Below are 55,381 nucleotides of genomic sequence, written 5' to 3' on the forward strand. Positions count from 1 at the left end.
GTGCCGGGCGCCGTACCATCGGTCCCATGGCTACGGAAGACGCGGTGCGCGAGGCACTGGCGACGGTGAACGACCCCGAGATCAACCGGCCCATCACGGAACTCGGGATGGTCAAGTCGGTGGAGATCGGCGCGGACGGGGCGGTCGCGGTCACCGTGTACCTGACGGTCTCCGGCTGCCCCATGCGGGACACCATCACGCAGCGCGTGACCGACGCCGTCACGCGGGTGGAGGGCGTCACGCGGGTCGACGTCACGCTGGACGTGATGAGCGACGAGCAGCGCAAGGAGCTGGCCGGCGCGCTGCGCGGCGGCCAGACCGAGCGCGAGGTCCCCTTCGCCAAGCCCGGCAGCCTGACCCGGGTCTACGCGGTGGCCTCCGGCAAGGGCGGCGTCGGCAAGTCGTCGGTGACGGTGAACCTGGCGGCGTCGATGGCGGCGGACGGCCTGAAGGTCGGCGTGGTGGACGCGGACATCTACGGCCACTCGGTGCCGCGCATGCTGGGCGCCGACGGGCGGCCCACCCAGGTCGAGAACATGATCATGCCGCCGTCGGCGAACGGCGTGAAGGTCATCTCCATCGGCATGTTCACCCCGGGCAACGCCCCGGTGGTGTGGCGCGGCCCGATGCTGCACCGCGCGCTCCAGCAGTTCCTGGCCGACGTGTACTGGGGCGACCTGGACGTGCTGCTGCTCGACCTGCCGCCGGGCACGGGCGACATCGCGATCTCCGTGGCCCAGCTGGTCCCGAACGCCGAGATCCTGGTCGTGACGACGCCCCAGCAGGCGGCGGCCGAGGTGGCCGAGCGGGCGGGTGCCATCGCCGTACAGACCCACCAGAAGATCGTCGGCGTGGTCGAGAACATGTCCGGGCTGCCCTGCCCGCACTGCGGCGAGATGGTCGACGTCTTCGGCACCGGCGGCGGCCAGCTGGTCGCCGACGGCCTGACCCGCACCACCGGCGCCTCGGTCCCGGTCCTCGGCTCCATCCCGATCGACGTCCGCCTGCGCGAGGGCGGCGACGAGGGCAAGCCGGTGGTCCTCACCGACCCGGACTCCCCGGCGGGCGCGGCCCTGCGCTCCATCGCGGGGAAGCTGGGGGGCCGCCAGCGGGGCCTTTCGGGCCTGTCGCTGGGGATCACCCCGAAGAACAAGTTCTGAGCACCGCCCCGCGGGCGCGGGCACCGCGCGGCGGGTCACGACAAAGCCGCCTCCGCCGCGCGGCGGAGGCCCGCGCGGCGAGGGGGCGCCGGAGACCACCGGCGCCCCGGGAACTCACCGGTACGCGCCGATGTCCTTCACCACGGCGAAAGCCAGCCCGTACGCGCTCATCCCCCTGCCGTACGCCCCGAGGTGCACCCCCTGCTCGGTGGAGCCGGCCAGCACCCACCCGAACTCCGACTCCCGGTAGCGGAACGGCGTGGGCACCCCGTCCACGGGAAGCGACAGCGCCGACCAGTCCTCGCCGTCGAGGTCGTCCGCCAGGACCCACGCCGTCTCGGTCTGCTGGTCCAGCCAGTCGTCCCGCAGCGAGTGGTCCATCTGCCCGGGCCAGGTGAAGGACAGCAGCCCCACCCCGGCCAGCCAGGCCGCCGAGGACACCGACGTGGCCTCCAGCATGCCCGTGCCGTCCGCGCTGCGCCGCACCGGGTTGGCGGCGACCGTCACGACGACCGCGAACTTCTCGGTGGCGTCCTTCTCGTCACCCGACACGTGCTCGTTGCGTACCGACGGTTCGTCCCCGTGCCCGATCGAACCGTGTTCCACCGCCCCGTCGGCGGCCGTGCCGACCTGCATCAGCCAGCGCGGCCCGGTGAACGCCTCGTCGAGGCCGTACCAGGGAAAGGGCGCACGCAGATAGCCGTCGACCGCGCTCGGGGCGGAAGGGGACTCCTCTCCGCCCTCCGGGGCCGGCGCCTGCGCGACTGCCCGACTCGTCGTCTCCATGTGCCCGGACGCCTCCTCGCTCTCGTCGGACCGGAACGGCCCGCCCCCCTTCGGGCGTACTCGTACGATCCGTACAACAAGTCGGCAGCATAACCACACCGGTCGGGGCGGCCGGGAAAGCGCCCGGCGCGTGGATGCCCGGACGGCGGGTTCAGGCCGCGCACCACCGCAACGGAGTATGACGGGCGACAGGCGTCAGGTGGCGTCCGCGTCGAAGGGCGGGCGCTCCTCGCGCACCGCGGTCTCCGGCTGCTTGGTCATGTCGATCCGGCCGGAGGGCGAGGAGGACGCGGTCGCGGAGCTCTCGGACTCCCGGCCCTGGACGGCGTCGGCGACCTCGGCCATCTCCTTCTTCAGGTCGAAGCCGTTGCGGATCTCCTTGAGCCCCAGGTCGTCGTTGTCCAGCTGCTTGCGGAGGAACGTCTTGGGGTTGAGGTCCTCGAACTCGAAGTCCTTGAACTCGGGGCCGAGCTCCTGCCGGATGTCCTGTTTGGCGCTCTCCGAGAACTCGCGGATCTTGCGGATCGTGCGCGTCACGTCCTGGATGACCTTGGGGAGCTTGTCCGGACCGAAGACGAGCACGGCGAGGACGACGAGCGTGACCAGCTCGAGTGGTCCTATGTCATTGAACACCTGAAGCTCCTTGGGATGTCCGGGCCGCCTCCACGGTACCCGCCCATCCCATGAGACCGGTACAGTCCCGTCCGCTCGCCGTGCGCCGGGCCGGCCGTTTTCCGCGTTGTCCGCCTCGCCGTCCGGTCCCCGTCCGAGGAACCGGGCACCGGCGAGACCTTCCTCACCGTGCCGTCGCGCTCCGGGGTGGGGGCGAGCCGGTCGCCGGGGCGGTGGGCGCGGGTCCGGACGATCGGTTCCTCACCGGAGTGGATCCGGCGGCCGTCCACGGCGGTGATCACGTCGCCCGCCTAGCGGCCGGCCTCGTCCCCGGGGCCGTCACCGTCCTGGCCGCCCTCCGGTTCCCGGGGCCGGGCCGGCTCGAGGCCGCCGTCGGGCTTTCCCTCGGCCGTGTTCTCCCCGCAGCCGGCCGCCGCACGGCCCGTCGGCCGCGCGCCGTCCCTGATTCGATCAAACCCGGTCGTCGGCGCACAGCGGCCGGTCAGGGAGCGGAGGAGAAGGAGGACGCGGCCGGTGAGGCCGAGGGGGCGGTGGACGGGGACGCGTACGGATCGGGGACGGGTGCGGTGAGCAGGCCGGGCGCGTCGGCCCCGGACGTCGTCGGCCAGGAGGACAGCGCGACCGGCGCCACGGCCTCGAAGGGACGTATGAGCGGGGACATCGCGACGGCTCCGGCCATGACGGGAGCGGTCAGGGGAGGACCACTTTGGTCGTCGGGCCCCGCCGAGGGCGCCGGCAGTCCGGGCAGCGGCGGTGCGGAGGCCGCGGTGGACGCCACCGGGGCGTCACCCGGCGCCCCCTGGCCCGCGGCCTGTCCGAACAGCGGCGCGAGCAGGCGCCGGCGCTGGGCCTCCGGGGTCGTCGACGATCCCGTGCCCTGAGTGCGGGCCGGGGTCACATTGCTGCCGGCCCCGGCGCCGCGCGCCTCCGTGGTGCTGTCGGGGATGCCGGCCGTGACGCCGCCGAGGGCGACCGCGGCCAGCGACACCGCTCCGGCGGCGACGAACGCGAACCGCAGTCCACGCGAGGCCGGCCGGTCGGACTCCTGCCGTCCGACGTCGTGGATGCGGAAGCCACGGCCCGGCGCGGAGGGCGCCAGCGCCGACGGGGTGTGCGACCGGGAGGGCGCGTAGCCGAACTCGAACGTCCCTCCCCGCCTGACCCCGAAGGCCCCGGCGGAGCCGAACCGCCCGGCCGGGTCGGAGAACCCGGACAGCGCGTCACCGCCCGCCGATGGACCGTCACCGCCGGGCAGCCCCTGGAGACGTGCCAGGAGGCTCTCGGAGGGGGCGGGGCCGGCGGCCTCGGCGAACACGTTCTTCAACCGGCGCTGCGCGTCCACTTCCGCCTTGCACTTGGCGCAGGTGGCCACGTGCGCCAGCACGCGCTCGCGCGCGTCATGACCGAGCTCGCCGTCCACCAGGGCGGAGAGTCGGTCTCCCAGATGCTGCTCTGCGAGGTGTCCCTCGGACTTCGGCCGTGAACCGCTCACGCGCTCGCGCCCCCTCCTCCCAGTGCGGGGACGCGGGCCATGAAGGAGCGGCGCTCGGCACGCGCCTGCGGCGAGCGGTGCGCGAGGGCCTTGCGCAGCTGGGAGCGGCCCCGGTGGATCCGGGAGCGGACCGTGCCGAGCTTGACGCCGAGAGTGGCGGCGATCTCCTCGTAGGACAGTCCCTCGATGTCGCACAGGACGACCGCGGCGCGGAACTCGGGCGCGAGGGTGTCCAGCGCCTGCTGGACGTCGGCGTCGAAGTGCGCGTCGTTGAAGACCTGCTGCGGGGTGGGCTCCCGGCTCGGCAGCCGCTCGGCGGCGTCGTCGCCGAGGGCGTCGAAGCGGATGCGCTGCTTGCGGCGGACCATGTCCAGGAAGAGGTTGGTCGTGATGCGGTGCAGCCAGCCCTCGAAGGTGCCCGGCGTGTAGGTGGACAGGGAGCGGAAGACGCGGACGAAGACCTCCTGGGTGAGGTCCTCGGCGTCGTGCTGGTTGCCCGTCAGGCGGTAGGCGAGCCGGTAGACCCGGCCGCTGTGCGTGCTGACGATCTCCTCCCAGGTGGGCGGAGTCCACGCCTGCCCGTCCGCGTCGGTGGAGAAGGTCGCGGTCCGGTCCTGGCCGGCGGCGCCGGCGGCGTGGCTGGGGTCAGCAGCGGTGTCGTTCACGGATTTCGGCCTGCCCGCCGATCCGAGGAAGCGCCGCAGCGCTCCCCGACGGTCCCCGGGCCCGGCCGCACCTCCCCTGTCGGCTCTGGTGGTGTCCAGTGGAGCCCCTACCATAGCCACCTCGCCCGTTAGCTCCGGATAAGCGGTTTTACGAGAATTTGATGCGAGCTGACCCGGCTCGTACGGCTGCGTCATCACTTGCTCGGCGTCCCGGTCCGTTCCCTGGTCCATCCCCTGCCCCCGTCGCAGCCCCGCCCACTCGGTCCTCTCGTCCCCCACCCCTTCAAACGACCGGTCCCATCTGCGGGTTCCCGACGCCAACGGATACAGTCACGCCGAGGCTTCGACGGGGACAGGAGAGGGTCATTACCGGCAACCGGCAGACGAGCTGGGCGCTCGCCGACGCCTATGTCGCCGAGGACGACACGCTGCTCTGGGCCCGTGACCGGGCCCACGAGGCGGGCCTGCGCTCGGTGACGCCCGGCACGGGCTCCGCGCTGCGGCTGCTCGCCGCCGCCGTGGACGCCAAGGCGGTCGCGGAGATAGGCACCGGCTGCGGTGTCTCCGGTATCCACCTGCTGCACGGCATGCGGCCGGACGGCGTGCTCACCACGGTCGACCCCGAGCCGGAGCACCAGCAGTTCGCCCGCCAGGCCTTCCGCGCCTCGGGGTTCGCCAGCAACCGGGCGCGCTTCATCCCGGGCCGGGCCCTGGACGTCCTGCCCCGCCTCGCGGACGCCGGCTACGACCTCGTCTTCTGCGACGGCGACCGGCTGGAGTACCTCGACTACCTCGCCGAATCGTTGCGTCTGCTGCGGCCGGGCGGCCTGGTCGTGTTCGAGGGCGTCTTCGCCCACGGCCGGACGGTCGACTCGGGGCCGCAGCCCACCGAGGTGCTGCGGCTGCGCGAACTGCTGCGGGCGGTGCGGGAGAGCCAGGAGCTGGTGCCCTCGCTGCTGCCGGTGGGCGAGGGCCTGCTGTGCGCGGTGAAGCGGTAGCCGCGGCTTCGCCGGGGCCACGACGACAGTCGCCCCGGTACCGCGTGCGGTACCGGGGCGACTGGACAGGTATGGTCGCTCGCGCGTCAGCCGACGACCTTCTTGAGGGCGTCGCCCAGTGCGTCGGCCTCGTCGGGGGTCAGCTCGACGACGAGCCGACCGCCGCCTTCGAGCGGAACGCGCATGACGATGCCCCGCCCCTCCTTGGTCACCTCGAGCGGGCCGTCACCCGTCCGCGGCTTCATGGCCGCCATGCTCGTTCCCCTTCCTGATACCAGTTCATCGTCCAGGCCGACGGCCCGCGAGGGCACGCGCAGCCCCGTACACGGGACACGCGACACCGGCATCGAACACATTGCTTCCAGGCCATTATCCCGCATCGCAGGACCCGATGACCAACATCGGTCGGCATCGCTTGGGCAACGCACGCGAGCAAAACCACTCAATTCAGGGACGGAACTGCGATACTGCGCGCCCGCACGCACTTCCACCGAACGAATACGAACCGGAACTCTTTGACGGAGGTCACACCTCCAGCGCCGGTGATCTCCGACATGCTGTCCCTCGGACAGGACAGGACAGGGACAGGACCGGACGACGCGGAGGGGACACGCCATGACCGACACGGTGCTCTACGAGGTGAGCGACGGACTCGCGACGATCACGCTGAACCGCCCCGGGGCGATGAACGCGCTGGACATCGAGACCAAGGCCGCCCTGCGGGACGCGGCGCGCGCCGCGGCGGACGACGGCGCCGTGCGGGCGGTGCTGCTCACCGCCGCCGGTGACCGGGCGTTCTGCGTGGGCCAGGACCTCAAGGAGCACATCGGGCTGCTGGCCGCCGACCGCGAGACCGGCTCGGGCCAGACCATGAGCACCGTGCGGGAGCACTACAACCCGATCGTGCGGGCGCTGGCCGGGGCGCCGAAGCCGGTGGTCGCCGCGGTGAACGGGGTGGCGGCGGGGGCGGGCCTCGGCTTCGCGCTCGCGGCGGACTACCGGATCGTCGCGGACACGGCGACGTTCACCACCTCGTTCGCGGGCGTGGCGCTGACCGCCGACTCCGGGGTCTCCTGGACGCTGCCCCGGGTGGTCGGCCCCGGCCGCGCCGCCGACCTGCTGCTCTTCCCGCGCACCGTCACCGCCCAGGAGGCGTACGAGCTGGGCATCGCCAACCGTCTGGTCCCGGCCGGCGAGCTGCGTGCCGAGGCCGAGAAGATTGCCCGCGCGCTGGCCGAGGGGCCGACGGTGGCGTACGCGGCGCTGAAGGAGTCGATGGCGTACGGGCTGACGCACTCCCTCGCCGAGACGCTGGAGAAGGAGGACGAGCTGCAGTCACGGGCGGGCTCCTCGCAGGACCACGGCATCGCGGTGCGGGCGTTCGTGAACAAGGAGAAGCCGCGGTACCTGGGCCGGTAGCCCGCCGCTCAGGTGCGCCGGGCCACGCAGTCCGCCAGGTGGTCGTCGACCAGTCCGCACGCCTGCATCAGGGCGTACGCCGTCGTCGGGCCGACGAAGCGCAGGCCCCGCTTCCTCAGCGCCTTGGCCAGGGCGGTCGACTCGGCCGTGACCGGCGGGACGTCGGCCGGGGACCTGGGGGCCGGGCGGCCCGCCGGGTCGGGGGCGTGGGACCAGACCAGCTCGTCCAGCTCGCCCGGGTCCCAGCCGGCCAGCACCCGCGCGTTGGCCAGGGTCGCGTCGATCTTGGCGCGGTTGCGGATGATGCCCGGGTCGGCGAGCAGCCGCTCGCGGTCCTCGTCGGTGAACCCCGCCACCGCCTCGATCCCGAACCCGGCGAAGGCGGCGCGGAAGCCGGGCCGGCGGCGCAGGATGGTGATCCAGGACAGACCGGACTGGAACGCCTCCAGGCTGAGCCGCTCGAACAGCGCGTCGTCGCCGTGGACCGGGCGGCCCCACTCCTCGTCGTGGTACGTGACGTAGTCGGCGGTGGACAGCGCCCAGGGGCAGCGCGGAGCGCCGTCCGGGCCGATCGCGGCGGCGCTCAACCGCCCTCCTCCTCGGACCGCCTCTCCAGGGGGGCCCGCTTCTCCACGGAGACGGCCTCCTCCCCGGACCGGGCCCCCGCGAGGGCGGCCTCCAGGTCGGCGATGCGGGCGTCGCGCTCGGCCAGCTCGGCGCCGAGCCGGCCGAGGGCGTCGTCGACGTCGGCCATGCGGTAGCCGCGCAGGGTGAGCGGGAAGCGCAGGCTGTCCACGTCGGCGCGGTTCACCGGCCGCTCGGCGGGCAGCGCGTCGGCCGGCCGCTCGGGCGGGGCGTCGGGCAGCGGGCCGCTCTGGCCGCCGCCGACCACGGCGAGGGTCACCGCGGCGACCACGACGGCGAGCGCGATGACGAGGAAGAGGAACATAACCACCGCTGGGGCCCCCACGGTCGATGATCTCGATGATCGGACGGAGTCGGTACGGAGTCGGTACGGAGTCGGAGTCGGTACGGACCCCGGACCGGTACGGACAGGAGTCGGGTGTGTCAGGTCGATCGTGCCATGCGAGTCTGACAGGCGGGGCCGCGGGCGGACCGCGACCGGACCGCGCACAGGGCGCGCGAAGACTCTGGGAGAAGGAGACACAGGGGATGCTCAGGCTGGGCAGGCGCGTGTTCGAGGCGCACGAGCCGGTGATCATGGCGATCGTCAACCGGACCCCCGACTCCTTCTACGACCGGGGCGCCACCTTCCACGACGAGCCGGCGCTGGCGCGCGTGGAGCGGGCCGTCGCCGAGGGGGCCGCGATCATCGACATCGGCGGGGTGAAGGCCGGTCCCGGCGACGAGGTGAGCGCCGAGGAGGAGGCGCGGCGCACGGTCGGGTTCGTCGCCCAGGTGCGCCGGCGCTTCCCGGACGTCGTGATCAGCGTCGACACCTGGCGGCACGAGGTCGGCGAGGCCGTCTGCGAGGCGGGCGCGGACCTGCTGAACGACGCGTGGGGCGGCGTGGACCCCAAGCTCGCCGAGGTCGCGGCCCGCTACGGCGCCGGCCTGGTCTGCACCCACGCCGGCGGCGCCGAGCCGCGCACCCGCCCGCACCGGGTGACGTACGACGACGTCATGGCCGACATCCTGGAGGTGACGCTGGGACTGGCCGAGCGGGCGGTGGCCCTCGGCGTGCCCCGGGAGTCGGTGCTGATCGACCCGGGGCACGACTTCGGCAAGAACACCCGGCACAGCCTGGAGGCGACCCGGCGGCTCGGTGAGATGACGCGGACCGGGTGGCCGGTGCTGGTCTCCCTGTCCAACAAGGACTTCGTCGGCGAGACCCTGGACAAGCCCGTCAAGGAGCGGCTCCTGGGCACCCTGGCGACGACGGCGGTCTCGGCCTGGCTGGGCGCGCGGGTGTACCGGGTGCACGAGGTGGCCCAGACCCGGCAGGTGCTGGACATGGTGGCGTCCATCGCCGGTCACCGGCCCCCCGCGGTGGCCCGCCGGGGGCTGGCGTAGCGGCGCGGGAGGTCAGCGCCCGGCCTCCTTGGAGACCAGCGCGACCGCCTCGTCCACGTCGTCCGTCAGGTGGAACAGCAGCAGGTCCTGCTCGGCCGCCTTGCCCTGGGCGATCAGGGTGTTCTTCAGCCAGTCGACCAGGCCGCCCCAGTACTCCGTGCCGAACAGGACGATCGGGAAGCGGGTCACCTTCTGGGTCTGGACCAGGGTGAGGGCCTCGAAAAGCTCGTCGAGGGTGCCGAGGCCGCCGGGCAGGACCACGAAGCCCTGCGCGTACTTGACGAACATCATCTTGCGCACGAAGAAGTAGCGGAAGTTGAGGCCGATGTCGACGTACGGGTTCAGGCCCTGCTCGAAGGGCAGCTCGATGCCGAGGCCGACCGAGGTGCCGCCCGCCTCGCAGGCGCCCTTGTTGGCCGCCTCCATGGCGCCGGGGCCACCGCCGGTGATCACCGCGAAGCCGGCCTCCACCAGACCGCGGCCCAGGCGGACGCCGGCCTCGTACTCCGGGGAGTCCGCAGGCGTCCGGGCGGAGCCGAAGACGCTGATGGCGGGCGGGAGTTCGGCGAGCGTGCCGAAGCCCTCGATGAACTCCGCCTGGATGCGCAGCACCCGCCAGGGGTCGGTGTGCACCCAGTCGGTGGGCGCCCGCTCGTCCAGCAGCCGCTGGTCCGTGGTGCTCGGCTTGACCTGCTCCCGCCTGCGCAGGACCGGCCCCGTGCGCTGCTCGTCCGGCGGCTGCTTCTTGCCTTCTGGGTTGCCGGTGGGCATGCGGAGCTCCCTTGCGTCGTGCCGTCGTTCCGCCTCAGCGTAGATCCACGCGGGTTACGTCCGGGGTACCTCAGCATGTCCGCCGTGCAGCGGCTCAAACCATATGGGTGATCAGGCGGTGAGCCACGCGCGCAGGCGTTCCTCACCCGCGAGGATCTTCGCCACTTCCACGCGCTCGTCGCGCTTGTGCGCCAGGTGCGGGTTGCCGGGGCCGTAGTTGACCGCGGGGACGCCGAGCGCGGAGAAACGGGAGACGTCCGTCCAGCCGTACTTCGGCTGCGGGGTGCCGCCCACCGCCTCGATGAAGGCGGCGGCGGCCGGGTGGGAGAGCCCGGGCAGGGCGGCGCCGCTGTGGTCGTCGACGACGAACTCCGCCACCCCGCAGTCCGCGAAGACCTCGCGGACGTGGGCGAGCGCCTCCTGTGGCGAACGGTCGGGGGCGTAGCGGAAGTTGACGGTGACCACGCACTCGTCGGGGATCACGTTGCCGGCCACTCCCCCGAGGATCCGGACCGCGTTGAGGCCCTCGCGGTACTCCAGGCCGTCGATCACCGGGTACCGGGGCTCGTAGGCGGCCAGCCGGGCCAGGATCGGGGCGGCGGCGTGGATGGCGTTGGACCCCATCCAGCTCCGCGCGGAGTGCGCGCGCTCGCCCGCGGTCTTCAGCAGCACCCGCAGCGTGCCCTGGCAGCCGCCCTCGACCTGCCCGTCGGACGGCTCCAGGAGCACCGCGAAGTCGCCCGCCAGCCACTCGGGGTGCGCCTCGGCCACGTGCCCCAGTCCGTTGAGGTCGGAGGCGACCTCCTCGTTGTCGTAGAAGACGAAGGTCAGGTCGCGGTTGGGGGCCGGGACGGTGGCGGCGATGCGCAGCTGCACCGCCACGCCCGCCTTCATGTCGCAGGTCCCGCAGCCCCACAGCACCCCGTCCTCGTCCAGCCGCGAGGGCACGTTGTCCGCGATCGGCACCGTGTCGATGTGCCCGGCGAGGATCACCCGCTCCCCGCGCCCGAGGTCCGTGCGGGCCACGACGTTGTTGCCGTGCCGGTCGACCGTCAGGTGCGGCAGGGCGCGCAGGGCGTCCTCGATCGCGTCGGCGAGCGGCTTCTCGGAGCCGCTGACGGAGGGGAGGTCGACCAGCCGGGCGGTCAGCTCGGCGGCGTTCAGCGAGAGGTCAAGCGGGGTGTCGGCCATGACACCGACCCTAACCCCTGCCCTTGGGGGCACACCTCGTGCCTGACCGGGCACCGGCCGTGCCCTCCAGTACCTTGTTCCCCGTGCCACCGCCGCCCCTCACCAGCAAGCGCCGCGGCCGTCTGCTCCGTTTCGGCGCGGCCCTGACGGTGCTGGCCGCGCTCGCCGGGTACCTCGTGGCGCAGTACCTCACCGCGGGCACCGGCGCGATGGGCTGCGCCGTCGTCTCCGCGGCGGACGGCGACGAGGAGTACGGGTTCACACCGGAGCAGGCGGTGAACGCGGCGACCGTCACGGCCGTGGGCACCGCGCGCGGCCTGCCCGAAAGGGCGGTGACCATCGCCCTGGCGACCGCGCTCCAGGAGTCGGCGCTGCACAACGTCCGCCACGGCGACCGGGACTCCCTCGGGCTGTTCCAGCAGCGGCCCTCCCAGGGCTGGGGCACCCCGGCCCGGATCATGGACCCGACGTACGCGGCGGGGAGGTTCTACGACCGTCTGGTCGAGGTGCCCGGCTACACGCGGCTGCCGCTGACCGTCGCCGCCCAGCGGGTGCAGCGCAGCGGCTTCCCGAAGGCGTACGCCAGGCACGAGCCGTACGCCGCGCTGCTCGCCGCCGCCCTGACCGGGCGGTCCGCGGCCACGCTGACCTGCGCGGGACGTCCGGGCGCGGTCCGGGCCGGCGGTCCGCGGGCGGTACGGGCGGCGCTGGTGCGGGACTTCGGGCGGGCGGTGCTGCGGCCGGCCGACGCGGCGGCGGACGCCTCGCCGGCGGCCCCGTCCGCGCGGTCCGCCCGCGCCGCGCAGGGCGCGGGAACCGCACGGCGGGCGCCGGCGGCGGGCGGTGCCGACGGACGGACCGTGACGCTGCCGGTGGCCGCCGGGGCGGGCCCGGAGACCGGGCGGAGCGCCCGGCACCGCGGCTGGCAGCTGGCGCACTGGGCGGTGGCCAACGCCTCGGCGCTGCACATCGAGCGGGTGGTGTACGCGGGGCGCGAGTGGCGCGCGGGGGCGGCCTGGAACACCGTCGGCCGGTGGCGGGCGCTGGCGGCGGCCGGGGCCCGGGGCGCGGAGCGGAGCACCGGGTCGGTCCGGATCGTGACCGCGCGGTAGACCCGGCCGACCGTGCGAGTCCTCACCCGGGCGGATTATTCGGACGGCGTCCGGGCGACAACGCGGGCACCTTTCCCCTCGGTCACCGGCCGGACGCCGAAACCCTTGGGAACACAGGGCTGCGAGGCATTCGGCGGACTTTCCGGCCGGGCCCTTTCGCCCCTTTTCCTCCGCACTCGACAATACGACTCATTGCCAACTCTTTGCGTTGTGCTGCCGCAACCTTCGCGGCCTTCGAGCGGTAGTCACTGCGTCCGAGAGGACCCCACCACTGTTGACCTTCCGTCGAAGGAGCATCATGTCCCTCCCCCTGACCCGCCGGATCGCCCGTGCCGCGCTGCTCGTCGCCGCGGGAGCGGCTGCCGGGGTCGGTGCGGCCGGCTCCGCCAGCGCGGCCCCGGAGCTGCCCGCCGCCCCGAACCTGAGCGGGCTGAGCGCCCTGGACGGCGCGAACGTCGGCAACACCGTGGACTCCGCCGCCCAGAAGGTCACCAAGACCGCGGGCGAGTCCGGCGGCAAGGCCGTGCGGAAGAGCGTGCCGGCCGCGGGCAAGACCGGTGGCTCGGTCGTCAAGAAGGCCACGCCGGCCGCGCAGAAGGCCGCCGGGGACACGGCCGGCTCCACCGGGGACCTCGTCGGCGAGACCGCTCGCACCCTGCCGGCCCCTTCCGTCGGCAAGGGCCTGCCGCTGGGCGGCTGACACCCCGTTCGCGTCACGACGGCGGGGTCCGGGGGAACGCTCTCCCGGACCCCGCCGTCGCCGTTGCCGGCCGCTGTGCGCGTTGTCCGCCGTCGCCCGTCGGGGCCGTCAGGACAGCCGTTCCACCGCCGCGCGGACCCGTTCGTCCGTCGCCGTCAGGGCGACGCGTACGAAACGGTCGCCCGCCGGGCCGTAGAAGTCGCCCGGGGCGACCAGGATGCCCCGCGCCGCCAGGTGGGAGACGGTCTCCCAGCAGGACTCGTCGCGCGTGGCCCACAGGTAGAGACTGGCTTCGCTGTGCTCGATGCGGAAGCCGTGGCCGAGCAGCGCCTCGCGCAGGGCGGTGCGGCGGGCGGCGTACCGCTCGCGCTGGACGCGGACGTGCTCGTCGTCGCCGAGGGCGGCCACCACGGCCGCCTGGGTCGGCGCGGACGTCATCATGCCGCCGTGCTTGCGGATCTCCAGGAGCGGGCCGAGGACGGCCGGGTCGCCGGCGAGGAAGGCGGCCCGGTAGCCGGCCAGGTTGGAGCGCTTGGACAGCGAGTGCACCGCCACCAGACCGTCGTACGAACCGCCGTTGACGTCCGGGTGCAGGACCGAGACCGGGTCGGCCTCCCAGCCCAGCTCCAGGTAGCACTCGTCGGAGACGACCAGCACGCCGTGCTCGCGGGCCCAGGCGACGATCCGGGTCAGCTCGGCCTTGGAGAGGACCTTCCCCGTCGGGTTGGACGGGGAGTTGAGCCACAGCAGCCGCAGGCCCGCCGGGTCCAGCTCGGTGGGGTCGTCGTAGGCGACGTACCCGGCGCGGGCCAGCCGGGCGCCGACCTCGTACGTCGGGTAGGCCAGGCGGGGGAAGGCCACCGTGTCGCCGGGGCCGAGGCCCAGCTGGGTGGGGAGCCAGGCGACGAGTTCCTTGGAGCCGACGACCGGCAGGACGTGGCGGTGGGTGACGTCCCGGGCGCCGAGCCGGCGCTCCACCCAGCCGGTGATCGCGTCGCGCAGGGCCGGGGTGCCCCAGACCGTCGGGTAGCCCGGGGAGTCGGCCGCGTCGACCAGAGCCTTCTGGATCAGCTCGGGGACCGGGTCGACCGGGGTGCCGACGGACAGGTCGACGATGCCGTCCGGGTGCGCGGCGGCCGTCTCGCGGTAGGGCTCCAGCTTGTCCCAGGGGAAGACGGGCAGGCGGTCGCGCGGCGACTCCCCGTGAGGGGGGCGGCGGGCGGCGGGCGGCGGGTCGGAGACTGCGGACACGGTTCTTGGCTCACTTTCGTCGGTACGGCAAACGCCTCGGTCCCGTCCGGCGCCGATCGGGGGCGATCAGGCCGTACGGGACCGAGGCGGCGCGGGTGTGCGGACCCCCGCTACTGGTTCTGCGGCGGCAGCGCGGCGACGAAGGGGTGGTCGCGCTCGATCAGACCCAGCTTGCTGGCGCCGCCGGGCGAGCCGAGCTCGTCGAAGAACTCGACGTTCGCCTTGTAGTAGTCCTTCCACTCCTCGGGAGTGTCGTCCTCGTAGAAGATCGCCTCGACCGGGCAGACCGGCTCACAGGCACCACAGTCGACGCATTCGTCCGGGTGGATGTACAAGGACCGCTGGCCCTCGTAGATGCAGTCGACCGGGCACTCCTCGATACACGCCTTGTCCTTGACGTCGACACAAGGCTGCGCGATGACGTAGGTCACGCTGTCGTTCCTCCTCGATACGGGCGCTGGCGGGCCTCCTCAGGCTCCGCCGCCTGGCGCGCGGGAGCGCGGCGTCGTCGATGCCCGCCTCTAGTATCTCCGTTCTTGGGCATGATCCGAACAGGAGGGGTGAACCGACCCGTGGAAATCTCCGGCGCTGGGCGTCTGAAGGTCCGTATCACCGCCGCTGACGTGGGAAAACGCGTTTCGGTGCGGCGGTGGGCGGAGGGCGACGCGCCGGGTGGGAGGTTCACCGACACGGTCGGCGTTCTCACATCCTGGGACGATGGCGTGCTGCTGATCACACGCAAGAGCGGCGAGACCGTCCGGATCGGTGAATCCTCGCTGGTCGCGGGCAAAGTGGTGCCTTCCGCCCCGGCCCGCCGCCGGGGTCCGGCCGCCTCCTGGGAGGAGCTGGCGCGGGTCGCCTCCCGGGGCTGGCGGCCGGTGGAGAGCGAGCGTCTCGGCGACTGGGAGCTGCGGGCCGCGGTCGATCCGGTGCCGCGCGGAGCGCGTGCGCGGGGGGCGGCGGCCGGGCGGCGGGCGGGCTTCACGCGGCGGGCCAACTCGGTGCTTCCGCTGGGCGGTCCGGGCCTCCCGCTCGACGACGCGCTGACCGCCGTACGGCGCTGGTACGGCGAGCGCGGCCTGCCCGCGTACGTCCAGACCGCCACCGGGGCCGAGGGCACGCAGGAGGCGCTGTGCGCGGAGCTGGCGGAGCGGGGCTGGACGCGGGAGGTCAGCGCCGAGCTGTGGACCGGGAGCCTGGCGCCGGTCGCCGACCGGGCCGAGGGCGCGGGGGTCACCCTGTCCCGGACGGCGGACGAGGCGTGGCTGGCGCGCTACCAGCGCAAAGGCATGAGCGAGGTCGCGCTCAAGGTGCTGGGCGCGGGGCCGTCGGTGTGGTTCGCGACCGTGCCCGGCACCGAGGAGGGCGGGGCGCCGGCCGCGATCGGGCGGTGTGTCGTGGACGGGCGCTGGGCCGGGTTCGCGGCCGTCGAGGTGGACCCCGCGCTACGGCGCCGGGGGCTGGCCCGCGAGGTGATGGCCGCGCTGGCCCGGCGGGCGCTGGCGGAGGGCGCGTCGGCGGCCTGGCTGCAGGTCGAGACGGACAACGCCGGTGCCCGGGCGCTGTACGGCGGACTGGGCTTCGCCGCGCACCACGCCTACCACCACTACCGGGCCCCGGACGGCTCCTGAGCGGAGCGCCGGCGGAACCGGACCGGTGACCGATCGCTGCGAGAGGGCATCCCCCAGCCATGTATTCCCCCGTCCCCCGTCCCCCGTCCCCCGAACGCTCCGCCGGCCTGCGGCGCCGGTTCGCCCAGGAGGTCCGGTCCGAGCGGCCCGACCTGGCCACGCTGTGCCTGCTGGTGGGCGCGGTGGCGGACGGCTCCCTGGACGAGGCGGGCGTCGACGCCGCGCAGCTGGAACTGGACCGGCTGGCGGGTCGGCTCCCGTTCCGGCCCGGCGGGCCGCGCGCCTGGGCGGTCGCGCTGCGCGAGCTGCTCGGCGAGGGCCACGGGTTCCGGGGCTCGGCCGCGGACTACCGGCGGCTGGACTCGTCGCTGCTGCACCGGGTGCTGGCGCGGCGGCGGGGGCTGCCGATCCTGCTGTCGGTGGTGTGGATCGAGGTGGCGCGGCGGGCGGGGGCGCCGGTGTACGGGGTGGCGCTGCCGGGGCACTTCGTGGTCGGGTTCGGGGCGGGGGCCGGGGCGGATTCCCCGCCGGGCGCCGGGGCGGATTCCTCGCCGGGTTCCTGGCCGGGTTCCTGGCCGGGGGCGGAGCAGGTGCTCGCCGATCCGTTCGACGGGGGTCGGCTGCTGTCCGGGAGGGACGCGGAGCTGCTGGTGACCGGGGCGACGGGGGCGCCGTCGCGGCCGTCGGCGCTGGGGCCGGCCGATCCGCTCGACGTGGTGCTGCGCATCCTGAACAACGTCCGGGCGTGGGCGGCGGCGCGGCCCGAGCGGTCGGATGTGGCGCTGTGGGCGGTGGAGCTGTCGCTGCTGCTGCCGTCGCATCCCGCCCGGCTGCGGTACGAGCGGGCGCGGCTGCTGGTGGGGCGGGGGGACTTCCTGGCGGGGGCCGCGGAGCTGGAGGCCTACGCGGAAATCGTGGAGGCGGTGGACCCGGCCGCCGGGGAGCGGGTGCGAGGCGAGGCGTCGGCGGCCCGGGCCAGGCTGAACTAGCGGCTCGGGCCGGTGACGGCCCCGCGCTCCGTCCGGGGGCGCCCGGTGGGCGCCCCCGGACGGGTCAGCTCGGGTCGGTGTCGATGACCGCGACCCGGTCGGTCTCGCTCAGCAGGGCCTGGCGCAGGGCGCCGTAGACGTCCTCGGGGGTGACCGCGGTCTTCTCGCCGTTGGCGCGGGTGATCAGGACGCCATCGAAGGTCTGGCCGTAGAGCTCCTCGAGCGCGTCCAGGTCGGGCTTGTCGACCAGCTTGCCGTTGACGGCCGTGACCCGGAGGAACTTCCACAGCGAGTTCTGCGGGCTCATCTCGATGGTGTGCGCCGCGTCGGTCTGCACGACCACGTTGGCCGACATGGCCGGTTCGGCGAACTCCTTCATCTCCCGGTCGACCTCGGCCTTGGTGACCTCGGGCTGCCTGGCGGTGGTGGGGACCTCCACGGTGGCGGAGGAGCCGGTCTCGACCTGGGTGCGGTACGCCTGTGTGACGGCGTCGGCCGACTTGTCCGCGTCGATGCCCTGACCCGCCTTCGGGTACACGGCCACGGCCTTGCCGGACTTGAACTCGATCGTGCCCTCGGTCATGGAGCCGGAGCCGCCGGCCGCCTCTTCCAGGGCGGCGTGCAGCTTCTCCTCGTCGACCGGCATCACGGGGTCGACGACCCGGTGGTTGCCGAAGAGCGCGGCGATCACGGAGACCGGGTTGTAGTCGCTCCGGGCGGCGATGTCGACCGTGGCCTGCGTGTCGAACTGGAGCCCCGCCTGGCCCGGCTTGAGCGCGACGGACTCACCGTCGACGGTGAGCTTCAGCTCCTTGTCCACCCGCTTCTCGAAGGTGGCGTCGAGCTTCTCGACGGCGTCGTCCCGGGTGCTGCCGCCGATGTCGACGCCGAGCACGGTGGTGCCCTTGGGGACGTCGGAGTGGTTCATCAGCAGCCCGGCGCCGTAGACGAGACCGCCGACGACGATCACGGCGCCGACGAGCAGGGGGAGCTTCCCGCGGCCCTTCCTCTTGGCCGGCGCGGGCTTGGCGGCGGCCGGTGCCGCGGCGGGCTCCAAACGCGCCGGGGACGTCCGCGCCGACGGTCCGCCGGCGGGGGCACCGCCCTGGAACGGTACGGAGCTGTCGCCGGGCACGACCGGGATGCCGCTGGTGACGGTGTTGCCGGAGACGTTGTCCCGGTCGCCGAAGGGGGCGCCGCCCGGGGGTCCGGGGACCGGCGTCTGCGGGGTGAGGACCGCCGTGTCGTCACTCAGTCCGGCGCCGGGGGTGCGGGGGGCGGCGGGGGCGGTGTCGGGGGCGGTGCCGGTGTCCGGGGCCGCGTGGGCGTGCGGGCCGGCCGTCACGCCCAGACCGCCCATGATGCCGCCGACGCCCGTCGGCCGGGAGCCGCCGCCCGGTACGCCGGGGGTGCCGGGGCCGGCGGGGGTACCGGGGCCGGCGTGGGAGCCCGGGCCGGCGTGGGTGCCGGGGCCGCCGAAACCGTCCGGTCCGCCCGGACCGCTCCGCCCGCCCGGTCCGGCCGTGTCCGTCGGCGGCGTCAGGAGTCCGTCGCCGGTCACCGGGCCGCCCGTCGGGCCCGCGGGGCCGCCCGGCGCGTCGAAGCCGCCGGACGTCCGGTCACCGGAACCGGGCTCGGAGAAGAACGGCAGGTCGTCGCGGCGCGGCTCCGGTCCGGCGCCCGGCCGGGAACCGTCGCCCAGGGGACCGATGGCCAGCGCCTCGGTCACGTCGAAGGAACCGGTACCGCCGCCGTGTCCGGGCGCGACGGGCCCGCCGGTCGCCCCGGCGCCGCCCGTGGCGGACGAGCGGGAGCCGCCCGGCGCGCTCGTGGAACCGGCCACGCCACCGGGCCGTCCGCCACCGGCACCCGCCGCCCCGGTGCCCGCGGCAGCGGCGCCCGCGCCCGGACCACCGGGCAGACCCGCTCCCTTGGTGGCGCCGCCGCCCTGGCCGCCCTTGGCCGCCGGGGACTTGCGGGGCGCGAACCAGTCACTGGTCGGCTTCTGCGCACCGGACCCGCCGGACCCGGCGGCCCCTACGGGACCGCCGGGCCCCACCGGTCCGGAGGACCCGCCGGGCCGGGCGGGCTCGACGGGGGCCTCGACGGTCCGCGTGGGGGCGTCCGGTGCCGGAGCCTCGGCCTCCGGCTCGCCCGTGCCGTCCTCGGCGCCACTGACCGGCTTGCGCATCACCACGGGCGGGATCGGCCGCGACCCGGGGATGTTGATCCGGACCCGGGTGGTCAGCGTCGTCTCGGTCTTGCGCTCGTCCGGCCGCGCGGCCGGACGTCCCGTGTCCGCGCCGGCGTCGGGCCCCGTCGGCGTCCCGTAGGGCGGCGTGCCCGACGGGTACGCGGCCGAGCCGCGCCCGTGGGGTCCGGAGGACGGAGTGTCAGTTTCACGACTCAAGGCAGGTTCTCCCGGTTGGCTCCGCCGCCCGGCGCGCCTTCACAGCGGGCGGCTCGGCGGCGCGCACCACCATACTGGCCGCTGTTCACGCGCATCCCGAGACCACCGGGGAAACCCACACCGGACCCGCACCCGCGCGCGGCGGCGAAGTAGTACGTCACTTGCCAAGTCGGACGGCGCCGCCGTCCGGTTGCCGCACGGGGGCGAGGGTGGCGCAGATCACAGCCACGGCGATGCCCCCGAGCAGGAAGAGGTACGAGCCGCTTCCCGCGGCGAAGACGAAGTCGCCCTCCGGTCTGCTGGCGGTGAGGAACATGACCGCGACCGCCCAGCCGGCGGCGGGCGCGACGGCCCCGCCCCGGCGGCCCACGGCACGGGCGGCGCCCACGCAGAGCCCGGCCTCGGCGGCGAGGGCGAGCAGCAGCCCGCCCGGGAACCACGCGGGCTGCACCAGCGCCCCGGCCATCCCGGTCAGCGCGCCGAGCACGAGGAGCCCCAGGTGGAGGGCGGCGGTCCCGAGGGACGGCGGGCGCAGCGGCTGGGCGAGCGGGGAGACCTGCCCGGTCGCCGCGTTCCGGTCGCTCACGACGCCTCCTCGGTCCCCGCGAACAGGTCGCTCGCGCGCCCGTCCGGCACGGTGGCGCCCACCAGCTCGTAGTACTCGGTGGTGAACAGCGGCTGGGCCAGCGCGTTGGAGAGGGCGAAGTACGGTCCGGCGACCTCGATCTGTGTGGCGTGCGCCCGCATGGCCGCGGCCTTGGCGGCGGCGTACGGGGTGCCGTCGGCGACGATCTCGGCGCCGATCCGCTCCTCCCCGACGACGCCCGGTACGTCGTCGACGGCGGCGGCCCGGTCGAAGGGGAGGCCGGGCAGTTCCTCACCGAGCCGCGCGAAGGCGGCCTCGGCGGCCGGGCGCGGGACGCGGTTCCAGTAGATCCTGGCGATGCCGCAGCCGGCCTCGGCGGCCAGTTCGGCGGCGCGCATGGCGACGCGGTGGGCCTGGATGTGGTCGGGGTGCCCGTAGCCGCCGTCCGGGTCGTAGGTGACGAGGACCTGCGGGCGTACCTCCCGGACGACCTCGACCAACAGCGCGGCGGCCTCGTCGACGTCCGCCTGCCAGAAGCAGCCGGGGTCGTCGTTGTCGGGCAGCCCCATCATCCCGGAGTCCGCGTACCGGCCCGGTCCGCCGAGCAGCCGGACGTCCGTCACGCCGAGCGCGCCCATCGCGGCCCGCAGCTCACCGAGCCGGTGCTGCCCGAGGGCGGCCCCGCTCAGGTGCGCCAGCTCGGGCGGGATGACCTCGCCCCGCTCCCCGAGCGTGCAGGTCACCAAGGTCACGTGGGCGCCCTCGGCCGCGTACTTGGCCATGGTGGCGCCGTTGTTGATCGACTCGTCGTCCGGGTGGGCGTGCACCAGCAGCAGACGCCGGGAGGGCAGTTCCGTCATGGGCTCCACCCTACGAGGGGTTTTCCACAGGCCGGGACGCGGCGCGGGCTTCTCCCTCTACCTTGATGCGTGACAGATCCGACACGGACGGTGACCGGAGGGGTGGATGTCGGAGGACGACGAGGCGAGCTGGGCGGTCGACCCGGACGACGAGTGGGGCATGGCCGTCATCGCGACGGTCGGACGCCAGTTGAAGCTGCGGCGCGAGGCGGCGGGGATGCGGGCGTGCGACTTCGCGGCGGAGATGGGGTACGGGGAGGACCTGGTCTACAAGGTGGAGGGCGGGAAGCGGATCCCCCGGCCCGGCTATCTGGAGAAGGCGGACCGGGTACTGGACGCGGGCGGACTGGTCGCCGCGATGCGGCAGGACGTGGCCAAGGTGCGGTACCCGAAGAACGTAAGGGACTTGGCCAAGCGGGAGGAGAAGGCGGTCGAGCTTCTGCTCTACGACCCCCTCCACGTCCACGGCCTCCTTCAGACGCCGGGGTACGCGCGTGCACTGTTCCGCATGCGGCGGCCGATGTACGCGGCGGAGGAGATGGAGCGAGGAGTGGCGGCGCGCATGGCCCGGAAGTCGGTCTTCGAGCGGGACCCCGCACCCGACTTCAGCTTCGTGCAGGACGAGTGGGCCCTTCGGCGGCCGCTCGGCGGCAAGGAGGTGCTGCGCGGGCAACTCGAACACCTCCTGGAGGTCGGACGGTTGCCTACCGTGGAGATCCAGGTCATGCCGATGGACCGCGAAGAGCACGCCGGGGTGGACGGCGGCATCGAGGTCATGAAGTTCGAGGACGGCACATCGGTGGGCCGCTCGCCAGGGTTCAGCCACGGCCGCCCCGTCTGCGAGCCCAAACAGCTCCGTATCCTTGAGCTGCGCTTTGGAATCATCCGCGGGCAGGCTCTCACGCCGCGTGAGTCGGCCGCCTTCATCGAAGACCTGCTGGGGGAGACATGACCCGCACCACCGCATCCGACCTCGCGTGGTTCAAGAGCAGCTACAGCAGCGGCGCCGAGACGGACTCCTGCGTCGAGATAGCCACCGCCCCCCACACCGTCCACGTACGCGACTCCAAGCACCGCCCCGCCACCGGCCCCCGCCTCGCCCTCGCGCTGCGGGCGTGGGGCGCCTTCGTGGCCGGGCTTCGCGACTGAGCCGTCACGGCGACGGCCGCGCCGAAGCCCGGGAGGACGAGCGCGCCGGCCGGCGGGAAGCGGACCGGCTCGGTCATGGGCCGGCGCAGACATCAGCGGACTCACGGGAGGTGTGCCGCGTTCCGTGATCGCCGCGGAACACGGGCCCGGCCGGATGCCCCGGGTCGCGGCGGCCACCTCCGCTCGGCCCGCATCCAGTTGCGCAGCGTCTTCCGGCTGGCCCCCGGGTCCCTACCGCCGCCCTCGAAGGCAGGGCTCGTGTCCAACTGGTACAGCGCGACCGCGTCCGCATCGAACTGGGGCGAGCAGACCTTCGTCACTATGTGAATCGCCCCTCACCCGGCCCCTGCCAGGGTCGGGATCGGAGGCGCCCACCACTCGGGGGAAGGTCTCGCTATCGCCTGGGGCCTGTTCCCCTCCCTTGCTGCTGACCGAAGCCAGCGGATGTGCCTGGGGTCGTTGCCGAGGAGTTGCCTTGCCTGGTGCCGCCCTGGTCCTGCGACCCCTGCCCCAGCGCGGCGAACCGGGCGCGCTGGGCTGCCGCGGCATTCGGCGCGTCTGCGATCATCTGCTCGACGGAAGGGAGCCCGCGCTGCTCGGTTCCCATGGCAGCGACGCGCGGATCAGCCGCAGGCTGCTGGCCCTGCTGCCCCTGTCCCAGCGCGGCGAACCGGGCCTGCTGGGCTGCCGCGGCGCGCGGCGCGTCTGCGATCATCTGCCCGACGGAAGGGAGCCCGCGGGGGGGCTGCTCGGTTCCCATGGCAGCGATGCGCGGATCAGCCGCAGGCGCGGCTACTGGACGATTGTGGTGGCTCTGGGTGTTTTGCGCTTCGGCAAGACCGGATTTGACCAACCATTTGCCATCATTTCCCATCTCCACCCGGAAGCCGCCCACGTCTCGCAACGCGATCGCCGTCAGCGGCCCCACCCCACGTTCGTCCCTCATGACGTTCTGCAGATACACGCGGAAACCCCGTTCCCGTCCCTCTGCGTTCCCCCGTTGCGCCGGCCTCACCCCCCTCTCTCCCGCTCCCGGGCCGCCGTCACCGTAATACGAACGCGCCTCGTTTGCCCTTCTCTGGTCTTCTTCGAGTGGTACTGACTGCATTCACAGCTCCTTCATCGGTCCCTGGTGGCAGTCGTCCGGCTGCTTCGGCGTGCTCAGCGCACCGTCCCTGGCAACGGGCGGCCGTCCAAAGCGGTTCACTGGCGCGGGCTTGAGCCGTGCAAGCGTCTCTTCGAACCGTTCCGGGGTCGGCGGAGACTCGGTTCCGTGAAAGGTTCGAGGCATGACAAGCCCCTCCTCTCTCCCTGAGCCGCGCGGACGAGCGTCCCGCGGGGTCGCCGAGGTCCTCGGCGGTCAAGCGGAACGAGATCGGCTCCGGGCAGCGGCCGGGCGCGACGCCGGAGGAAACCACGGCGATGCGGGCGCGGAGGGAGGAGGACACCGAACTGTCGCGCGCCAACGGCATCCTGAAGGCTGCGGCGTCTTCCCTCGTGGCCGGGCTCGACCGGTCTCACACACGCTCGCAGCGTTCATCGACGAGCACCGGGACGGCTTCGGCGGTGTCGGGCCGTTCCGCCAAGTGCTCATCGGGCAGGACCGCACGACCGCCCTTCGCCTACCGCGCGGCGAAGAAGCGCGCCGAGGACCACGAGACCGACTTCCGCGTCCACGGCACCAGGAGAAGGTCTGGCGTGAGCCGCACCGGCAGGGCCGCCCGGTGGCGCGGTGCACCGTCGTACGCCTCATGCGGGAACCCGGTGTCAGCGGCGCCGTCCGGCCACCGGACCTGCTGGACCACGAGTCCGTCGCGCCGGCTCCCCACCGCTGCCGGGACGCCGACTTCACCTACTCAGAAACCGGCCGGGAGGGGGCCATGCCGCCTTCGTCGCCGATACGGCACCCGTACGGGTCGGCGAAGGCTATGATCGGCGCCCACGTGGGGCCGTCACTGTCGCGCACGCGGGCACCGCACCGCCGCACCTGTACGGCGCCGCGCAGGACGAGCCGCAGGAGCAGGGCTCCGGACGCACCGCGCGGCAGGGTTTCCAGCAGGCCGTCCGGCGCACCCGGCCTTCCCCGTCTCCGGCGCGCTCGTGCGTTCCGGGGACGGGGACGCGGTGACGTACCGGTCGGTCGTGGTGAGGGACGGGGACGGGGTCAGAAGCTGATACTGCCGATCATGCCGGCGATGTTCGAGGTCAGTTCGCTGATCGTGGGGGCGATCGTGGAGGAGGCGAGGTAGAAACCCAAGAGCATGCAGACAACCGCATGCCCCGCCTTCAGTCCGGACTTCCTGATCAGCAGGAAGACGATGATCGCCAGCAGCACCACCGCCGAAATCGAGAGTGCCACGGCGGCTCACCTCCAAAGAACCCAGGGACATGGGGGGATCGAACAGTCGGGACGTCGGCACGGAACCATGGGGCAGGTAAATCCGCACAGTGGGCAGCAGGTTGATACCCACTGTGCGCTAGTGATCATAACTATCCGTACGCGCGCATCGGGTGGCGCACAGCCGCACAAGGGGGCGCATGGCCAATATGGTCAGGGCATGACGACCGAGCCTGTCTCCTTCCCCAAACGGCACGCCCGCACCCAGCGGTTCACCCTCGGCGCGCCGCGTTCGTTCACCGTGGCGCCCGACGGTTCGCGTGTCGCGTTCCTCCGCTCCGCGTCCGGCACGGACCGGGTGAACGCGCTGTGGGTGCTCGACCCCGCGAGCGGCGAGGAGCGCCTGGCGGCCGACCCGCGCGTCCTGCTGGGCGGCGCCGAGGAGCACCTCCCGCCCGAGGAGCGCGCCCGCCGCGAACGCAGCCGCGAGGGCGGCTCCGGCATCGTCGGCTACGCTACCGACGCCGCCGTCGAGTTGGCCTCTTTTGCCTTGTCAGGGCGGCTTTTCACGGCCGAGCTGCGGGCCGGTACGGCACGTGAACTGCCCGTCGCCGCACCGGTGGTCGACCCCCGCCCCTCCCCCGACGGGCGGCACGTCGCCTATGTCGCCCGCGGCGCCCTGCGGGTCACCGGCGCCGAGGGCGGCGACGACCGGGCGCTGGCCGAGCCGGAGGCAAAGGGCGTCTCCTACGGTCTGGCGGAGTTCGTCGCGGCCGAGGAGATGGGCCGGGCCAGGGGTTTCTGGTGGGGTCCGGACTCGGACCGGCTGCTGGTCGCGCGCGTGGACGACACGCCGGTACAGCGGTGGTGGATCTCCGATCCGGCCCACCCGGACCGTGACCCACACCACGTCCCGTACCCGGCGGCCGGCACCCCCAACGCGGAGGTCCGGCTCTTCGCGATCGGCCTCGACGGTACCCGCGCGGAGGTCGGCTGGGACCGTCGGCGCTACCCGTATCTGGCGCGAGTGCACTGGTCAGCGGCGGGTGCCCCGCTGCTGCTCGTACAAGCGCGCGACCAGCGCAGTCAGCTCTGTCTGGCCGTGGACCCGGAGTCGGGGAAGACCCGCATGGTGCACGCCGATGAAGATCGAATTTGGCTGGAACTTTTCCCCGGGGTGCCCTGCTGGAGCCCGTCCGGACAGCTGGTCCGGATCGCCGACGAGGGCGGCGCCCGGGTCCTGGTGGTGGGGGAACGCCCGCTGACGGGAGCCCAGCTGCACGTGCGGGCCGTGCTGGACGTGTCCGACGAGGACGTGCTGGTCTCGGCGTCGGCCGGGGCCGAGGCGGCCGAGCCGGAGACCGGCGAGGTGCACGTCTACCGGGTGAACGAGCTGGGCGTGGAGCGCGTCTCCGCCGTCCCCGGCGTGCACTCGGCCGTGCGCGCCGGGGACACGGCCGTCCTGGTCTCCGCGACCCTCGACCGGCCGGGGAGCCGGGCGCAGGTCCTCCGGGGCGGAAAACCGACGGTCACTGTCACCTCTTATGCCGAAGATCCCGGTCTGTTCCCGCGCGTGACGCTCACTCTGGGGGGCGCACGCCGCGTACCGTGCGCCGTGCTTATGCCAACGGACTACCACGGTGACACCTCCCTCCCCGTCCTCCTCGACCCCTACGGTGGTCCGCACGGTCAGCGGGTGGTGGCCGCCCACAACGCCCACCTCACCTCCCAGTGGTTCGCGGACCAGGGCTTCGCGGTGGTGGTCGCCGACGGACGCGGCACCCCGGGGCACTCGCCCGCCTGGGAGAAGGCCGTCAAGGACGACCTCGCCGCGGTCGTCCTCCAGGACCAGGTCGACACGCTGCACGCCCTCGCCGCCGACTTCCCGCTCGACCTCGGCCGGGTCGCCATCCGCGGCTGGTCCTTCGGCGGCTACCTCGCCGCCCTCGCGGCCCTGCGCCGCCCGGACGTCTTCCACGCGGCGGTGGTCGGCGCCCCGGTCACCGACCTGCGCCTCTACGACACCCACTACCAGGAGCGCTACCTCGGGGACCCGAACGAACGGCCGGAGGTCTACCGGCGCAACTCGCTGATCGACGACGCGGGCCTGGTCGACGCGGCCGGGCCGCACCGCCCGATGATGATCATCCACGGGCTGGCGGACGACAACGTGGTGGTCGCCCACTCCCTGCGGCTGTCCTCGGCCCTGCTGGCGGCCGGCCGCCCGCACGAGGTGCTGCCGCTGTCCGGCGTCACCCACATGACCCCGCAGGAGTCGGTCGCCGAGAACCTGCTGCTGCTCCAGGTGGACTTCCTGAAGCGCTCCCTGGGGATCGGGGGCTGAGGCACGGCAACGGGCCGGGGCGACATGGCGCACCCCGGCCCGTTCACGGCACCCGCACGGCCGTACGCCGAAGAGCTTCCCGCGTCCGTATATCGCTACGGATTCCGTGAAGTTGCCTGTGTGTTAAGGACGTTCCTCCCGCTTCGCACGCTTATGTCCCCGGCGGCACGACCACCCTCTCCTCCGCGAAGTGGCACGCCGAGTCGTGCGCCGCGGGCCCGCCGGTTTCCCGCAACCCCGCCGGGACCGCCAGCTTCGGCACCTCCAGCGCGCAGCGCTCTTGCGCCTTGAAGCAGCGGGTGCGGAAGCGGCAGCCGGAGGGGATGCCGGCCGGGGACGGCACGTCACCGGCGAGGATGATCCGCTCGCGGTGTTCGCGGGCCTCGGGGTCGGGCACCGGCACGGCGGACAGCAGCGCCTGGGTGTAGGGGTGGGTGGGGTGGTCGTAGATCTCGGCGTCCCGTCCCGTCTCCACGATCCGGCCCAGGTACATCACGGCGACCCGGTCGGAGATGTGCCGGACGACGGAGAGGTCGTGGGCGATGAAGAGGTAGGAGAGGCCGAACTCGTCCCGCAGCCGGCCCATCAGATTGATGACCTGGGCCTGGACCGAGACGTCCAGCGCCGAGACCGGCTCGTCCGCGACGATGATCTCCGGGCGCAGGGCGAGGCCCCGCGCGATGCCGATGCGCTGGCGCTGGCCGCCCGAGAACTGGTGGGGGTAGCGGTTGATGTGCTCCGGGTTGAGGCCGACGACGTCCAGCAGGTGCCGCACCCTGCGCCGCCGGTCGCCCCTGGGCGCGGCCTCGGGATGGATGTCGTACGCCTCCCCGATGATGTCGCCGACCGTCATGCGGGGGTTGAGGGAGGTGTAGGGGTCCTGGAAGACCATCTGGATGTTGCGGCGTACGGCGCGCAGGGCGCGGCCGGTCAGGCGGGTGATGTCCTCGCCCCTGTAGCGGATCGACCCGGCCGTCGGCCGCTCCAGGCCGACCAGCAGCCTGGCGACCGTGGACTTGCCGCAGCCGGACTCCCCGACGATGCCGAGGGTCTCCCCGGCGGCGAGGCGGAAGTCGACGCCGTCGACGGCCCTGACCGCGCCGGTCCGTCTCCTGAGGAGGATGCCGCCGGTGAGCGGGTAGTGCTTGACCAGCCCCGTCACTTCGAGGATCGGTTCAGCCGCCGAGGCCATCGAGGCACTCCCTCCAGAAGTGGCAGGCGCTGCCCCGGGCGCCGCTCACCTCGTGGAGCGGGGGGACGTCGGTGCGGCAGACGTCCTGGGCCATCGGGCAGCGCGGGTGGAAGGCGCAGCCGGGCGGGACGGCGGTGAGGCTGGGCGGCAGGCCCTTGATGGCGTACAGCTCCCGGCCCTTCCGGTCGAGGCGGGGGACGGATTCCAGCAGGCCGCGGGTGTAGGGGTGGGCGGGGGCCCGGTAGATCTCGTGGACGGGTGCCCTCTCCACGATCCGGCCCGCGTACATCACGGCGATCTCGTCGGCGACGTCCGCGACCACGCCGAGGTCGTGGGTGATGAGGACCAGGCCCATGCCGTACTCGCGCCGGAGGTCCGCGAGCAGGTCCATGACCTGGGCCTGGACGGTGACGTCGAGGGCGGTGGTCGGCTCGTCGGCGATGATGAGCCTGGGCTCCAGGGCCATCGCCATGGCGATCATGACGCGCTGGCGCATGCCGCCGGAGAACTGGTGCGGGTACTGCCGTACGCGTTCCGCCGCGGCGGGGATGCGGACGCGGTCCATCAGCTCGACGGCCCTGGCGCGGGCGTCCTTGCGGGACGTCCCCCGGTGCACGGTGAACATCTCGGCGAGCTGGTCGCCGACCGTCAGCACCGGGTTCAGGGACGACAGCGCGTCCTGGAAGATCATCGCCATCCCGGCGCCGCGCACCTTGCGGCGCTCCTCCTCCTTCAGGGTCAGCAGGTCGCGTCCCTCGAAGAGGACCTGGCCGCCGGTGATCCGGCCGGGCGGGACGTCGAGGATGCCCATGACGGTCTGGGCGGTGACGGACTTGCCGGAGCCGGACTCGCCGAGCACGGCGAGGGTGCGGCCGGCGTCCACGCCGTAGCTGACGCCGTTGACGGCCCGGGCGACACCGTCCCGGGTGCGGAACTCCACGCGCAGATCGCGCACTTCGAGCAGCATGGCGGCGGCTCACCTCAGCTTGGGGTCGAGGGCGTCGCGCACCGCGTCGCCGAGCATGATGAACGCCAGGACGGTGATCGCGAGGGCCCCGGAGGGCCAGAGCAGCGCGTGCGGGGCGTTGCGCACGTAGGGGGCGGCGGCGGAGATGTCGATGCCCCAGGAGACGCTGGGCGGCTTCAGGCCGACTCCGAGGAAGGACAGGGTCGCCTCCAGGGAGACGTAGGTGCCCAGCGCGATGGTGGCGACGACGATGACGGGGGCGACGGCGTTGGGCGCGATGTGGCGGAGCAGCAGCCGGGAGTTGTTCGCGCCGAGGGCGCGGGCGGCCTGCACGTAGTCGTTCTGCTTGGCGGTGATGACCGCGCCGCGGGCGATCCGGGAGACCTGCGGCCAGCCGAGCAGCACGATGAAGCCGATGACCGGCCAGACGGTGTTGCTGGTGATGACGGAGAGCAGGACCAGGCCGCCGAGGACGACCGGGATCGCGAAGAAGACGTCCGTGATCCGGGAGAGGACCGCGTCCCAGACCCCGCCGAAGAAACCGGCGAGCCCGCCCAGCACGCTGCCGAGGACGGCGACGCCGAGCGTGGACAGGACGCCCACCAGGACGGACGTACGGGCGCCGTGGACGGTGCGGGTGTAGACGTCGCAGCCCTGGCCGTTGAAGCCGAACGGGTGACCGGGCCGCGGGCCCTCCTGGGCCCTGGCCAGGTCGCAGTGGAGCGGGTTGCCGGAGGCGATGAGGGACGGCCGGACGGAGACGACGACGAGGAAGCAGATCACCAGGGCGGAGAGGAGGAAGACGGGACTGCGGCGCAGGTCGTGCCAGGCGTCGGACCACAGGCTGCGGGCCCGCCCGTCGGCGGCCGGCGGGGCCGGCTCCCGCGGACCGGTGTCCCGCGGTCCGCGGGGCCGCTCCTCCAGGGTCACGGCCTCGCTCGCGCCCAGGTCCGCCGGCCCGCCCGCACCGGTGCCGGCGAGGACGCGTTCGGACTCGTGGGGTTCCTGTTCAGGCATAGCGGATCCTCGGGTCGAGTACGGCGTACAGGAGGTCGACGAGGAGGTTGGCGACGAGGAAGACCAGCACCAGGACGGTGACGAAGCCGACGACGGTCTGGGTGCTCTGGCGCAGGATGCCCTGGTAGAGCTGGTAGCCGACGCCGTGGATGTTGAAGATCCGCTCCGTCACGATCGCCCCTCCCATCAGGGCGCCCACGTCGGTGCCGATGAAGGTGACGACCGGGACGAGGGAGTTGCGCAGCAGGTGCCGGGTGATCACCCGGCGGCGCGGCAGCCCCTTGGCGACGGCCGTGCGGACGTAGTCGGAGCGCCGGTTCTCCGCGATGGAGGTGCGGGTGAGGCGGGTGACGTACGCCAGTGAGACCGAGGCGAGCACCAGGCCGGGCAGGATCAGCTCGTCGACGCGGGCCTCGGAGGAGACGGACGGGGCGGTCCACCCCCACTTCACACCGAGCAGGAGCTGGAGGAGCAGGCCGGTGACGAAGGTGGGGACGGAGATGACGACGAGGGTGACGAGGAGGACCGCCGTGTCGGCGGGGCGGCCCCGGCGCAGACCGGTGAGCACGCCCAGGGTGACGCCGATGACGACCTCGAAGACGACGGCGATGACCGTCAGCCGGACGGTGACCGGGAAGGCGGTGCCCATCAGCTCGGTGACCGGCCGGCCGTTGAAGGCGGTGCCGAAGTCGCCGGTGAAGACGTTGCCCAGGTAGGTCGCGTACTGCTGCCAGACCGGCTCGTCGAGGCCGAACTCCCTCCTGAGCCGGGCGGCGGTCGCCGGGTCGCACTCCCGGTCGCCGCACAGCCCGGCGACCGGGTCGCCCATGACGTTGACCATCAGGAAGATCAGCAGGGTGGCCCCGACGAAGACCGGGACCATCTGGAGCAGCCGTCGGATCACATAGCGGCCCACGGCGGATCAGCCCACCTTGATCTCGTCGTACACCGGGACGCTGAACGGGTTGAGCCGCACGCCGGAGAGCCGGTCGGAGTAGCCGGCGCTGCCGTTCTGGTACCAGAGCGGGATGGCGGCCATGGAGTCCCGGACGACCTCCTCGGCCCGCTGGAAGTCCTTGATGGCGGTGGCGGTGTCGGTCTCGCCGTTGGCCTTGTCGATGAGGGAGTCGAACTCGTCGTCGGACCACTTGCCGTCGTTGGAGGAGCCGTCGGTGTGGTAGAGCGGCTGGAGGAAGTTCTGGATGAGCGGGTAGTCCATCTGCCAGCCCGCCCGGAAGGGGCCGCTCATCTTCTTGCCGGTGATCTGGTCGCGGAAGTCCGCGAAGGTGCCGACCGGGTTGCCGACGCACGCCTTGTCGTCGCCGAGGACGTTGTTGACGGAGTTGCAGACCGCGTCGACCCACTGCTTGTGGGAGCCGGTGTCCGAGTTGTACGTGATCTTCATCTGTCCGCCGGGCAGCCCCCCGCCCTCCTCGATCAGCTTCCTGGCCTCGTCCGGCCTGTAGCGGCACGCCTCACCGCACAGCCCCTCGTGGTAGCCGCCGTCCGCGCCGAGCACGGGCGAGGTCCAGTCGGTGGCCGGGGTGCGGGTGCCGTGGAAGATCGTCTCGGTGATCCGGTCGCGGTCGATCGCCATGGACAGGCCCTTGCGGACCTTCTGTGAGCCGCTCTTGTTCCAGTCCTCGTCGTAGTACGGGAAGGCGAGGGTCTGGATGATGCCGGCGGGGGCGTTGATGTACCGGTCGCCCAGGTCGCTCCTGACGTTCTTCAGCTGGGCGGCGGGGATGTCGTCGACCAGGTCGAGGTTGCCGGCCATCAGGTCGGTGTAGGCGGTGTTGTTGTCGGTGTAGACCTTGAGGTCGACGCCGCCGTTGGCCGCCTTGTCGTCGCCGGGGTAGCCGTCCCACGCGCGCAGGGACATCTGCGAGCCCCGGGTGTAGCTCTCCACCCGGTACGGGCCGTTGCCGACCGGCTTCTTTAGCCAGCCGGCGTGGTCGTCGAAGAAGGCGCGGGGCAGCGGGGCGTAGGCGGGGTAGCCGAGGGTGTCGGGGAAGGCGGAGAACTTCTGGCCGAGCGCGACGGTGAAGGTGCGCTCGCCGGTGACCTCCAGCCCGGACAGGGTGTCTGCGCTCTGCTCGCCGCCGTCCTGCGGGTGGACCCGGTCGTAGCCCTCGATGTAGCTGAAGAAGTAGGCGTTGCGCTGGTTGTTCCTCAGGGACGCCCCGTAGTTCCAGGCGTCGACGAACGACCGGGCGGTGACCTTCTCGCCGTTGCTGAACGTCCAGCCGTCCTTGACGGTGACGGTGAAGTGCCGCGAGTCGGCCGTCTCGATCCTCTCGGCGAGCATGTCCTGGGCCTCGCCGGTCCGCGGGTCGTACCGCTTCAGGCCCCGGAAGATCATGTCGAGGACCTTGCCGCCCTGCACCTCGTTGGTGTTGGCCGGCTCCAGGGGGTTCGGCGGGTCGCCCCAGGAGGAGCTGAGCACCGCGTCGGCGCCCCCGCCCCCGCCGCCCCCGCAGGCCGTCGTCCCGAGGGCTATCACCGCCGCGCACGCGGCCCGGGTGGCGTAGCTCGCTCCGCGCATGGGTGCCTCCTCGTGTGCGCCACGCGCCCGTCTCCAGACGCGGAAATCGGTTCAACCAACTATCACCCCATAAATTCGCTATGCCCTGTTCATCCCATCCGTCCGGGGGACACGGCGGCCGGGACGCGCCGCCGGTCCCGTACCAGCAAGGCGTCAAAGGTCTGGACCACTGACGCGCGACGGAACAGCGGCATCTGTGTTTCCGCTGGCCACACGGGTTCTCGGGGCCCGTTGACGCGTGCATACGACACTGATAGACACTCTCCTCACGCAGGTGGCGCCACTGCCGACCCGTCCGGACGACGACGCGAGGTCACCACCATGAGCACGGAAGAACAGCACGGCTCGGGGCGCACCCGCCCGCGGTCACGGCGTTCCGGGCCGTTCTGGCTCCGCGCGCTGCGGCGGGCGGCCGGCGCCGGGGCCGCGGCCCTGCTCCTCACGGCCGGCCTCACCACCCCGCTCGACCCGGCGGAGCGGCGGGCCGCGGCGGCCGACGACGGCCAGCGGGTGCTGACGGTGGCCGTCGCGCAGAGCGTCGACTCGCTCAACCCGTTCCTGGCCACCCGCCTGGTCAGCACCAGCGTCCTGCGGCTGATGTACGAGTACCTGACCGGCTACGACGCCGGCGACGGCCACACCGTGCCGGGGCTGGCGACGAAGTGGACGCCGTCCGCCGACAAGCTCACCTGGACCTACACCATCCGCTCCGACGCCACCTGGTCGGACGGACGGAGGATCACCGCCGAGGACGCCGCCTGGACGTTCCGGACGATGATGACCGACGAGAAGGCGGGCACCGCCAACGGCAGCTACGTCGGCAACTTCAAGAAGGTGTCGGCGCCGGACCCCACCACGCTCGTCGTCGAGCTGGAGAAGCCGCAGGCCACCATGGTCGCGCTGGACGTGCCGATCGTGCCCAGGCACGTGTGGGAGAAGGTCGGCGACCTCGGGAAGTTCACCAACGACAAGGCGTTCCCGGTCGTCGGCAGCGGCCCGTACGTCCTCACCGGCTACCGGGCCGACAGCTACGTACGGCTGAGGGCGAACCCCGGCTTCTGGCGCGGGGCGCCCCGGTTCGACGAGCTGGTCTTCAAGTACTACAAGGACGGTGACGCGGCCGTCGCCGCGCTGCGCAAGGGCGAGGTGTCGTTCGTCAGCAACCTGACGCCCGCCCAGGCCGACGCCCTGGAGGGCCAGGAGGACATCGAGGTCAACGACGCGCCGGGCCGCCGCTTCTACGCCCTCGCCACCAACCCGGGCGCCCGCGCCAAGGACGGCACCCGCTTCGGCGACGGCGACCCCTCGCTGCGCGACCCGCGGGTGCGCCGGGCCCTCTTCCTCGCCGTGGACCGCGAGACCCTCGTCGACCGGGTCTTCCAGGGCCGCGCCGTCGAGGGCGCCGGCTACATCCCGCCCCGCTTCGGCACGTACTTCTGGAAACCCTCCGCCGAGCAGGAACTCGCCCACGACCCCGAACGGGCGGCCCGCCTCCTCGACCGGGCCGGCTACCGCAGGAACGCCGACGGCGAGCGGACCGGCAAGGACGGCGAGCCCCTCAGCTACCGCCTGCTGTGCCACGCCACCGACCCCAACGACAAGGCGGTCGGGCAGTACCTCACCGAGTGGTGGGGCGCCCTCGGCATCGGCGTGGAGCTGCGGTGCCTGGACAACGTGTCCGACCCGTGGCTGGCCGGCACCTACGACCTCGCCATCGACGGCTGGTCGGTCAGCCCCGACCCCGACTTCGTCCTCTCCATCCACACCTGCGACGCGCTGCCCGCCACCGAGCACGACACCGGCGCCACCGACAACTTCATCTGCGACCGCCGCTACGACGACCTGTACGCCCGCCAGCTCGCCGAGTACGACCCCGGCAAGCGCGCGCAGCTGGTCAGGCAGCTCCAGTCCCGGCTGTACGACCTCGGCTACATGAACGTCATGGCGTACCCGAACGCCCTGGAGGCCTACCGCACCGACCAGGTGGCCTCGCTGAGGACGATGCCCGAGGACGGCGGCAACATCTACGGCCAGGACGGCTACTGGAGCTGGTGGTCGGCGGTGCCGGCCGAAACCGGGGACGACACGGAGGGCGGCGGCGACTCCACCGGGGTCGTCGTCGGGATCGCCGCGGGGGCCGTCGTACTCGCCGGGGCCGGTGTCCTGTTCGCCCTGCGGCGCCGCTCGACCGCCGACGACCGCGAGTAGCCGGTGGCCCCCGACCCGACCCGTCCGGCGCGGGGTGGGCGCCGATGACCACGGACTCCGTGTCCCGGACGGCACCGGCGCCCGCCGCCACCGGCCGCCACCGCGCCGCCTACGTCCGCTACGGCCTGGGCAAGCTCGGCGGCGCGGCCGTCTCGCTCCTCGCCGTCCTCGTCACCGGTTTCTTCCTGTTCCGGCTCGTCCCCGGCGACCCGGTGAGGACCATGACCGGCGGCCGTCCGGTCTCCGCCGAACAACTGGCCAGCTACCGCGAGGAGTTCGGCCTCGACCTGCCGCTGTGGGAGCAGTTCACGGACTACTGCGGCAAGGCCCTCACCGGGGACCTGGGGACCTCCTACCAGTTCCGTACGCCGGTCACCGGGAAGATCGCCGAGGCGCTGGGACCCACCCTGCTGCTGACCGGCACGGCCTTCGTCCTCTCCACCGCGCTGGGGATCCTCCTCGGCACCCGGTCGGCCTGGCGGCACGGACGCCTCGCCGACCGGCTGCACACGGGGCTGGCGCTGACCCTGTACTCCCTGCCGTCGTTCTGGCTGGGCCTGCTGCTCATCATCGCCCTCGGCGTCGGCGCCGGCCCGGTCCCCGGCCTCTTCCCGACCGGGGGCATGGAGTCGGGCGGGGAGCGGGGCCTCGGGCACGTCCTCGACGTCGCCCACCACCTGGTGCTGCCGGTGGCCACCCTGGTCGCCGTCGAGTACGGGCAGACGCTGCTGGTGACACGGTCGGCACTGCTCGACGAGAGGGGCAGCGACTACCTGACCACCGCGCGGGCCAAGGGCCTGCGGGACGACCTGGTACGCCGCCGGCACGCCGTGCCCAACGCCCTGCTGCCCACCGTCACCCTGGTCTTCGTCAACCTCGGCCGGACGGTCGCCGGGGTGGTGCTGGTGGAGACCGTCTTCTCCTGGCCCGGCCTGGGCGGCCTCTTCTACCAGGCGCTCAGCGTGCCCGACCTGCCCCTGGTGCAGGGGCTGTTCCTCTTCTTCGCCTCGGCGGTGATCATCCTGAACACGGTGGCCGACCTGCTCTATCCGCTGCTCGACCCACGGGTGGGGCGATGACCGCGCCGCCCGCCTCCCCGGCGCCCGCGGCGCCCGCCGGACCCCGGGCGCTGGCGTGGCGGCGGCGGCGCCGGGCGGCGGCCCGGTTCTGGCGGGAGTACCGCACCCACCGCGCCGGACTGGCGGGCCTGGCCGCCCTGGTGCTGCTGGCGCTGGCCGCGCTGACCGCGCCGCTGACCGTGGGCGGTGACGTGGCCGACGTGACCGGGGCGCCGGGCCGGCCGTTGCAGGGCCCGAGCGGGGAATTCCCGCTGGGCACCGACCGGTTCGGCCGCGACCTGCTCGGCCTGCTGGTCTGGGGCACGCGCGTCTCCCTGCTGGTGGGGCTGCTCGCGGCGGTGCTGTCGGTGGCGATCGGCGCGGTGGCCGGCATCACCGCCGGCCACTTCCGGGGGGCGTACGCGACGGTGGTGATGCGGATCACCGACTGGTTCCTGGTGATGCCGGCCCTGGTGCTGGCCATCGCGCTGGCGACGGTCATGTCCCGCTCGCTGGGTACGGTGATCCTGGCGATCGGCGTCACCTCGTGGCCGACCACGGCCCGGCTGGTGCGCGCCCAGACGCTGGCGGTGGAGGCCCGGCCGTACGTCGAGCGGGCCAGGGCGCTCGGCGGCGGGCACCGGCACGTCATGGTCCGGCACGTGCTGCCCAACGTCATGCCGCTGGTGCTGGCCCAGACGACCCTGATGGTCTCCGCCTCCGTCCTCGCCGAGGCCACCCTCGCCTTCCTCGGGCTGGGTGACCCGACGGTGGTGTCCTGGGGCGGGCTGCTCCAGGACGCGCGGGAGGCGGGGGCGGTCAGCTCCGGGGACTGGTGGTACCTGGTGCCGCCGGGGGTCGCCGTCGCCGCCGTGGCGCTGGCGTTCACCCTGTGCGGGCGGGCGGCGGAGTCGGTGCTCGACCCCCGGCTGGGGGTGGGGCGGTGACGCTTCTCGAGGTGCGGGACCTGCGGGTGACCTATCCGGGCGGGGTGAAGGCGGTGCGGGGCGTCGACCTCACCGTGCCGGCCGGGCGGAAGCTGGGCATCGCCGGTGAGTCGGGGTGCGGCAAGTCCACGCTGGCGCTCGCGCTGCTGCGGCTGCTGCCGGCCGGGACCGAGGTGAGCGGGCGGGTCCTGCTGGACGGGGAGGACGTGCTGACCATGCGGTGGGGCCGGGTACGGGCGGTGCGCTGGGCCGGGGCGTCGATCGTGTTCCAGGGGGCGATGCACTCCCTCAACCCCGTGCACCGGGTGGGCGACCAGATCGCCGAGCCGGTCCTGCTGCACCAGCGGACCGGCCGGGCGGCGGCCCGCGCCCGCGCCGGTGAGCTGCTGGAACAGGTCGGCCTGTCGGCGGCGCGGGCGACGGCGTACCCGCACGAGCTGTCCGGCGGGCAGCGCCAGCGCGTGATGATCGCCATGGCGCTGGCCTGCGCGCCCCGGCTGATCGTCGCCGACGAGCCCACCACCGCGCTGGACGTGATGGTCCAGGCGCAGATCCTCCGGCTGATCGAGCGGTCCGTCACCGAACGCGGCCTGGGCCTGATCATGATCAGTCACGATCTGTCCGTACTGGCGCAGACCTGCGACCGGCTGGCGGTGATGTACGCGGGCCGGGTGGTCGAGGAGGGGCCCGCCGGGGCCGTCCACGAGGGGGCCCTGCACCCGTACGCCGAGGCGCTGTCGGCCGCGTTCCCGCGCGTCGGCGACCCGGCCTCCCGGTTTGCGCCCCGCGGTCTGCCCGGTGACCCGCCCGACCCGGCCGCCGTGCCCGCCGGCTGCGCCTTCCGTCCGCGCTGCCCGGTCGCGCTGGACGACTGCGCCACGCACGACGTCGCCCTGCGGGAGGCGGCCGGGGACCGGCGGGCCGCGTGCGTCCACGTACCGGAGCCGGGACCGGGCGGGGCCGGGCGGCCCGGTACCGGGGGTGCCCCGCCGGGGACCGGCGAGGGCCGGCACGGGACCGGGACACCGGACGGGGACAGCACCACCGCCCACGGACAGCCGCCGGCCACCGGCGGAGACCGGCACGGGACCGGGACACCGGACACGGGCAGCGTCCCCACCACCGCCCACGGGGAGCCGCCGGCCACCGACGGGGACCGGCACGGCACCAGAACACCGGACGGGGACAGCACCACCGCCCACGGACAACCACCGACCACCGACGGAGACCGGCACGCCACCGGGACACCGGACACGGACAGCACCCCCACCACCACCCCCGGACAACCACCGGCCACCGGCCGAGACCGGCACGCCACCAGAACACCGGACACGGACAGCACCCCCACCACCCCCGGACAACCACCGGCCACCGACCAGGACCAGGCGGCCCCGCCCCGCAAGCCGCCCTCCGGCGCCGGCCGGGCCGCTCCCGGTGGCACCCCGGCCGGCCCCACCGGAAGGACCGCATGACGACCGCGCCTCCTCCCCCGCTGCTCGGCGTGAGCGACCTGCGCGTCACCTTCCCCGGACGGCACGGCGCCCCGCCGGCCCGGGCCGTGGACGGCGTCGGCCTCACCGTGCGGGCCGGTGAGATCGTGGCGCTGGTCGGTGAGTCGGGCTGCGGCAAGACCACCCTCGCCCGGGCCCTGCTCGGGCTGGTCCGGCCCTCCTCGGGGCGGATCGAGTGGGCCGGGCGGCCGTTGGAGTACGGGGCACGGGCTCTGAAGGCCCACCGCAGGCGCGTCCAGTTGGTGCTCCAGGACCCCGGCGGCTCGCTCAACCCCCGGCACACGGTGTACGAGGCGGTCGCCGAAGGGCTGCGCGTGCACGGGTGCCCCGGTGACGAGGAGGAGGCCGTCACCGGGGCGCTGGCGCGGGCGGGGCTGCGACCGCCGGAACGCTTCCTGCCGCGCCACCCGCACGAACTCTCCGGCGGCCAGCGCCAGCGGGTGGTGATCGCGGGCGCGCTGGTCCTCGCGCCCGAACTGCTGGTCGCCGACGAGCCGGTGGCCTCGCTGGACGCGTCGGTGCGCGGTGAGATCCTGGCGCTGCTGCTGCGTCTGCGCGCCGAGCTGGGGCTGGCCGCGCTGGTCGTCACCCACGATCTGGGGCTGGCCTGGAACGTCGCCGACCGGGTGGCGGTGATGTACCTGGGCCGGATCGTGGAGACGGGCCGGGTCGAGCAGGTGCTGACGGCACCCCGGCACCCGTACACCCGGGCCCTGTTGTCGGTGCTGCCCCACACCCCGGGGGATCCGGTGGTGCTGTCCGGTGAGCCGCCGGACCCGTCCCGGGTTCCCTCCGGGTGCCGGTTCCGCGTCCGGTGCCCGGTGCTCGCGGACGGGGAGGCCGAGCGGGCGGGGGTCGCGGAGCGCTGCCACGGCGAGGACCCGTCCCTCACGGGCGAGGGCGGGCCGAGCCGGGTCGCGTGCCACTGGGCCGCCGCCCGCGCCTGACGGGCGGCGGTCGGCGGCTGACGGGCGGAAGCCCGCGCCTGACGGGCGGAAGTCCGCGCCTGACCCGCGGCGGCCCGCGGAAACGCCGGTTCCCGGCACCTGGGGCAGGTGCCGGGAACCCGGGGGGAGAACGGGATCAGGCCGCGTGCACGACGTCCTTCTCCTCGGCGAAGTGGCACGCCGACTCGTGCGCCGCCTGCACGTCCTCGCCCTTGAACCGCTCGGGGACGGCCAGCAGCGGGGCCTCCTGCGCGCACTTGTCCTGCGCCTTCCAGCAGCGGGTGCGGAAGGAGCAGCCCGACGGCGGGTCGGCGGGCGAGGGCACGTCACCGGTGAGGATGATGCGCTCCCGGTGGTCGCGCGACTCGGGGTCGGGCACGGGCACCGCGGAGAGCAGCGCCTGGGTGTACGGGTGCGTCGGGTGGTCGTAGATCTGCACGTCGGTGCCGATCTCCGCGATCTTGCCGAGGTACATGACACCGACCCGGTCCGAGATGTGCCGGACGATGGACAGGTCGTGCGCGATGAAGATGTAGGAGAGGTCGAACTCGTCCTGGAGCTTCTCCATCAGATTGATGACCTGGGCCTGGACGGACACGTCCAGCGCCGACACCGGCTCGTCGCAGATGATGATCTCCGGGTTGAGCGCGAGGCCGCGGGCGATGCCGACGCGCTGGCGCTGACCGCCGGAGAACTGGTGCGGATAGCGGTTGATGTACTCCGGGTTCAGGCCCACGACGTCCAGGAGTTCCTGCACCTTGCGCCGCCGGTCGCCCTTCGGAGCCACCTCGGGGTGGATGTCGAAGGTCTCGCCGATGATGTCGCCGACCGTCATGCGCGGGTTCAGCGAGGTGTACGGGTCCTGGAACACCATCTGGATGTTGCGGCGGACGGCCTTGAGCGCGCGCCCGGACAGCTTGGTGATGTCCTGGCCCTTGTAGAACACCTCGCCCGCGGTGGCCCGCTCCAGGTTCATCAGCAGCTTGGCGACCGTGGACTTGCCGCAGCCGGACTCGCCGACGATGCCGAGGGTCTCGCCCTGGTAGAGGTCGAAGGAGACGCCGTCGACGGCCTTGACCGCGCCGACCTGCCGCTTGAACAGGACGCCCTGGGTCAGCGGGAAGTGCTTCTTGAGGTTGCGGACCTGGAGGATCGGCTCGCCCCGGTCCACCGGCTTGTCCAGCGCGACGACCGACGCCTCCTCGGTGGCCGCGTCGACGACCTCGACGTCCGTGACGTTCGGCGTGGCGTCCACGGCCTCGTCCTTCTTGATCTCAGCCATGGATCGTCTCCTTCCAGAAGTGGCAGGCGCTGCGCCGGCCCGGCAGGGCGGAGCCGTCCCGCTCCGTCACCTCGAACAGGGCCGGGGTGTCGGTGCGGCAGATGTCCCGCGCCCTGGGGCAGCGCGGGTTGAACGCGCAGCCCGACGGCGTCCTGAGCAGGTTGGGCGGCAGGCCCTTGATCGCGTACAGCTCCTGGCCCTTCTGGTCCAGGCGCGGGATCGAGTCCAGCAGCCCCCGGGTGTAGGGGTGCGCGGGGCGCTTGTACAGCTCGTGGACCGGGGCCTGCTCCACGATGCGGCCCGCGTACATCACGGCGATCTTGTCGGCCACGTCGGCGACGACGCCGAGGTCGTGGGTGATCAGGATCAGCCCCATGTGGTACTCGCGCTGCAACTCGGCGAGCAGGTCCATGACCTGGGCCTGGACCGTCACGTCGAGGGCCGTGGTCGGCTCGTCGGCGATGATCAGGTCCGGCTCCAGGGCCAGCGCCATGGCGATCATGATGCGCTGGCGCATACCGCCGGAGAACTGGTGCGGGTAGTCGTCGACGCGGGCCGCGGCGGCCGGGATCTTCACCCGGTCCATCAGCTCGACGGCCTTGGCCTTGGCTTCCTTCTTGCTCATCCCCTGGTGGACCCGGAACATCTCGCCGAGCTGGTAGCCCACGGAGAGGACCGGATTGAGGGACGACAGCGCGTCCTGGAAGATCATCGCGATCTTCGCGCCGCGCAGCCGGCGCCGCTCCTCGGCGTCCATCCGCAGCATGTCCTGGCCGCGGAAGCGGATCTCGCCCTGCGGGATCTTCGCCGGGGGCATGTCCAGGATGCCCATGATGGCCTGCGCGGTGACGGACTTGCCGGAGCCGGACTCGCCGAGCACGGCGAGGGTCTCCCCCGCGGACACGCTGTAGTCGACGCCGTTGACGGCGCGGACGACGCCGTCCCGGGTGTGGAACTCGACGTGCAGGTCGCGCACGTCGAGCAGCGGCGCGTCGTCGGCGCCGCCGTCGGCCGGTCCCGGTACGGAAGCGGTCTGGTCGATGGTGGTCACGTACGCCTCCCTCAGCGCTGCTTCGGGTCGAGGGCGTTGCGGACGGCCTCACCGAGCATGATGAACGCCAGCACCGTGATGCTGAGCATGATCGACGGGTAGAGCATGATGTACGCCGCGACCCGGATCTGGTTCTGGCCGTCGGAGATGTCGTTGCCCCACGAGGCGCCCTCCAGGCCGAGACCGAGGTACGACAGCGTGGCCTCGGCGCCGATGTAGACGCCGAGCGCGATGGTGGCGACGACGATCACCGGGGCGATCGCGTTGGGCAGCACGTGCCGGAAGAGGATGCGCGAGGTGCTCGCGCCCAGCGCCTTGGCGGCCTGCACGTAGTCCTGCGACTTGACCGTGATCACCGAACCGCGCATGACGCGGGCGGTCTGCGTCCAGCCCAGGAAGGTCAGCGCGAGGATGACGATCGGGATGGACCGCTCGGTGAACGAGTTCAGCATCACCATCGTGCCGAGCAGGAACGGGATGCCGAAGAACATGTCGGTGACGCGGGAGAGCACCGCGTCGACCCAGCCGCCGAAGTAGCCGGCCAGCATGCCCACCAGACCGCCGAAGACCGTGACGGCCAGGGTGGTGCCGCCGCCGACCAGCAGCGAGGCGCGGGTGCCGTAGATGGCACGGGCGTACACGCTGCGGCCCTGGGCGTCGTACCCGAGCCAGTCGGCGCCGAATATGTGCCCGTACTCGGGCTTCTGGAGGTAGTGCGCCGCGAGGTCCTTGGCGTCCGGGCTGGCGCTGGTGAACAGACCGGGGAACAGCGCGATCACGAGCAGCAGCAGGATCAGCGCCGAGGAGACGAGGAAGATCCAGTTGGTGCGCAGGTCGCGCCAGGCGTCGCCCCACAGGCTGCGGGCCTTCTCCTGGCCGGCCTCCGGCAGGCGCCGGCCGTCCGGCGCGGCGGACGTCGCGGACTTCTCCGCGGAGGTCTTGGTCAGCTCAGGCATAACGGATCCTCGGGTCCAGGACCGCGTACAGCAGGTCGACGATGAGGCTGGTGACGAGGTAGACGAGGACCAGGACCGTGACCAGGCCGACCAGCGTCGTTCCCTCGCGGCGGGTGATGGCCTCCGCGATGGTGCCGCCGACGCCCTTGATGTTGAAGATGCGCTCGGTGACGATCGCGCCGCCCATCAGGGCGCCGAGGTCGGTGCCGAGGAAGGTGACGACCGGGATGAGCGAGTTGCGCATCAGGTGGACGCCGACGACCCGGCGCCGGGGCAGTCCCTTGGCGATGGCCGTGCGCATGTAGTCGGAGCGCATGTTCTCGGCGACCGAGGTCCGCGTCAGCCGCGCCACATAGGCCAGTGAGGCGCTGGCCAGCACGATGGCCGGCATCAGCATCTGCCCGATGTCGGTGTCGTCGTTCACCGAGGGGGCGCCGCCCGCGTTGGTGACCACCGTCTGCAGGATCAGGCCGAGCACGAAGACCGGCACCGAGATGAGCAGCAGGGTCAGGATGAGGATCAGCGTGTCGGCCGTCTTGCCGGCGCGCATGCCGGATACCAGGCCGAGGATGATGCCGAGGGCGGCCTCGATGGCGAAGGCCAGGCCGGCCAGGCGCAGCGTCACGGGGAAGGCGTCACCGAGGATCTCGGTGACCGGCCGGCCGCTGGCGATCTGGTTGCCGAAGTCGAAGTGAAGGACGATGCCCTTCATGTAGTCCAGGTACTGGACCATGATGGGCTTGTCCAGCCCGTACTCGTGCCGCAGGGCCTGCAGCACCTCCGGGCTCGCGCTCTTGTCTCCGAAGAGTCCGCGCACGGGGTCGCCGGGCAGCGCGTAGACCATCAGGAAAATCAGCAGAGTCGTCCCGATGAACACCGGGATCATCTGGAGCAGTCGTCGTACGACGTAGCGCCCCATGGTGCCTCCATGTCAGTTACAGCGGCAGGCCCTTTTCACCGCGCACGCCTGACGGTTCCTCGCGGATGTCCGTACGTACCCGGTGAAAAGGGCCCCCCGGCCGACCGGCCGACACCGTGCCGCACCCGGTGGGGTGCGGCACGGCACACGCTGTGATCAGCGGTTACTTCGTGACCTGAACGCCGGTCAGGATCGGGTCGCCGTCCTGGGCGTACTTGACGCCGGTGACCTTCTCCGAGTAGCCCGCGTTGACCTTGTAGTACCAGAGCGGGATGCTCGGCATGTACTCGGGGAGCTTCTTCTCGATCTCCTGGTAGAGCTTCTCCGACTCCTCCAGCGTGGCGGCGCTGTCGGCCTGCTCGATGAGCTTGTCGATCTCCGCGTTGGAGAAGCCGCCCTGGTTGCCGTCCGACTTGGTGCCGAACAGGTCCCGGATGAAGTTGGAGATGAAGGGGTAGTCGAGCACCCAGCCGGAGCGGTACAGCGACTTGACCTGCTTGGCGTCACGGGCGTTGGTGTCGGCCTGGAAGTCGGCCTTGGAGTCGCCGGTGCAGGCGACGCCGGTGGCGTTGGTGATGGAGCCGCAGACGGCCTCCACCCACTCCTTGTGACCGCCGTCCGCGTTGTACTGGATGGAGATCTTGTTGCCCGGGACGCCGCCGCCCTCCTTGATGAGGGCCTTGGCCTTCTTCGGGTCGTACGTGGTGACGTCCCCGGCGGCGTTGTCCGTGTAACCGAGCACGCCCTTGGCGACCCAGCCGGTGGCCGGCTCACGGGTGCCCTGGAGGACGGTCTTGGTGATGGTGTCGCGGTCGATCGCCATCGACAGGCCCTGGAGGACCTTGGGGTCGATGTCCTTCCACTGCTTGGTGTAGAAGGCGACGGCGATGGTCTGGATCGAGGAGTACGACTGGTCCACGGCTCGGTCGCCGAGGTCCTGCTTGTACACCGGCAGGTCCCGCGGGGCGATCTGGCGCATCACGTCGAGGTTGCCGGACTTGAGGTCCTGGTAGGCCGTCTCCAGCTGGGCGTAGTTCTTGAAGACCACGCCGCCGTTCTTGGCCTTGTCCTCGCCCTTGTAGTCGTCGTTGCGCTCGACCACGATCTGCTTCTTGTGGTCCCAGCTGACGAACTTGTAGGGGCCGTTGCCGACCGGCTTCTCACCGGCGGCCTCCGGGTCCTTGTAGAAGGACTCCGGCAGCGGGGAGAAGACCTCGTAGCCCAGCTTGTAGACGAAGTAGGGCAGCGCCTTGCTCAGCTCGATCGTGAAGGTGGTGTCGTCGACGGCCTTCAGACCGGACATCTCGTCGGCCTTGCCGCCGGCGATGTCGTCGTAGCCCTTGATGTCGGAGAACCAGAAGCTGTTGGTCTGCTTGTTGTCCGGGTTCGCGGCCCAGTTCCAGGCCTTGATGTAGGACTCGGAGGTGACCGGGGTGCCGTCGTGGAACTTCCAGCCGGACTTCAGCTTGACCGTGAAGGTCTTGTTGTCCTCGGTGTCCACCGACTCGGCGTTCACCATGGTGATGTTGCCCTCGGAGTCGTAGTCGACCAGGCCCGAGAACAGCGAGTTGATGACGATGCTGCCGTTGGACTCCATGGTGTTGGCCGGCTGCAGCGGGTTCTGCGGCTCACCGACCTCGACGGAGAACGTGCCGTCCGGGTCGATCGCGGCCTTGCTGTCGCCGTCGTCGCCGCCACCACCACAAGCGGTCGCGCTCAGCGCCACCACCGCGGCTATCGCGACCCACTTGGCGCTCTTCGCACCGCGCATGGATTCCTCCTAGGAGACCAATGGTTCATCGCACGGGCAGGCCCGCGTCACGACACCGTCACCGGTGCCTGAAAGGGTTGGGTGCCCGTGACTCGTGAGTCGGCGCCGCGGCCGCGGACGCCCTGCTCGATCGAGTTCTACGCGCCTAACTATCTGCCATCCCCCGCAGCCGAACCACACCCCAAAGGTCTCGGTTCGATCACACATGGCGCTGACTTCTTCCAAAATCCGGACAAACCCTTTGCAGAAAGATCCCTGCGAAACGGACTTGTTACACATCTATCGAGGGAAGACGTCCGCATAACGGACGATCGGGCAGGGAAATCCGCTTGCCCGGACGCGCGGAACGTGCAGTGCGGGAACCGTCGGTGACCGGACGCGTGCGCAACGGGGTGTGGCGCAGGCCTCGTTCCCGTCGTGTCCACCCCGGACGCGGCCCGCGCGGGCGTCGTGAAACGGCGTCGGGCACCCCTGTCCGTGACAGGGGTGCCCGACGCTCGTCCGCGGCCCGGCGGCCGGGGCCGCCCGGGATCAGCCGTGCTTGGCGCGGCTCGCGGCGCGGGCGCGCTCGCGGGCGTCCAGGTTCACCTTGCGGATGCGCACGGCCTCCGGGGTGACCTCGACGCACTCGTCGTCACGGCAGAACTCCAGCGACTGCTCCAGGGAGAGCTTGCGCGGCGGGACGATCGACTCGGTGACGTCGGCCGTGGAGGAGCGCATGTTGGTGAGCTTCTTCTCCTTGGTGATGTTGACGTCCATGTCGTCGGCGCGGGAGTTCTCACCGACGATCATGCCCTCGTACACCTCGGTGCCGGGCTCCACGAAGAGCACGCCGCGCTCCTGGAGGTTCGTCATCGCGAACGCGGTGACCGCGCCGGAGCGGTCGGCGACCAGCGAACCGTTGTTGCGCGTGGTGAGCGTGCCGAACCAGGGCTCATGGCCCTCGTGGATGGAGTGCGCGATGCCGGTGCCGCGGGTCTGGGTCAGGAACTCCGTGCGGAAGCCGATGAGGCCGCGGGAGGGGACCACGAACTCCATGCGGACCCAGCCGGAGCCGTGGTTGGACATGTTGTCCATGCGGCCCTTGCGGACGCCCATGAGCTGCGTGACCGCGCCCATGTGCTCCTCGGGCACGTCGATGGTCATCCGCTCGACGGGCTCGTAGGTCTTGCCGTCGACCTCCTTGGTGACGACCTGGGGCTTGCCGACGGTCAGCTCGTAGCCCTCGCGGCGCATCTGCTCCACCAGGATGGCCAGCGCCAGCTCGCCGCGGCCCTGCACCTCCCAGGCGTCCGGGCGCTCGGTGTCCAGGACGCGGAGCGAGACGTTGCCGATCAGCTCGCGGTCGAGGCGGTCCTTGACCTGGCGGGCGGTGACCTTGCGGTCCTTGACGGCCGCCTTGTTGTCCGCGCCCTTGCCGGTGGCGCCGCGGCCCACCAGCGGGGAGGTGTTGGTGCCGATGGTCATGGAGATCGCGGGCTCGTCGACCGTGATCAGCGGCAGCGGGACCGGGTTCTCCACGTCGGCCAGAGTCTCGCCGATCATGATGTCCGGGATGCCGGCGACCGCGCAGATGTCACCGGGGCCGGCCTTCTCGGCGGGCTTGCGGGTGAGCGCCTCGGTCATCATCAGCTCGGAGATCCGCACGTTCTGCGTGGACCCGTCGCGCTTGAGCCAGGCGACCGTCTGGCCCTTCTTCAGCTCGCCCTGGTGGACGCGGAGCAGCGCGATGCGGCCGAGGAAGTTGTCGGCGTCCAGGTTGGTGACGTGGGCCTGGAGCGGGGCGCCCTCCTCGTAGGTGGGGGCCGGGATGTGCTGGAGGATCGTGGAGAAGAACGGCTCCAGGCTGTCGGAGTCGGCCGGGACCGTGCCGTTCTCCGGCTTGGTCAGCGAGGCGACGCCGTCCCGGCCGCAGGCGTAGACGATCGGGAACTCGATCTGCTCCTCGTCCGCGTCCAGGTCCAGGAAGAGGTCGTACGTCTCGTTGACGACCTCGTCGATGCGGGCGTCGGGCCGGTCCGTCTTGTTGATGCACAGGATGATCGGCAGCCGCTGGGCGAGCGCCTTGCGCAGCACGAAGCGGGTCTGCGGCAGCGGGCCCTCGGAGGCGTCGACCAGCAGGACCACGCCGTCCACCATCGACAGGCCGCGCTCGACCTCGCCGCCGAAGTCGGCGTGGCCCGGGGTGTCGATGATGTTGATGGTGATGACGTCGCCGCCGTCCTTCGGGTGGTACTTGACCGCCGTGTTCTTGGCCAGGATCGTGATGCCCTTCTCACGCTCCAGGTCGTTCGAGTCCATCATGCGGTCGTCGACGGAGTCGAGCTGGTGGGCGGCGAAGGCACCGGCCTGCTTCAGCATGCCGTCGACGATCGTGGTCTTGCCGTGGTCGACGTGGGCGACGATGGCGACGTTGCGGATGTCGTGACGCGTTACGGACACAGCCATGGTGCGGCGTACTCCCGGAGTGGTGAGGACGGCCAGGTCTGCTGCACTGGCCTCGCCGGGCTGGTGACGCCACGGCCTTTTCCCTTCCATGGTACGGGGCTGGCGGCAGTGGCCTTGTTCGGCCCGGTGAGGAGGGTCACGGGGACGGGGACGCGGTGGGCCGTGCGCCCTGCGCGCCCTTCTTCAGGAAGCCCATGTCCTCGTAGACCGGGGTGGCGAAGCCGAAGGCGCCCGCGTTGGCGAGGTTCTCGCGGGCGACGGTGAGCTGGGGACGCTGGTAGAGCGGGAGGGAGCCGGCCGCCGCCCAGATCCGGGAGTCGGCCTTGCGGATCAGGGCGCGGGCCTCCTTCTCGTCCAGGGTGGCGATGGCCTGCTCGAAGAGCTGGTCGACCTGGTCGGTGCCGACCCGGGTGTAGTTCTGCTCGACGTTGAGGGAGCCGTCGGCGGCGGGGACGGGCTTGGCGTAGACGGGGCGGGCGTCGGTGGCCGGGAAGGCGGTGGCGGGCCAGGAGTAGAGCGCCAGGTCGTAGTCGCCGCCCGCGATGTGGTCGCGGAAGTAGCTCTCGTCGGAGACCGTGGTGAGGTCGGTGCGGATGCCGATCCGGTCCAGCATGCGGCTGATCCGGTCGGCGACGGTGCGCAGCGTGCCGGAGCCGGGGCCGGAGGGGAGGACGAAGCGCAGGGTGAGGGGCTTGCCGTTCCTGGCCAGCGGGGCCGCCGCCGGGCCCGCCGGGGCGGCGGTGCCCTTGGGGGCGTAGGCGCCGGGGGCGCCGCCGTTCGCCTTGTTCTCCTCGCCGTCACCGCCACCCCGGCCGCCGTCGCCGCCGTCACCGCCGGCCTTGCCGTCACCACTGCCCCGGCCGCCGTCACCGTCGGCCTCGGCCTTGCCGTCACCGCCGTGCCCGTCGCCGGGGCCCTCGGCCCTGGCCTTGCCGCCGCCGTCCCCGTCCTTGTCCCCGCCCTTGTCCCCGTCCTTGTCCCCGCCCTTGTCCCCGTCCCCGGCGCTCTTGCCGTCCTCCCCCACGATGTACGTGCCGTCGTCGCCGCCCGGGGAGTCGCTCCCGGACGACGTGCCCCCGCCCTTCTCCGCGCCGGCCGCCTCCTCCCCCTCCCTTTCCTCTCCTTCCTCCCCTTCCTCTCCTTCCTCTCTTTCCTCCCCCTGCTCCTCCTTCACGGGCCCCCCGGGCACCCACCCCGCGTCCGCGAGCAGCGCCCGCGCCTCCTTGGCGTCCGGGCTGCCGAGCGCCCCGCTGCCGTCGGCGTAGGCGTCCTGGCCGGCCAGCGCGAGGTGGCTGCCGAGGGGCTCGGCCGGCAGGCCCAGGGGGCCCAGGACCGCCTCTGCCAGTTCCTCGCGGTCGACGGCGCGGGCGACGGCCCGGCGCACCCGTTCGTCGGCGAGGGGGCCGTCCGCCCCGTTGAGGGCGAGCTGGGTGTAGGCGGGCTCCAGCGACTTGCGGACCTCGAAGCCGCGCAGGGCGGCCCGCCGGCGCTCGGCCTCCGCGAGGGCCGCGCGCCGCTCCTCGCGGGCGAGGGTCTCCTCGTACGCGGCCTCCTCGTCGGAGCCGTGGGCGATCGCCCAGGAGCGCAGGGCGTCGGCGGCGGACCGCCCCCGGCCGCGCCCGGGGCCGGCGAGGGGCGCCGCGCCCCCGGAAGCGGTGGAGCCGAGCGGGTCGCCGGTGCCGGGCGGGGCGCCGGCCCGGCCGACCTCCCGGGCGGTGGCCGGGTCGACCTCGGCGAGGTCGAGCCGGCCGGCGGTCAGGGCCGCACTCCGCTCGCCGCGCTCCACGGCGCGCAGCACGATCCGCGACAGCTTGGCCGGCTCGCCCCACCAGCGCGGGTTGCGTGCCAGGACGACCTCGTCGGCCTCCCGGTCCACCTTCTCCACGGCGAACGGCCCGGCGGTGACCCCGAGCTTGCGCCGGGCCCCGTCGTTGAAGGAGTCCGGGGTGCCCATGACGTCCTTCGGGTACAGCGGCGTGAACAGGGAGCGCCAGTCGGCGTAGGGGCGGTGGAAGGTGACCTTGACCTCCAGGTCGTTCCTGCCCCGCTCGACCTTCTCGACGCGGTCGTAGCCGGCGTTGCGGGCGGTCCAGTAGGCGCTGTCCCGGCCGGACAGGGCACGCCACTGGGCGGCGAAGTCGGCGGCGCCGATCTCCCGGCCGTCGCTCCAGACGGCCTGCTGGCTGAGCCTGTAGAGGACGACCTGCTTGGGCTCGGTGTCGACCACCTCGGCGGATTCCAGGTAGTCGGGGTGGCGCACCGGGCGGCCGGCGGCGTCCGTGCGGAACATGGCGGGCAGGACGGCCTGGGCGATCCGGGTGGTGGTGGCGTCGGCGTCGGACTGGAAGACGTTCAGCGTGTCCGGCACGGAGTCCGCCGCCCAGCGCAGGGTGCCGCCGTCGGCGACCCGGGCGCGGGCCGCGACGGCGGTGTCCGGGGCGGCGAGCGGCTCGCCCGCGGACTCCTCGGAGCTGCACCCGGCGAGGACGGGGACCACGAGCGCGCCCGCGGTGAGGAGGGCGACCGAGCGCGTGCGGGCGCGTGGTCCGACGCCGACGTGGGACATCTGTCTACCTCCGGAGAGCCGCGGGCGTTGTGTTCACTTCTGGCGGTATATGGAGTTGATCATTTGTATTCAGACGTATGCGGCCACTGAAGAGGAATCGGTTCGGCAACGTACGGAGACACGGCGGACACGTTCCGTGAGGTCACCCGTGCGGGGGAACGCGCGCCCGGAGTGCGCCCGCGCACTCCCACCGATCCCCGCGCGTCCCTTCACAGGGGCGGGTGTGACGCGCGACACTCACAGGCGCACGAACGTCGCCATCCCTGGCCGGCCGGCGTGGCCGTGTCCGACGGAAGTGAGGTCACGTCATGTCCGTGCACGACGAGCTGACGACGATCCAGCGCTGCCTCGACGATCTGTCGCGGGCCGTGGGCCGGCTGGAGCAGCGGGTCGGCCGCGGCGGTCTGGAGATCCGGCGGGTCCGCACCGACGCCGGTCATCTGCGGGAGAGCGTCGCGCTGCTGCGGGCGACCACCGCCGCGGGGGACCTGCCGGCGCAGCGGCGGGACCTCGTCACCATCTCCGACGCCCCGTACGACCTCTCCCTGTGGACGGACTCGGACGACGAGGGTCTCGGCGCCCGCGACCGACGCGCCCCCTGACCCGACCGCACCGACCGGAAACGACCGGACCCGACCGGAGTCGCCCAGTGGCCACTGGCACGGAACCACCCCCCGCCGACCCCCGTCCCCGCGGCGGCGTCCACGCCCCGACGCGTGCCGCCATCAGCGCCCCGCACCTGCGCACCGACCGCTGGTGGCTGGCCCCGGCCGGCACCGCCGCCGGACTGCTCGCGTTCATCGCGTACTCGACGTGGCGGGCGTTCGCCGACGCCGACTACTACGCGGCCCCGTACGTCTCGCCGTTCTACTCCCCCTGCCTGGCCGAGCGCTGCGAGCCGATGCGCTCCGGCCCCAACTGGGAGGTCTTCGGCTCCTGGTGGGGCGTCTCCCCCGCGATCATCATCCTGATCTTCCCGCTCGGCTTCCGGCTGACCTGTTACTACTACCGCAAGGCGTACTACCGCGGCTTCTGGGCCTCGCCGCCCGCCTGCGCGGTGGCCGAGCCGCACCGGACGTACACCGGCGAGTCCCGCTTCCCGCTGGTCCTGCAGAACCTCCACCGCTACTTCTTCTACGCGGCGGTCCTGGTGGCCTGCGTCCTCACCTACGACGCGGTCCTCGCCTTCCGCGACGAGACCTACGCGTGGGGCCACATGGGTCTGGGCACCCTGGTCCTCCTGCTCAACACCGTGCTGATCTGGGCGTACACCCTGTCCTGCCACTCCTGCCGGCACGTCGTCGGCGGCAAGCTCAAGCACTTCTCCAGGCATCCCGTGCGCTACCGCGCCTGGCAGTGGGTGGGCCGGCTCAACGCCCGGCACATGCAGCTCGCCTGGGCCTCCCTGGTGAGCGTGGCGCTCGCCGACTTCTACGTGTACCTGGTCGCGTCCGGTGCCTTCGACGACCCGGCCTTCTTCTAGCCCCCAGCGAAAACAAAGGTGCTTCCGATGTCCGTGGTGGACCGGCAGGAGTGGGACGTCGTCGTGGTGGGCGCGGGCGGCGCCGGGCTGCGCGCCGCCATCGAGGCGCGCGAGCGGGGCGCCCGTACGGCGGTGATCTGCAAGTCGCTGTTCGGCAAGGCGCACACCGTGATGGCCGAGGGCGGCATCGCGGCGGCGATGGGCAACGCCAACGAACACGACAACTGGCAGGTCCACTTCCGCGACACCCTGCGCGGCGGCAAGTTCCTCAACCAGTGGCGGATGGCCGAACTGCACGCCAAGGAGGCCCCGGACCGGGTCTGGGAGCTGGAGACCTGGGGCGCCCTGTTCGACCGTACGCAGGACGGCCGGATCTCGCAGCGCAACTTCGGCGGCCACGAGTACCCGCGCCTGGCCCACGTCGGCGACCGCACCGGCCTGGAACTGATCCGCACCCTCCAGCAGAAGGTCGTCGCCCTCCAGCAGGAGGACCACCGCGCCACCGGCGACTACGAGTCCCGGCTGAAGGTCTTCCAGGAGTGCACGGTCACCCGCGTCCTGAAGGACGGCGGGCACAGCGGGACGGGGGTCCCCCCGGCCGGGGACCCGGGAAGGGTCTCGGGCGTCTTCGCCTACGAGCGCGAGACCGGCCGTTTCCTCGTCCTCGAGGCCCCCGCCGTGGTGCTCGCCACCGGCGGCATCGGCAAGTCCTTCAAGGTGACGTCGAACTCGTGGGAGTACACCGGCGACGGGCACGCCCTCGCCCTGCTCGCCGGGGCGCCGCTGCTGAACATGGAGTTCGTGCAGTTCCACCCCACCGGCATGGTCTGGCCGCCGTCCGTGAAGGGCATCCTGGTCACCGAGTCGGTGCGCGGCGACGGCGGGGTGCTCAGGAACTCCGAGGGCAAGCGGTTCATGTTCGACTACGTCCCGGACGTCTTCAAGGAGAAGTACGCCGAGTCCGAGGCCGAGGCCGACCGCTGGTACGACGACCCGGACCGCAACCGGCGTCCCCCCGAACTGCTCCCCCGCGACGAGGTCGCCCGCGCCATCAACAGCGAGGTGAAGGCGGGCCGGGGCTCCCCGCACGGCGGGGTCTTCCTCGACGTGTCGACGCGGATGCCCGCCGAGGTCGTCAAGCGGCGGCTGCCGTCGATGTACCACCAGTTCAAGGAGCTGGCCGACGTCGACATCACGGCGGAGGCGATGGAGGTCGGGCCCACCTGCCACTACGTGATGGGCGGCGTCGCCGTCGACTCCGACACCGCCGCCGCGCGCGGGGTGCCGGGGCTGTACGCGGCCGGTGAGGTGGCCGGCGGGATGCACGGCTCCAACCGGCTCGGCGGCAACTCCCTCTCCGACCTGCTGGTGTTCGGGCGGCGGGCGGGGTGGCACGCCGCCGAGTACGCGCTCGGCGAACGGGACCGGCCGCGCACGGCCGAGGAGGACATCGGTTCGGCCGCCGCCGAGGCGCTCCGCCCGTTCTCGGCGGAGGCGGAGCCGCGGGAACCCGCCGGCGGGCCCCCGGAGAACCCGTACGCCCTCCACCAGGAACTCCAGCAGACCATGAACGACCTGGTCGGCATCATCCGCCGAAAGGCCGAGATGGAGCAGGCCCTGGAGAGACTGGCCGCGCTGCGGGTACGGGCCCGGCGGGCCGGTGTCGAGGGGCACCGGCAGTTCAACCCGGGCTGGCACCTCGCCCTGGACCTGCGCAACATGCTGCTGGTCAGCGAGTGCGTGGCGCGGGCCGCGCTGGAGCGCACGGAGTCGCGCGGCGGCCACACCCGCGAGGACCACGCCGCGATGGACCGCCGGTGGCGCAACGTCAACCTGCTGTGCCGGCTGACCGACCCGACGGGCGGCCTGGCGGCGACGGACCCGGTGCGCGGCCAGATCACGCTGCACCGGGAGACCACCGAGCCCGTCCGCCCCGACCTGCTCGCCCTGTTCGAGGAGGAGGAGCTGGCCAAGTACCTCGCCGACGAGGAGTTGTACCGATGAGCGACAACGGCGCCTACACCGCCCGGTTCAGGGTGTGGCGGGGCGACACCGGCGGCGGCGCGCTGGAGGACTTCGCCGTCGAGGTGAACGAGGGGGAGGTGGTCCTCGACATCATCCACCGCCTCCAGGCCACCCAGGCCCCCGACCTGGCCGTCCGCTGGAACTGCAAGGCCGGCAAGTGCGGTTCCTGCTCCGCCGAGATCAACGGGCGGCCCCGGCTGATGTGCATGACCCGGATGTCGGTCTTCACCCGCGAGGAGACGGTCACCGTCACCCCGCTGCGCGCCTTCCCGGTCCTGCGGGACCTGGTGACGGACGTCGGCTTCAACTACGCCAAGGCCCGCGAGGTCCCGGCCTTCGTGCCGCCCGCCGGGGTCGGTCCGGGCGAGTACCGGATGGCGCAGGAGGACGTGGACCGCCCGCAGGAGTTCCGCAAGTGCATCGAGTGCTTCCTGTGCCAGGACACCTGCCACGTGGTCCGGGACCACGAGGAGAACAAACCGGCCTTCGCGGGCCCGCGGTTCCTGATGCGGATCGCCGAACTGGACATGCACCCGCTGGACGCGGCGGAGTCGAGCGGCCTGGACCGCAAGCGGACCGCCCAGGACGAGCACGGCCTCGGCTACTGCAACATCACCAAGTGCTGCACGGAGGTCTGCCCCGAGGGCATCAAGATCACGGACAACGCGCTGATCCCCCTGAAGGAACGGGCCGTGGACCGCAAGTACGACCCGCTGGTCTGGCTCGGCTCGAAGATCAGGCGGCGCCGGGAGCGCTGACCCAGTCCTCCCGGTACGCCCGCCAGTCGGCCTCGGTCGCGGCGAAGTCGACGTACAGGGCGACGCCGAAGTCCTCCCGGCCGGGGTCCGTGCGGGACAGGCCGAGGCGGACGCCGCGCACGGCGGCGGGGACGGTCTCGGCGTGGCCCCAGTGGGAGGGGCCGCTCTCGTGGTAGAAGGGCAGGCCCATCAGCAGGTCGGTGGTGGGCGGGGTGACCTCCAGGGCGAGGGAGGTCTGCTGGGCCACGTAGCCGCCGTAGGTGCTCCGCAGGGGCTGCGCGGTGTCGTACGACATGACGGCGATCTGGTCGACCCGGCGGGCGACCCGGCCGAAGTACTGCTGCGACCACCACTTGGGGTGGCCGGTGAGGGCGCCGGCGACGGCGTGCAGGGCCGGGAGCGGGTCGATCTGGTGGGCGGCCACGGAGAGCACGGCGTCGCGCCCGTCCGTCACCCGGCGCACGTCGTCGAGGAGGGCCAGGTAGTCGCCGTCGCCGGAGTGGGCGGGCTCCAGGTCGAAGTGGACGCCGTCGAAGCCCTCGTCGAGGGCCTGCCGGGCCGAGCGCACGACGGCGGCCCGCGTCCCGGCCCGTGCCAGCCGCATGCCGTCCGGGGTCTCGGTGGCGAGGACGTCGCCGAGCCAGGCGTGGACGCGGATGCCGGGCAGTCGCTCGTGGACGGCGTCGGTCAGCCAGGCGGCCTTCGGGTGGCGGGCGCGGGGGAGGGTGCCGTCGTGCTCCAGCGGTCCGGTGTGGACGTACAGGTCGCGGATGCCGGTGGTGGCGAGCCGTCGGCCGAGGGCGGCCAGGTCGGCGTCCGTCTTGCGCCCGTCGACCCAGGCGTGACCGAGCCAGACGGCGTCCTGGTGGCGGGTGCGGGTGCCGTCGGCCGGGTCGCCGGCGTAGTTCAGGCGCAGGGCGGCCTGCGCGGTGAGGACGGGGAGAAGGAGGACGAGGGCGAGCACCAGGGCGGTACGGCGCGGACGGCGGGGCCAGGGTCTGCGCGGAGCGCGGGGGGCCTCGGAAACCCCGGCCGCGGGCGCCTCGCGGGCTTCAGCGGCCCCGGACGCCTCGCGGGCTTCAGCGGCCCCGGACGCCCCGCGGACTTCAGCCGCCCCGGACGCCCCGCGGACTTCAGCCGCCCCGGACGCCCCGCGGACTTCAGCCGCCCCGGACGCCCCGCGGACTTCAGCCGCCCCGGACGCCCCGCGG

At 72.7% G+C, this 55,381-nt stretch carries 48 protein-coding genes and 1 pseudogene; 20 read left to right on the forward strand and 29 right to left on the reverse strand.

Annotated features, from left to right (window positions below; all coding sequences use genetic code 11):
- Positions 1-26 precede the first annotated feature (26 nt).
- Positions 27-1,160, forward strand: coding sequence for an Mrp/NBP35 family ATP-binding protein (locus ACY1JF_RS07235; RefSeq protein WP_462704151.1), 1,134 nt, complete (start codon positions 27-29; stop codon positions 1,158-1,160).
- Between the two features lie 114 nt (positions 1,161-1,274).
- Here the strand turns inward: ACY1JF_RS07235 and ACY1JF_RS07240 are convergent, their stop codons facing one another.
- The 4 genes from ACY1JF_RS07240 to sigE form a co-directional block, all read right to left on the reverse strand.
- A complete protein-coding gene (locus ACY1JF_RS07240) occupies positions 1,275-1,946 on the reverse strand; it encodes a hypothetical protein (protein ID WP_462704152.1) in 672 nt (223 codons plus the stop codon).
- Positions 1,947-2,141: 195 nt separating this feature from the next.
- On the reverse strand, positions 2,142-2,579 hold the full coding sequence (locus tag ACY1JF_RS07245) for a sec-independent translocase (RefSeq protein WP_462704153.1): 438 nt from the start codon (positions 2,577-2,579) through the stop codon (positions 2,142-2,144).
- A 481-nt stretch (positions 2,580-3,060) separates the two neighbouring features.
- The gene (locus ACY1JF_RS07250; RefSeq protein WP_462704154.1) at positions 3,061-4,071 is read right to left on the reverse strand and encodes a zf-HC2 domain-containing protein; all 1,011 of its coding nucleotides are present in this window, start codon (positions 4,069-4,071) and stop codon (positions 3,061-3,063) included.
- The gene (sigE, locus tag ACY1JF_RS07255; protein WP_462704155.1) at positions 4,068-4,850 is read right to left on the reverse strand and encodes an RNA polymerase sigma factor SigE; all 783 of its coding nucleotides are present in this window, start codon (positions 4,848-4,850) and stop codon (positions 4,068-4,070) included. The genes ACY1JF_RS07250 and sigE overlap by 4 nt, the downstream gene beginning before the upstream one ends.
- 185 nt (positions 4,851-5,035) lie before the next feature.
- On the opposite strand from sigE, the gene ACY1JF_RS07260 reads away from it, so the two are divergent.
- On the forward strand, positions 5,036-5,734 hold the full coding sequence (locus tag ACY1JF_RS07260) for an O-methyltransferase (protein WP_462704280.1): 699 nt from the start codon (positions 5,036-5,038) through the stop codon (positions 5,732-5,734).
- An 86-nt stretch (positions 5,735-5,820) separates the two neighbouring features.
- Here the strand turns inward: ACY1JF_RS07260 and ACY1JF_RS07265 are convergent, their stop codons facing one another.
- A complete protein-coding gene (locus tag ACY1JF_RS07265) occupies positions 5,821-5,988 on the reverse strand; it encodes a DUF3117 domain-containing protein (RefSeq protein WP_003966491.1) in 168 nt (55 codons plus the stop codon).
- Between the two features lie 361 nt (positions 5,989-6,349).
- Between ACY1JF_RS07265 and chcB the strand changes: the two genes are divergently transcribed.
- Complete coding sequence (gene chcB / locus ACY1JF_RS07270; protein ID WP_462704156.1) at positions 6,350-7,153, forward strand: 2-cyclohexenylcarbonyl CoA isomerase; 804 nt, start codon at positions 6,350-6,352, stop codon at positions 7,151-7,153.
- A gap of 8 nt (positions 7,154-7,161) precedes the next feature.
- On the opposite strand, the gene ACY1JF_RS07275 is transcribed toward chcB, so the two are convergent.
- Positions 7,162-7,740: a DNA-3-methyladenine glycosylase I gene (locus ACY1JF_RS07275; protein ID WP_462704157.1), complete on the reverse strand. Its 579-nt coding sequence runs from the start codon at positions 7,738-7,740 to the stop codon at positions 7,162-7,164.
- Positions 7,737-8,108 carry a DivIVA domain-containing protein gene (locus ACY1JF_RS07280; protein WP_462704158.1) on the reverse strand — a complete coding sequence of 124 codons (372 nt, stop codon included), beginning with the start codon at positions 8,106-8,108 and terminating at the stop codon, positions 7,737-7,739. Before ACY1JF_RS07280 ends, ACY1JF_RS07275 begins: the two co-directional genes overlap by 4 nt.
- 218 nt (positions 8,109-8,326) lie before the next feature.
- Here ACY1JF_RS07280 and folP point away from each other — a divergent pair, with 218 nt between their 5' ends.
- Positions 8,327-9,187 carry a dihydropteroate synthase gene (gene folP, locus ACY1JF_RS07285; RefSeq protein WP_462704159.1) on the forward strand — a complete coding sequence of 287 codons (861 nt, stop codon included), beginning with the start codon at positions 8,327-8,329 and terminating at the stop codon, positions 9,185-9,187.
- Positions 9,188-9,199: 12 nt separating this feature from the next.
- Here the strand turns inward: folP and ACY1JF_RS07290 are convergent, their stop codons facing one another.
- Together ACY1JF_RS07290 and dapE are read right to left on the reverse strand one after the other, a co-directional pair.
- The gene (locus ACY1JF_RS07290; protein ID WP_462704160.1) at positions 9,200-9,958 is read right to left on the reverse strand and encodes an LOG family protein; all 759 of its coding nucleotides are present in this window, start codon (positions 9,956-9,958) and stop codon (positions 9,200-9,202) included.
- Positions 9,959-10,069: 111 nt separating this feature from the next.
- Positions 10,070-11,149: a succinyl-diaminopimelate desuccinylase gene (gene dapE, locus ACY1JF_RS07295; RefSeq protein WP_462704161.1), complete on the reverse strand. Its 1,080-nt coding sequence runs from the start codon at positions 11,147-11,149 to the stop codon at positions 10,070-10,072.
- 83 nt (positions 11,150-11,232) lie between these two features.
- Between dapE and ACY1JF_RS07300 the strand changes: the two genes are divergently transcribed.
- Together ACY1JF_RS07300 and ACY1JF_RS07305 are read left to right on the forward strand one after the other, a co-directional pair.
- The gene (locus ACY1JF_RS07300) at positions 11,233-12,261 is read left to right on the forward strand and encodes a heavy metal transporter (RefSeq protein WP_462704162.1); all 1,029 of its coding nucleotides are present in this window, start codon (positions 11,233-11,235) and stop codon (positions 12,259-12,261) included.
- A 298-nt stretch (positions 12,262-12,559) separates the two neighbouring features.
- Positions 12,560-12,961, forward strand: a complete 402-nt coding sequence (locus ACY1JF_RS07305) for an ATP-binding protein (protein WP_462704163.1) — start codon at positions 12,560-12,562, stop codon at positions 12,959-12,961.
- A 108-nt stretch (positions 12,962-13,069) separates the two neighbouring features.
- Here ACY1JF_RS07305 and ACY1JF_RS07310 read toward each other — a convergent pair whose 3' ends face one another.
- Both ACY1JF_RS07310 and fdxA read right to left on the reverse strand, forming a co-directional pair.
- Positions 13,070-14,143 (reverse strand): bifunctional succinyldiaminopimelate transaminase/glutamate-prephenate aminotransferase, encoded by a 1,074-nt coding sequence (locus ACY1JF_RS07310; RefSeq protein WP_462704281.1) that lies wholly within the window; start codon positions 14,141-14,143, stop codon positions 13,070-13,072.
- A gap of 179 nt (positions 14,144-14,322) precedes the next feature.
- Positions 14,323-14,643: a ferredoxin gene (gene fdxA / locus ACY1JF_RS07315; RefSeq protein WP_003973842.1), complete on the reverse strand. Its 321-nt coding sequence runs from the start codon at positions 14,641-14,643 to the stop codon at positions 14,323-14,325.
- Between the two features lie 141 nt (positions 14,644-14,784).
- Between fdxA and ACY1JF_RS07320 the strand changes: the two genes are divergently transcribed.
- Positions 14,785-15,843 (forward strand): GNAT family N-acetyltransferase, encoded by a 1,059-nt coding sequence (locus ACY1JF_RS07320; protein ID WP_462704282.1) that lies wholly within the window; start codon positions 14,785-14,787, stop codon positions 15,841-15,843.
- A 59-nt stretch (positions 15,844-15,902) separates the two neighbouring features.
- Positions 15,903-16,832 (forward strand): transglutaminase family protein, encoded by a 930-nt coding sequence (locus tag ACY1JF_RS07325; RefSeq protein WP_462704164.1) that lies wholly within the window; start codon positions 15,903-15,905, stop codon positions 16,830-16,832.
- Between the two features lie 64 nt (positions 16,833-16,896).
- Here ACY1JF_RS07325 and ACY1JF_RS07330 read toward each other — a convergent pair whose 3' ends face one another.
- From ACY1JF_RS07330 to mshB, 3 genes are all read right to left on the reverse strand, one after another.
- Positions 16,897-19,242 carry a hypothetical protein gene (locus ACY1JF_RS07330; protein ID WP_462704165.1) on the reverse strand — a complete coding sequence of 782 codons (2,346 nt, stop codon included), beginning with the start codon at positions 19,240-19,242 and terminating at the stop codon, positions 16,897-16,899.
- A 157-nt stretch (positions 19,243-19,399) separates the two neighbouring features.
- The gene (locus ACY1JF_RS07335) at positions 19,400-19,828 is read right to left on the reverse strand and encodes a DUF6113 family protein (RefSeq protein ID WP_462704166.1); all 429 of its coding nucleotides are present in this window, start codon (positions 19,826-19,828) and stop codon (positions 19,400-19,402) included.
- Positions 19,825-20,688: an N-acetyl-1-D-myo-inositol-2-amino-2-deoxy-alpha-D-glucopyranoside deacetylase gene (mshB, locus tag ACY1JF_RS07340; RefSeq protein ID WP_462704167.1), complete on the reverse strand. Its 864-nt coding sequence runs from the start codon at positions 20,686-20,688 to the stop codon at positions 19,825-19,827. Before mshB ends, ACY1JF_RS07335 begins: the two co-directional genes overlap by 4 nt.
- A 106-nt stretch (positions 20,689-20,794) precedes the next feature.
- On the opposite strand from mshB, the gene ACY1JF_RS07345 reads away from it, so the two are divergent.
- Positions 20,795-21,640, forward strand: a complete 846-nt coding sequence (locus tag ACY1JF_RS07345; RefSeq protein WP_462704168.1) for a helix-turn-helix domain-containing protein — start codon at positions 20,795-20,797, stop codon at positions 21,638-21,640.
- Positions 21,637-21,837, forward strand: a complete 201-nt coding sequence (locus tag ACY1JF_RS07350) for a DUF397 domain-containing protein (protein WP_462704169.1) — start codon at positions 21,637-21,639, stop codon at positions 21,835-21,837. The genes ACY1JF_RS07345 and ACY1JF_RS07350 overlap by 4 nt, the downstream gene beginning before the upstream one ends.
- Positions 21,838-22,231: 394 nt before the next feature.
- Here the strand turns inward: ACY1JF_RS07350 and ACY1JF_RS07355 are convergent, their stop codons facing one another.
- Together ACY1JF_RS07355 and ACY1JF_RS07360 are read right to left on the reverse strand one after the other, a co-directional pair.
- A complete protein-coding gene (locus tag ACY1JF_RS07355) occupies positions 22,232-22,801 on the reverse strand; it encodes a hypothetical protein (protein WP_462704170.1) in 570 nt (189 codons plus the stop codon).
- Positions 22,802-24,001: 1,200 nt separating this feature from the next.
- Entirely contained in the window at positions 24,002-24,196 is a 195-nt protein-coding gene (locus tag ACY1JF_RS07360; protein WP_189415312.1) for a hypothetical protein, read from the reverse strand.
- Positions 24,197-24,395: 199 nt separating this feature from the next.
- Between ACY1JF_RS07360 and ACY1JF_RS07365 the strand changes: the two genes are divergently transcribed.
- A complete protein-coding gene (locus ACY1JF_RS07365; protein ID WP_462704171.1) occupies positions 24,396-26,519 on the forward strand; it encodes a S9 family peptidase in 2,124 nt (707 codons plus the stop codon).
- A gap of 151 nt (positions 26,520-26,670) precedes the next feature.
- Here ACY1JF_RS07365 and ACY1JF_RS07370 read toward each other — a convergent pair whose 3' ends face one another.
- The 5 genes from ACY1JF_RS07370 to ACY1JF_RS07390 are packed head-to-tail and all read right to left on the reverse strand — an operon-like array spanning position 26,671 to position 32,240.
- The gene (locus ACY1JF_RS07370; RefSeq protein WP_462704172.1) at positions 26,671-27,711 is read right to left on the reverse strand and encodes an ABC transporter ATP-binding protein; all 1,041 of its coding nucleotides are present in this window, start codon (positions 27,709-27,711) and stop codon (positions 26,671-26,673) included.
- Positions 27,695-28,678 (reverse strand): ABC transporter ATP-binding protein, encoded by a 984-nt coding sequence (locus ACY1JF_RS07375; RefSeq protein ID WP_462704173.1) that lies wholly within the window; start codon positions 28,676-28,678, stop codon positions 27,695-27,697. The genes ACY1JF_RS07370 and ACY1JF_RS07375 overlap by 17 nt, the downstream gene beginning before the upstream one ends.
- A 9-nt stretch (positions 28,679-28,687) precedes the next feature.
- The gene (locus ACY1JF_RS07380; protein WP_462704174.1) at positions 28,688-29,695 is read right to left on the reverse strand and encodes an ABC transporter permease; all 1,008 of its coding nucleotides are present in this window, start codon (positions 29,693-29,695) and stop codon (positions 28,688-28,690) included.
- Entirely contained in the window at positions 29,688-30,611 is a 924-nt protein-coding gene (locus tag ACY1JF_RS07385) for an ABC transporter permease (protein ID WP_462704175.1), read from the reverse strand. Before ACY1JF_RS07385 ends, ACY1JF_RS07380 begins: the two co-directional genes overlap by 8 nt.
- A gap of 6 nt (positions 30,612-30,617) precedes the next feature.
- Positions 30,618-32,240 carry a peptide ABC transporter substrate-binding protein gene (locus ACY1JF_RS07390; protein ID WP_462704176.1) on the reverse strand — a complete coding sequence of 541 codons (1,623 nt, stop codon included), beginning with the start codon at positions 32,238-32,240 and terminating at the stop codon, positions 30,618-30,620.
- A 321-nt stretch (positions 32,241-32,561) separates the two neighbouring features.
- Between ACY1JF_RS07390 and ACY1JF_RS07395 the strand changes: the two genes are divergently transcribed.
- From ACY1JF_RS07395 to ACY1JF_RS07415, 5 genes and pseudogenes are all read left to right on the forward strand, one after another.
- Positions 32,562-34,448, forward strand: coding sequence for an ABC transporter substrate-binding protein (locus ACY1JF_RS07395; protein ID WP_462704177.1), 1,887 nt, complete (start codon positions 32,562-32,564; stop codon positions 34,446-34,448).
- A 44-nt stretch (positions 34,449-34,492) separates the two neighbouring features.
- Positions 34,493-35,527, forward strand: a complete 1,035-nt coding sequence (locus ACY1JF_RS07400; protein ID WP_462704178.1) for an ABC transporter permease — start codon at positions 34,493-34,495, stop codon at positions 35,525-35,527.
- Positions 35,524-36,453: an ABC transporter permease gene (locus tag ACY1JF_RS07405; protein WP_462704179.1), complete on the forward strand. Its 930-nt coding sequence runs from the start codon at positions 35,524-35,526 to the stop codon at positions 36,451-36,453. Before ACY1JF_RS07400 ends, ACY1JF_RS07405 begins: the two co-directional genes overlap by 4 nt.
- Positions 36,450-37,436: pseudogene (locus ACY1JF_RS07410) on the forward strand (ABC transporter ATP-binding protein); the annotation flags it as partial. The gene ACY1JF_RS07405 and the pseudogene ACY1JF_RS07410, both read left to right, overlap by 4 nt.
- 485 nt (positions 37,437-37,921) lie before the next feature.
- The gene (locus ACY1JF_RS07415; protein WP_462704180.1) at positions 37,922-38,911 is read left to right on the forward strand and encodes an ABC transporter ATP-binding protein; all 990 of its coding nucleotides are present in this window, start codon (positions 37,922-37,924) and stop codon (positions 38,909-38,911) included.
- Positions 38,912-39,047: 136 nt separating this feature from the next.
- Here the strand turns inward: ACY1JF_RS07415 and ACY1JF_RS07420 are convergent, their stop codons facing one another.
- From ACY1JF_RS07420 to ACY1JF_RS07450, 7 genes are all read right to left on the reverse strand, one after another.
- Positions 39,048-40,193, reverse strand: a complete 1,146-nt coding sequence (locus ACY1JF_RS07420) for an ABC transporter ATP-binding protein (RefSeq protein WP_462704181.1) — start codon at positions 40,191-40,193, stop codon at positions 39,048-39,050.
- On the reverse strand, positions 40,186-41,244 hold the full coding sequence (locus ACY1JF_RS07425) for an ABC transporter ATP-binding protein (RefSeq protein ID WP_462704182.1): 1,059 nt from the start codon (positions 41,242-41,244) through the stop codon (positions 40,186-40,188). The genes ACY1JF_RS07420 and ACY1JF_RS07425 overlap by 8 nt, the downstream gene beginning before the upstream one ends.
- 11 nt (positions 41,245-41,255) lie before the next feature.
- Entirely contained in the window at positions 41,256-42,200 is a 945-nt protein-coding gene (locus ACY1JF_RS07430; protein WP_462704183.1) for an ABC transporter permease, read from the reverse strand.
- A complete protein-coding gene (locus ACY1JF_RS07435; protein ID WP_462704184.1) occupies positions 42,193-43,119 on the reverse strand; it encodes an ABC transporter permease in 927 nt (308 codons plus the stop codon). The genes ACY1JF_RS07430 and ACY1JF_RS07435 overlap by 8 nt, the downstream gene beginning before the upstream one ends.
- Before the next feature lie 163 nt (positions 43,120-43,282).
- Positions 43,283-44,890, reverse strand: coding sequence for a peptide ABC transporter substrate-binding protein (locus tag ACY1JF_RS07440; protein WP_462704185.1), 1,608 nt, complete (start codon positions 44,888-44,890; stop codon positions 43,283-43,285).
- Between the two features lie 531 nt (positions 44,891-45,421).
- A complete protein-coding gene (gene typA, locus ACY1JF_RS07445; RefSeq protein ID WP_462704186.1) occupies positions 45,422-47,338 on the reverse strand; it encodes a translational GTPase TypA in 1,917 nt (638 codons plus the stop codon).
- A 136-nt stretch (positions 47,339-47,474) separates the two neighbouring features.
- Positions 47,475-49,904 (reverse strand): ABC transporter family substrate-binding protein, encoded by a 2,430-nt coding sequence (locus ACY1JF_RS07450; protein ID WP_462704187.1) that lies wholly within the window; start codon positions 49,902-49,904, stop codon positions 47,475-47,477.
- Positions 49,905-50,212: 308 nt separating this feature from the next.
- Between ACY1JF_RS07450 and ACY1JF_RS07455 the strand changes: the two genes are divergently transcribed.
- From ACY1JF_RS07455 to ACY1JF_RS07470, 4 genes are read left to right on the forward strand one after another with little or no spacing between them, the layout of a single operon-like run.
- Positions 50,213-50,506: a hypothetical protein gene (locus tag ACY1JF_RS07455; protein WP_462704188.1), complete on the forward strand. Its 294-nt coding sequence runs from the start codon at positions 50,213-50,215 to the stop codon at positions 50,504-50,506.
- Between the two features lie 47 nt (positions 50,507-50,553).
- The gene (locus ACY1JF_RS07460; RefSeq protein WP_462704189.1) at positions 50,554-51,387 is read left to right on the forward strand and encodes a hypothetical protein; all 834 of its coding nucleotides are present in this window, start codon (positions 50,554-50,556) and stop codon (positions 51,385-51,387) included.
- A gap of 27 nt (positions 51,388-51,414) precedes the next feature.
- Positions 51,415-53,391 (forward strand): fumarate reductase/succinate dehydrogenase flavoprotein subunit, encoded by a 1,977-nt coding sequence (locus tag ACY1JF_RS07465; protein ID WP_462704190.1) that lies wholly within the window; start codon positions 51,415-51,417, stop codon positions 53,389-53,391.
- Positions 53,388-54,170, forward strand: a complete 783-nt coding sequence (locus tag ACY1JF_RS07470; protein ID WP_462704191.1) for a succinate dehydrogenase/fumarate reductase iron-sulfur subunit — start codon at positions 53,388-53,390, stop codon at positions 54,168-54,170. Before ACY1JF_RS07465 ends, ACY1JF_RS07470 begins: the two co-directional genes overlap by 4 nt.
- On the opposite strand, the gene ACY1JF_RS07475 is transcribed toward ACY1JF_RS07470, so the two are convergent.
- Positions 54,148-55,381, reverse strand: a 1,234-nt coding sequence (locus tag ACY1JF_RS07475) for a glycoside hydrolase family 18 protein (RefSeq protein WP_462704192.1), incomplete at its 5' end; no start/stop codon positions are given. The two genes, ACY1JF_RS07470 and ACY1JF_RS07475, sit on opposite strands and share 23 nt — an antisense overlap.

The sequence above is a fragment of the Streptomyces sp. SYSU D01066-1 genome, from assembly GCF_054956795.1.

What these genes read in the sequence shown, in the direction of transcription:
- folP (WP_462704159.1), top strand. Translation starts at nt 8,327, where the DNA reads ATGCTCAGGCTGGGCAGGCGCGTGTTCGAGGCGCACGAGCCGGTGATC.
- chcB (WP_462704156.1), top strand. Translation starts at nt 6,350, where the DNA reads ATGACCGACACGGTGCTCTACGAGGTGAGCGACGGACTCGCGACGATC.
- ACY1JF_RS07290 (WP_462704160.1), bottom strand. Translation starts at nt 9,958, where the DNA reads ATGCCCACCGGCAACCCAGAAGGCAAGAAGCAGCCGCCGGACGAGCAG.
- ACY1JF_RS07370 (WP_462704172.1), bottom strand. Translation starts at nt 27,711, where the DNA reads ATGGCCTCGGCGGCTGAACCGATCCTCGAAGTGACGGGGCTGGTCAAG.
- mshB (WP_462704167.1), bottom strand. Translation starts at nt 20,688, where the DNA reads ATGACGGAACTGCCCTCCCGGCGTCTGCTGCTGGTGCACGCCCACCCG.
- ACY1JF_RS07455 (WP_462704188.1), top strand. Translation starts at nt 50,213, where the DNA reads ATGTCCGTGCACGACGAGCTGACGACGATCCAGCGCTGCCTCGACGAT.
- ACY1JF_RS07415 (WP_462704180.1), top strand. Translation starts at nt 37,922, where the DNA reads ATGACGACCGCGCCTCCTCCCCCGCTGCTCGGCGTGAGCGACCTGCGC.
- sigE (WP_462704155.1), bottom strand. Translation starts at nt 4,850, where the DNA reads ATGGTAGGGGCTCCACTGGACACCACCAGAGCCGACAGGGGAGGTGCG.
- ACY1JF_RS07380 (WP_462704174.1), bottom strand. Translation starts at nt 29,695, where the DNA reads ATGCCTGAACAGGAACCCCACGAGTCCGAACGCGTCCTCGCCGGCACC.
- ACY1JF_RS07450 (WP_462704187.1), bottom strand. Translation starts at nt 49,904, where the DNA reads ATGTCCCACGTCGGCGTCGGACCACGCGCCCGCACGCGCTCGGTCGCC.
- ACY1JF_RS07435 (WP_462704184.1), bottom strand. Translation starts at nt 43,119, where the DNA reads ATGGGGCGCTACGTCGTACGACGACTGCTCCAGATGATCCCGGTGTTC.
- ACY1JF_RS07405 (WP_462704179.1), top strand. Translation starts at nt 35,524, where the DNA reads ATGACCGCGCCGCCCGCCTCCCCGGCGCCCGCGGCGCCCGCCGGACCC.
- ACY1JF_RS07325 (WP_462704164.1), top strand. Translation starts at nt 15,903, where the DNA reads ATGTATTCCCCCGTCCCCCGTCCCCCGTCCCCCGAACGCTCCGCCGGC.
- ACY1JF_RS07350 (WP_462704169.1), top strand. Translation starts at nt 21,637, where the DNA reads ATGACCCGCACCACCGCATCCGACCTCGCGTGGTTCAAGAGCAGCTAC.
- ACY1JF_RS07265 (WP_003966491.1), bottom strand. Translation starts at nt 5,988, where the DNA reads ATGGCGGCCATGAAGCCGCGGACGGGTGACGGCCCGCTCGAGGTGACC.
- ACY1JF_RS07420 (WP_462704181.1), bottom strand. Translation starts at nt 40,193, where the DNA reads ATGGCTGAGATCAAGAAGGACGAGGCCGTGGACGCCACGCCGAACGTC.
- ACY1JF_RS07375 (WP_462704173.1), bottom strand. Translation starts at nt 28,678, where the DNA reads ATGCTGCTCGAAGTGCGCGATCTGCGCGTGGAGTTCCGCACCCGGGAC.
- ACY1JF_RS07440 (WP_462704185.1), bottom strand. Translation starts at nt 44,890, where the DNA reads ATGCGCGGTGCGAAGAGCGCCAAGTGGGTCGCGATAGCCGCGGTGGTG.
- ACY1JF_RS07240 (WP_462704152.1), bottom strand. Translation starts at nt 1,946, where the DNA reads ATGGAGACGACGAGTCGGGCAGTCGCGCAGGCGCCGGCCCCGGAGGGC.
- ACY1JF_RS07465 (WP_462704190.1), top strand. Translation starts at nt 51,415, where the DNA reads ATGTCCGTGGTGGACCGGCAGGAGTGGGACGTCGTCGTGGTGGGCGCG.
- ACY1JF_RS07390 (WP_462704176.1), bottom strand. Translation starts at nt 32,240, where the DNA reads ATGCGCGGAGCGAGCTACGCCACCCGGGCCGCGTGCGCGGCGGTGATA.
- ACY1JF_RS07430 (WP_462704183.1), bottom strand. Translation starts at nt 42,200, where the DNA reads ATGCCTGAGCTGACCAAGACCTCCGCGGAGAAGTCCGCGACGTCCGCC.
- ACY1JF_RS07365 (WP_462704171.1), top strand. Translation starts at nt 24,396, where the DNA reads ATGACGACCGAGCCTGTCTCCTTCCCCAAACGGCACGCCCGCACCCAG.
- ACY1JF_RS07395 (WP_462704177.1), top strand. Translation starts at nt 32,562, where the DNA reads ATGAGCACGGAAGAACAGCACGGCTCGGGGCGCACCCGCCCGCGGTCA.
- dapE (WP_462704161.1), bottom strand. Translation starts at nt 11,149, where the DNA reads ATGGCCGACACCCCGCTTGACCTCTCGCTGAACGCCGCCGAGCTGACC.
- ACY1JF_RS07470 (WP_462704191.1), top strand. Translation starts at nt 53,388, where the DNA reads ATGAGCGACAACGGCGCCTACACCGCCCGGTTCAGGGTGTGGCGGGGC.
- ACY1JF_RS07235 (WP_462704151.1), top strand. Translation starts at nt 27, where the DNA reads ATGGCTACGGAAGACGCGGTGCGCGAGGCACTGGCGACGGTGAACGAC.
- ACY1JF_RS07400 (WP_462704178.1), top strand. Translation starts at nt 34,493, where the DNA reads ATGACCACGGACTCCGTGTCCCGGACGGCACCGGCGCCCGCCGCCACC.
- ACY1JF_RS07345 (WP_462704168.1), top strand. Translation starts at nt 20,795, where the DNA reads ATGTCGGAGGACGACGAGGCGAGCTGGGCGGTCGACCCGGACGACGAG.
- ACY1JF_RS07305 (WP_462704163.1), top strand. Translation starts at nt 12,560, where the DNA reads ATGTCCCTCCCCCTGACCCGCCGGATCGCCCGTGCCGCGCTGCTCGTC.
- typA (WP_462704186.1), bottom strand. Translation starts at nt 47,338, where the DNA reads ATGGCTGTGTCCGTAACGCGTCACGACATCCGCAACGTCGCCATCGTC.